This is a genomic window from Desulforamulus aquiferis, assembly GCF_030577015.1.
Classification (GTDB): domain Bacteria; phylum Bacillota; class Desulfotomaculia; order Desulfotomaculales; family Desulfotomaculaceae; genus Desulfotomaculum; species Desulfotomaculum aquiferis.
This window is the reverse complement of record NZ_JARPTC010000002.1, coordinates 173015-230685: the sequence shown is the minus strand read 5'-3', so window position 1 is coordinate 230685 and position 57671 is coordinate 173015. Positions and strand designations below refer to the sequence as shown.

Here is a 57671-nt window from a genome sequence, read left to right as displayed (position 1 = left end):
TAAGTAAAATTGATTACCTGGTACCCAATGAACATGAGGCTGATTTGCTGGGTCACGTCAAAGATGATTTTTATTTTAGTATTCGCAGGCATTTAAAGAAGTCCTTGGTTATAACCCAGGGGGCTAAGGGCGTTTCCTTTTCAGAGGGGAAAACAATCGTTTTTATTCCCGCCCTTAAGGTGCAGGCAGTTGATACAACGGCGGCAGGGGATGCTTTTATTGGAGGCTTTAGTGTAGCCCTGGCAGAGGATCGTTCCATGGAGGAGGCCATCAAATTTGCTAGTGCGGCGGCAGCCATCTCAGTAACCAGAGAGGGTGCACAAACCTCCCTCCCCTATCGAAAAGAAGTTGAAGAATTTTCTGGAGGGTAGACCTAATGAAAAAACATGGAATTTTACACCGGGACTTGGCAGCTTTAATTGCCAGTATGGGACATGGTGACTCCATTGTGATAGGTGATAGCGGGTTACCTGTGCCACCAGGTGTTAAATGTATTGACCTAGCTGTTTATAAGGGGGTCCCACCCTTCTTTGCTGTTTTAGACGCCATTCTTTCTGAAATGGTGGTTGAAAGGGCCGTGGTGGCCCTGGAGTTGGAAAATAATAAAGCATTTACGGAACAAGTTATTCATAAGCTAGCCCCGGTTAAAATTGAATTAATCTCTCACGATGATTTAAAAAATATTTCTAAAGAGTCCCGTGCTGTAATTCGAACCGGAGAATGGACCCCCTATGCCAATATAGTTTTATATTCAGGGGTTGCCTTTTAAAGGAGGAAGTCCTGTTGGAAATACTGGAAATGCAGAGTATATGTAAAGAGTTTCCAGGTGCCAGGGTTTTAAATAATGTTAATTTATCCGTAAGGAAAAATGAAATTCATGCCTTGCTGGGGGAAAATGGTGCCGGGAAGTCTACCCTTATGAAGATTCTAACCGGCATTTATACCATGAACAGCGGCTCCATCAAATATCAAGGGCAACAGGTTAATATCAGCGGACCAAAGCATGCCGAAGAGTTAGGTATCGTAATGATTCACCAGGAATTTAACCTTATTCCCCAATTAAGCATCGCAGAGAACATCTTCTTAGGAAATGAAAAGGAATTTACCACCTTAGGCAAAATCAACTGGCGTGCCTTAACCTCGGCCTCATTACAATATCTAAATCAGGTTGGCCTGAAGGTACACCCTAAAACCCAGGTAGCTGACCTTAGTGTGGGGGAAAAACAGCTGACGGAAATAGCTAAAGCCCTTTCAAAGCAAGCTAAGCTTTTAATTATGGATGAGCCTACTGCTGCTCTTACTGAAACAGAAAAAGAAAAATTGTTTAGCATCATGCAATCCCTTGTGAACCAAGGTGTCTCCATTATTTATATCTCCCACCGGATGGAAGAGCTATTCCAAATCTGCCATCGGGTTACCGTTTTACGGGATGGTGAATATGTGGCCACCCAGGATATTCCCAATACCACCATTGATAAATTGGTCGCCCTAATGGTAGGGCGGGAAGTAAGCGAGAGATTTCCCAAGTCCACCACCACCCCTGGTGATTTGCTGCTGCAGATAGAAAACTTCAGTAACCATCGGCTAAATAATATAAACCTGCAGATGAAGGCCGGTGAGGTTGTAGGTATCGGGGGACTGATGGGAGCGGGACGGACAGAATTGGCCCGTGCAATCTTCGGCCTTGACAGGGTTTCCGGTAACCTTAAGCTGCACTCCAAGGACGGGACATCCTTTTCCGGCACCTTCAGTCACCCGCAGGATGCCATCCGACATGGTTTAGCTATGGTTTCTGAAGACCGTAAAGACCAGGGTCTTGTGCTACCCTTTAGCGTTAAGGAGAATCTAGCCCTGCCAACCCTGAATTCCCGCAGTAAATTTGGTGTGATTAAGCATAAAGCAGAAAATGAAATGGCAGATCATTATATCAATCTGCTGCGTATCAAGACCCAGAACCGGGAACAAAAGGTAATCAGTCTAAGCGGTGGAAATCAGCAAAAAGTTGTTTTTGGAAAATGGCTAGAGACACACCCCTCCCTTTTGATTTTAGATGAACCCACCAGGGGCGTTGATGTGGGCGCCAAGGTAGAAATATACGAGTTGATCAATAGCTTGACTGCCCAAGGTCTGGGAATAATTTTGATTTCATCGGATCTGCAGGAGTTAATGGGCATGAGCGACCGGATTTATGTAATGTATGAGGGACGAATAACAGGTCATTTTTCCCGGAATGAAGTCACAGAAGAAGCTTTCATGGGGTGTGCCACCGGAGGTGTACAATGAAAAATCCACTTGGCCTTATGCAAAAATATAAACTGGGCCCTCTACTTGGTTTGCTTTTAATCTGCTTTGTCCTGACCATCTTGACCGACAGGTTTTTCACGACCGGCAACTTTTTAAATGTTGCCCGTCAAGTATCTATAAATGCCCTGCTGGGTGTAGGCATGACCTTTGTAATTCTTACCGGCGGCATTGACCTGTCCGTAGGTTCAATTCTTGCTCTATCCGGTGCCTTGGCTGCAGGTTCCCTGGCCATGGGGGTAGACCCAATACTGGCTGTCCTGGTCGCCTGTTTAGTTGGTTTAATAGCAGGCACTATTAATGGAACTATCGTGGCCTTTGGCAGAATTGCCCCCTTTGTAGCCACCCTGGCCACCATGACTCTTTTTCGAGGAGCTACCCTGATTTATACCGAGGGCAGACCAATTCGGGCGGTATCAGAGGGCTTCAATAAATTGGGAGGCGGCTATATTGGCCCTATCCCTACCCCGGTAATCATTACCATTATTGTATTTTTATTGGCCTGGTTTGTTCTAAGCCATATGACCTTTGGCAGAAGGATCTTTGCCATTGGTGGCAATGAAGAAGCCGCTAGATTAAGCGGCATTAAGACCACCCGTTATAAAGTTCTTGTTTATTCAATAAGTGGTCTCTTGGCCGGTCTGGCTGGGGCTATATTAACCTCCCGGCTTCTATCGGCCCAACCCACGGCGGGATCCGGCTACGAGCTTGACGCCATTGCTGCCGTGGTAATCGGCGGTACTAGTTTAGCCGGAGGTGCCGGTGGAGTTGTTGGAACCCTTATCGGAGCATTGATAATCGGTATTATTGACAATGGTCTAAACCTATTAAATGTATCCTCTTTTTATCAGCAAGCAGTTAAGGGCTTGATTATCTTAGTTGCAGTATTAATTGACCGACGAAATGCAGTCAGGAGGTGATCCTTAGAGAGTAGATTTAAGGTATGCCTGTTGTGGAGTGAAGAAGAGAAAAAATATTTTGGAGGAGAGAGAATATGAAAAAGATATTAAAGATTATGGCCACAGTGGTAAGTTTGGTTTTCATCATGAGCCTTGTTACTGGTTGCGGTGGTTCTAAAGATCCCCAGGCTGAAGCTCCTAAGGGTGACGAAAAGCAGTTGACTGTAGGTATTGCATTATCTACTTTAAACAACCCCTTCTTTGTTGATATGAAGGATGGTGCCCAGGCTGCCGCAGATAAAATTGGTGCAAAGCTAATCGTAATGGATGCCCAGGACGACGCTTCCAAGCAAGTTTCCCAGGTTGAAGATTTAATCCAGCAAAAGGTAGATGTTATCCTTCTCAACCCCACCGATAGTGACGGTTTAGTAACTGCTGTAGCAGATGCCAACAAAGCAAACATTCCGGTAATCACCCTAGACCGCAGTGTAAACGGTGGCACCGTTGTTTCCCACATTGCCTCGGATAACGTGGCCGGTGGCAAGCTGGCCGCTGAATTTATCGTTAAGCAGCTGGAGGGCAAAGGCAGCGTTGTTGAACTAGAAGGCATTGCCGGAACCTCCGCAGCCCGTGACCGTGGCCAGGGCTTTCACGAAGTAATTGACGTGCAAGCCGATATTAAAGTTGTTGCCAAGCAGCCTGCCGATTTTGACCGTTCCAAGGGTATGAGTGTTATGGAAAATATCCTGCAAAGTCAGCCGGAAATTAACGCAGTATTTGCCCACAACGACGAAATGGCTCTAGGTGCTCTCCAGGCCATCGAAGCTGCCAAAAAGCAGATTCTTATTGTAGGCTTTGACGGTGGCGACGATGCCGTGAAGGCTGTTAACGACGGCAAAATGGCGGCCACAGTAGCCCAACAGCCTAAGCTAATCGGCGAACTGGGTATACAATTTGCTGAGAAAGTTGCCAATGGTGAGAATGTAGAAGCAAACATCCCTGCTGATCTTATGCTTGTTGTCAAAGAATAAGCCTAGTGTATAACTCTTAGTCCTGTTCGAATATTAAAAGACGTCTTTACTGTACACCCTTTAGCATTAACTATTAAGTTTTGATGAGGTTTTCATCTAGGCCCTTGAAACTGCGGTAACAGTTTCAAGGGTTTTTAATTACTAGTCAAAACACTTTCCAATTCCTACAGCAGCTCATCCTCACCAATATAATCATCATCATTAATACATTCATCAGAAAAGGGGCAACCATGACAGTCAAGGGGGCAAATCACCTGCACTACCTCCAGTGGCTATAAACTAAAATTCTTAATATATTATTCCCCATTAATACCCTCCTCTTCCTGCACCCTCTTTAAGTTTCTACATTCTCAGAACCAACGGGATAATTATCGTCAGGGTAATGCTGCTAAAAAGGGTGGTAAAAAAGGTTACACTGGTGACAAAATCAGGGTCCTGATTATATTGTACGGCATACATGGCGATAAAGGCGGCGGTGGGCATGGCTGCCTCTATGATCATCACCTGCTGCCACAATTTACTCACGGGAAGAAAATATACCAGACCTAGGGCAATGATGGGTGATACTACTAAACGCAGGGATACAGCAGTCCCTACCCTAAGCCAGTTAAGGCTGGCAATTCGGCTGTCTGCCAATTGCATGCCCAGTATTACCACTATTAAAGGTACCGAGGTATCCCCCACCAATTTCATTACTTTATAGAGGTTATCCGGCATGGGAAGGTCAAGGAGCTTCCAGCCAAAGGCTAAAACCATGGCGTGATTGGCGGGAAACCTGAGCAGGGTGAGCAGGGTCTGTTTCATGTCATTTTGTTTGCCGCTGGCAGCTATGTAAAGGCCAAGGGTATTCATAGAAATTGCATGAAACATATTTATCATCAATGCATAGTTAAAGCCAATTTCACCAAAGGCAAAGAGCATAACAGGGCCGCCCATATTACCCATATTGATAAATCCGGTGGATAACATGGTGCTCCTGATACTATCCTTTGCCACCACTCTGCATTTACCTAGCAAATAAATAAGTCCAATAATTATAACAGGCAATACCATTGCATAGATCGCAACATATAAAATATTTGTATCCAGGGGAGTGTCATAAAAAACCCTAAATACCAGGGGTGGCGTTAATATATAGATGGCCAAGGTAGAAATGGGCTTTACATCAAGTTTGAATTTTTTTTGCCCGGCAAAACCTAGGAGCAGCATAAGAAAAACTGGCAGAATAACATCAAGGAAAACCATAAAATACACCTCTTAATTTTCAAAGTCTTAAGAGCGTACCAATGGGTACGCCCTTAAGACTTTTTGGTGTTGCTTATTTATGTCACTAACTAGCTGCCTTTACCCATTAACTTCTCAATATCTACCGTGTAATCCCCCAGAAGATCCCCCATGACCTTCTCTAATCTGCTGCGGACATCTAACATTGCAGCCCTTTCTGTATGGGAAAGGGGTTGTAAGGGCTCTCCCATCTCGAAGCCACGTAATTCCATGGCCAATTTAAAGCCAACCGGGAAGGGTAAACAATTCATGGTCCTTAAAGTGTTAAGGAACGAAAACTGTAATTCTTGAGCTTTGTCATAGTCTTTCTTCTGATAGTTATCCCAGATTCCCAGCAGTACTTCAGGTAGGATACCTGCACAGGCAGTCATACAACCTTTGGCTCCCAGCATCAGAGCCGGGAATAGACCGTCTTCACGACCAATTAAGAAATTAAAATTATCCTGTTGGCCCATTAGTCTTACCTTATCCATAAAATGAACGGCATCAATAATGCTCCCGCTGCTATCTTTCATAGCAACAATATTAGGCTTACAGCTTAGTCTTTCAACAATGCCATAGGAAATGGGTGTTGTAAAAATAGGGATATTATAAAGTATTACAGGAATATCGACATTGTCTGCTAGAAGCTCAAAGTGTTTTTCAAGGGTTTCCTGGGTAATTGGCAGAAAATATGGCGGACAAATAACAACTCCGGAGCACCCCATTGATTTAGCCTCTTTAGCAAGGGCTATGGATTCATTAGGGTTTGGTGCTGTAACTCCAGGAGTCACCGGTACACGACCGGCAGCCTGGTCACAGACTATTTCCATACAACGAATTTTTTCGGCAAAGTCCATTTGAATAAATTCCCCGCAGCTGCTGACAGGAAATAATCCATGGACACCCTTTTGGATTTGAAACTCTACAATTTGACGAAGAACTGTTTCATTTACCTTTCCATCCTTAAAAGGAGTCAGCATAGCAACATAAATACCTTCAGGTTTAAACATTTTTTCGTTCACTCCCTATAATCCATGCCCTGGAATTTAATGTTTAATGACAAATAAAACTCCTAACTAGCTGGTAAGCAACCAATGATTTTTTCTAGCTCTTTAATAACTGAATCAGCTGCCCTGCCACCTGGTTGACGAACATAGGTGTTTATAGGTAAACCACTTAGCTTTAAGCCCTCCTTAACTACTCCAATGGCCGGTAAATCTAAACCATAGATACAGGAAAGTCGCATCAACTGATCATTAAGTTTCATGGCCCCAGCAAAGTCACCGGCTGCAAATTTCTCATATACCCCAACACTAATCTCGGGAGCAAAATTTGATGTGCCTGGGATGGCACCGTCCCCTCCCATGGTCAGGGTGCTGAGAAGATAATGGTCAAAACCGGCTAATACACTAAATTTGGGATTTATCTCCTTAACGGTCAGGATAAGATCCCTTATGTGAGAAATACTGTCGATGGTGTCTTTGATGGCAACTATATTAGGTAGTTCCTTAACCATCTTCGCCACTAAACTGGCCGGCATTTGCTGTCCTGTTAAATTGGGAAAATGGTAAAGCATAATGGGCAAATCCACACCGTGGGCCACGGACTTATAATGGTTAAATAGGTTTTCTCCAGATAGACCCCAATAATAGGGGGTAACTACCACAACCCCATCGGCACCGATATTCTGGGCATGACGGGAAAGCTCGATTACTTCCCTGGTGTTGCTATGACCTGTACCAATCAGCACAGGCACGCGACCCTTGATATAATCAACAGCAAATTCTGCAAACTCTTTTCTTTCATCGGAGCTCATGTGGGCAAACTCACCTGAGCTGCCCAACACGAATATTCCGTGAACTCCACCCTTGATAAGATAATCAATTACCGCCTTATTACCCTCCCAATCAAAGGAGCCGTCATTATTAAAAATAGTCACCATTGGCGGAATGATGCCTCTGAAATCAAAGCTACTCATCTCAACAAAACCACCTTATTGTTCTTTTAGTTGGAGTTTGACCTTTACATCCTTGTTAACAAGATATTTAGGGAAATAACCCTGTAAAACCTCAGCAACATTGCGGGCAGTTTTTGTCCTTAATTCTGCCTCGGCCTCTACTGAATACCAGGCCACGTGGGGGTTGATTACCACATTGTCCATCTTTAACAAGGGGTTTTCTGCAGCGGGTGGTTCTATTTCTAATACATCCAGACCGGCTCCTGCGATCAATCCTTCCCCCAGGGCCTGTTTCAATGCCTCTTCATCAATAACAGGTCCACGTCCGGTATTAATGATAAAGGCAGACTTCTTCATCATAGCGAATTCTTTGGTGCTGATCATGTGCTCAGTTTCTGGAGTTAGTGGAGAGTGGACGGATATGAAGTCAGCTTCTTTAAGCAGTTCTTCCAAGCTAACTAGCTTTGCACCATATTCCTTAGCCACTGATTCAGGAACATAGGGATCAAAGACCAGTAGATTCATGCCAAAGGCAAGGGCCTTTTTAGCTAATGCCTGGGCTATTCTGCCAAAGCTCAGCAGACCTAGATTTTTGCCCCTTACTCGGTAGAGGGGAATAGATACCTTATAGTCCCAATTTCCCTTCTTTACCTCATTGTTCATCAAAACAACTTTCCTTGCGCAAGCTAAAATAAGTGCCATGGCATGGTCGGAAACTTCGTCCATACAATAATCCGGCACATTGGCAGCAATAATTCCTAAATCTGTGGCCGCCGGCAGATCAATGGTGTTTACCCCTACACCGTAGCGGGCAACTACCTTTAAATTAGGTAAGGCTTCCATTACCTTACGGCTGATGGGGGCATATTGGTTGATCAGTCCCACTGCATCCTTGCATTTTTCAATGATGTCTTCCTCTGTCTTGCACTGAACGCCAATTAATTCGGCATCAATGGGAAGGATAACATTCTCTTCATACTGAAGATTGGGGAACTCAAAATCTGTTACATATACCTTTGGTTTGGACATAAAAGGATCACCTCTTTTTAATATTAAAGACTCTCCCGAGCCTGGGCTACTATTTTTACAAATTGACTTGCCCTTTCAGTCAGTACTTCATAACGTTCCTCACGGATAGCATCCTTATCCAGTAAAGAGCCGCCAACTCCTAAGGCTACACAACCCGCCTTGATAAATTCCGCCGCGTTATCCAGGGTTACACCACCGGAAGGCATTAGAGGCACGTGTTTGAAGGGGCCACGTACTTCCTTGAAATATCTGGGTCCCAATACTCCTGCCGGGAATACCTTAAGAATATCTGCACCCAGCTCATAGGCTTTGATTATCTCAGTTGGTGTCATTACACCAGGAATCACTACCTTGCCATAACGATTAGCGGTACGAATGACATCCTCATGGAGGCTTGGGCAAAATATAAATTCTGCCCCCGCCAGGATTGCTGCCCTGGCTGTCTCTGCATCTAATACTGTTCCCGCACCAATTACCGCCTGGCTGCCAACTTCGGCCACAACTTTCCTGATCATATCGACGGCACCCGGGGTATCCATGGTTAGTTCTATTGCTGTAACCCCACCCTGCTGCAAGGCCTTGGATATTTTAACTACCTTTTCTGCCTCAGCTCCACGTACAACAGCCACTATTCCAGAGGCTAGCAAACTTTCAGCTAAGCGAGTTTTAGGTAAAATAAGATTCTGACACATTACCTCTCTATCTCCTTCCTCTGACCTAGAAATACCTCAACCTCTTCAAAGGTCGGCAAACCTTCCACATCTCCTATGACCTGAGTGGCCCTGGCTCCCACGGCATTGGCTAGTTTTACTGATTCGCTATAGCTCCAGCCCTTTAAAAGGCCGCTAATAAAACCTGCAGCAAAGCCATCACCGGCACCAACCGGGTCTACTACCCTGGCCACAGGATAGCCGGGGATAAATTCTGCAGAATCTCCCGCTGCATAATAGGCACCCTTTGCCCCGCATTTAACAGCCACTATTTTCGCCCCAGCCTTTAATAGGCTGGCTGCTATTTCCTCCGGTTCATTAGCCCCCACCAGAAGACGTCCTTCCTCAAGACCTGGCAGCACTATATCAACCTCTGGAATCAAGCCCATAATAACTTCCCTGGCCCGCTCCTCAGACCAAAGCTTTAATCTAATATTTGGATCAAAACTAATGGTTACATTTCTGGACTTAGCTATTCTAATAGCTTCAAGAATTGTTTCATAACATGAATCACTTAAAGCAGGAGTAATCCCTGAGATATGCAAATATTTAGCACCCTGCAGGTAGTTAGGGTCAATATCTTCGGGGGTCATTCTACTGGCGGCAGACCCCTTACGGTAGTAGTAAACCTTGCTTTCCCCTTCCTCCTGACGCTCTTTAAACAATACGCCGGTGGGAGCTTCGGAATCCACTTTAACTTGGCTGGTATCAACACCCTCTCCGCGAACAAAAGAAACAATGTATTTGCCAAATTCATCTTTGCCTACACGGCTGATCCAGCCTGCCGTATGTCCGAGCCTACATACACCGATGGCAAAATTTGTTTCGGCCCCTGCAATCTGCTTGGCAAAATGGGTCACATATTTCATAGGGCCTGTATTCATGGAATTAAATAAGACCATTGTTTCACCTAATGTGACAACTTCGGGCATTTAAACGCCATCCTTTCCTGGTGTTTCTTATTATGAAACTGCGTTTTATTGTCTTGGCATAGGATCAGGCTTGCTCATAGCAGACCCGATCATCATACTATTTGATTAGTTTTAGGATACCAAGCGATATATCAGGTACATAGGTAATCAGCATTAGTGCCAGGACCAACACTAAGAAGAAGGGCATAATAGCCTTTGATAGCTTTTCCAATGACACTCCTGAAATACCGTTGGCCACAAACAGGTTGACACCAAGGGGAGGTGTAATAAATCCAATTGCCAGGTTTACAACCATGATTGCACCAAAATGAACCGGGTCTACTCCAATTTTAATGGCAACTGGCAGCAGTATTGGCGCCAAGATAATAATGGCAGCCAGGGTATCCATGAAAGTCCCAACAGCCAGCAGCAGTACGTTGATCATCAGCAGTACAATAATTGGGTTCTGAGAAAAGGTGGTAATGGCATTGGCCAGCATGGTAGGAATTTGTTCCAGTGCCAGCAGCCTTCCAAAGGTTGTTGCAGTTCCCACAATAATTAGGATGGTTGCAGTTGTTAGTGCAGAGGATGCTACTAAGGAAGGTACGTCAGGCAGCTTCAGCTCCCTATAGATAAACACCCCTGCCAGAAAACCGTAAACCACTGCAATTACTGCCGCTTCGGTGGGCGTAAAAATGCCCCCGTAAATACCACCGAGTATAATCACAGGCACAAGCAAGGCCCACTTGGCATCATTGCAGGTCCTTACTAACCTGGACCAGCTAAATTCCTTATCGGAGCCCTTCAGTCCGGTCTTCTTGGCGTAAATATAGCACCAGCCCATTAGAAACAGACCTACTAAAATACCGGGTAAAATACCGGAAATGAACAAATCCCCAATGGAACCATTGGTAGAAACCCCGTAGATAACCATGGGAATACTGGGGGGAATCATAACTCCAATGGTACCGGAAGCTGCTACAACCGCAGCGGCGAAGGGCTTATTATAGCCTGCCTTTACCATCTCGGGAATAATCATCATGCCAATGGCAGCAACGGTGGCAGGACCGGAGCCTGAAATAGCACCAAAAAACATACATGTAGCAACGGTTACCATTGCCAGACCGCCGGGGAATCTTCCCACCAGCACGTCTGCAACGGCCAGCAACCGTTTAGAAATTCCACCTTTGCCCATGAGATCCCCGGCTAAAATAAAGAAAGGGACGGCCATCAGGGGGAAGGAGTCAACCGAGGTTATCATTCCTTGGGCCAACATGGTTAGGGGTGTCCCCGAAAGAAGGAATGCCAAAATACAAGCAAGGCCCAGGGCAATACCAATGGGTACATTAAGCACTAGAAATACGGCAAAACTCGCAAATAACACCTGGGCTACCATTCAATCATCCTCCACATATTTTTTTCATTTCCGCAAATTATAAGCATAATTTAATCTAAAGCCCATAGCTCACGGATTTGTAAAATGATATTTTGTATCAATCGAATAATTGAAAGGGATAGACCAATGGGAGAAGCTAAGTACACATAACCCATGGGAATGGAAAGAGCAGGTGATGTTTGTCCGAAACTTAATAGTTTTATAGCTACAGCAGTACCCTGCTGAATGATAACTAAACAAAAAATGATAAATAGAAAATTAGAAATAATTATAATACTTTTTTTAGCTCTTTCGGATAAAATTAACATGATAACATCCACTTTAATATGGCGCTGTTTCTTTACTCCGTAGCTAATTCCGATATATACCATCCAAATAAAAAGATACCGGGCCAATTCCTCCGTCCAGGAAGGGGATGCTTCCAATACATAGCGCATGAAAACCTGCACGGCAATTAATACAACAGCTGTCGATAAAATAGCACTTAACAAATATTCCTCAAAATGTTCATCAATCTTTTTCAAAAGGCCCACATTATCACCCCTTTACCTTTTATTGTTGCACGGGGGAATTTCCCCCGTGCAGTTAATTCATTAGTTTATTTTTTTACTTCTGCCAATAACTCATCAATTAGCTGGCTGCTTCCCATCAATTCAGCACCCTTATCATATACGGGCTTCATCAGTTCAACCATTTTTTCTTTCTCTTCAGCCGGCAGTTCATTTATTACGTTACCATTATCTGTAATGATCTGAAGGCTCTTTTTCTCCTGCTCAATCATCAGTTGACGCTGATAGTCACCTGCTTCTTTTACAGCATCCAGTACAACCTTCTGAAGGTCTTCAGGAAGTTCGTTAAAGAATTTTTCATTCATCATAACTACGAAGGGGGTGTAAATGTGACCGGACATAGTCAGGTATTTGTTAGGCTCGTAGAACTTGTTGGAGTCAATTAAAGCTAAGGGGTTTTCCTGACCATCTACAGTTCCCTGCTGTAAAGCGGTATAAACTTCACCAAAGGCCATGGGAGTGGGGTTAGCACCCATTTCCTTCCAGGCAGCCATATGCAGTTGGTTTTCCATGGTTCTGATTTTTAGACCCTTCAGGTCTTCGATCTTGTTAATGGATCTTTTGCTGTTAGTGATGTTGCGGAAACCGTTTTCCCAGTAACCAAGGCCCTTAATACCCTGGCTGCTAAGGTTATCTAATACCTTTTGACCAACGGGACCATCTAGAACACGGTAAGCGGTATCCCTATCGGGGAATAGGAAGGGCAGATCAAAGATATAGAAAGATTTATCAAAGTTAGCTACAGGTGATGTTGAGGAAAGGTTCATGGTTACAGTACCCATTTGTACTGCTTCAGTTAATTCACGGTCGCCGCCTAAAACTGCATTGGCATGTAATTCGGTTTTAATTTGACCGTTACTATTTTTTTCAACCAGTTCGATAAATTTGAGGAAGCCATCATGGGCAGGGTGAGTTTCTACTACTGGAGAGCCAATTTTAATGTTGTATACTTTATTGCTATCAGCCTGTTTCTCTTCCTGGGTTCCACCACCGCCGCACCCAACTAATAGTACACTCATCATCATAACAGCAACGAAAGCTGCTAACTTTTTAAACATTTCATTTCCTCCTTAAATTCCTCTTATCGTACCTCTAGGGTTGAATTAGGATCTTCATAGAGAAATCTGTTCCCCTCATCAGTTCAATTCCTTCTTGGGTCTTTTCCAAGGGAAGTCTATGGGAAATAACACGACCTATCTCCGGATCCTTTATTAACATGTCCAAGGCCACTTGATAGTCCTTAGGGGTATATACTCTAACCCCTATAATGGATAGCTCTCTAAAGTTCACCGCTTGTAAGTCTATTTTTGGTGGTTCTTTAAAAACTCCCACTATAACAATTTGCCCACTAATCTTGACAAGTTTAGTAGTAAGTGCTGCTGTAGCCGGCACTCCCGCGGCCTCAAAGACAACATCTGCACCAACATCTCCGGTAAGTTTTAAAACTTCTGTCTCAGGGTTTTGGGCAGCCTCTATGACCGTAAACCCAAAGCTTTTGGCAAGTTCACAACGACCCTCATTAACCTCAGTTAGAAGCACCTGGGATGCACCGGCATATCTGGCAGCTATAGCGGTGAGCAGACCAATTGGTCCCCCTCCCAGAACAACAACATTATCCCCAACCTTAAAGGTCGATTTCCTCACTGCATGAACACATACCGCCAGGGGTTCTACCAGACAAGCTATGTCCAGTGGTAAATCCTTGGGAAGCTTCAGAATTTTGGAAGAGTCTACCTTCACGTATTCTGCAAAGCCTCCGTCGATATCAATACCCACTAAACCAAGTTTTCTGCAAACATGGGCATTACCCGTTTGGCAGGGCTGGCATACTCCACAGGATATCAGGGGATTTACCGTCACCCGATCTCCCACCTCAATATCGGCGGCTAAGCTCTCCACCACTTCACCTGTAAACTCATGTCCCATAATAAGAGGTGCTTTAGCCCTAGGATGCTTGCCTGAATAAATGCCCAAATCGGAGCCACATATCCCGGCGGAATGAATCCTAATTAATACCTCATCTGGATTTAAACTTGGTCTCTCAACCTCCTTAAGACCGATTTCTTCTTTACCCAAATATACAGCCGCTTTCATCTTATGTTCTAACCTCCCCCCCTTCTGTTGATACTAGATTGCCAGTGATAAAAAACCACCCTCAACGGCTATAGTAGAACCGGTAATAAAGTTAGAAGCATCGGAACTCAGGAATATAGCAGCTCCAACCAGATCCTCAGGCAAACCCAGCCGCTGCATCGGTGTACGACTCACAATCTTGTCGTGGGTTTCTTTAACGGCTAAAATCTTTTCCGTCAATGGTGTTTTAAAATAACCCGGTGAAATACAGTTTACATTCACCCCATGGGCCGCCCATTCAGCGGAAAGTACTTTAGTTAGTTGCAGTACAGCACCCTTGCTGGCACAATAGGCCACCGAGCGTGTAATGCCTTGATGGGAGCCCAGGGAGGCAATATTTATAATTTTGCCACTTTTCTGGGCAAGCATTTTCTCCCCAACGGCTTTACAGGCGAGGAAAGTTCCTTTTACATTTACAGCCATTACGTCATCCCATTCCTCGGCTGTAAGCTCCAAAGCGGGCTTTTTATAGTTCTTGCCTGCTGCATTAATTAGTATGTCAATGCGGCCGAACTCCTTTATAACCTGTTCAACTAGACGATTTACATCTTCCTGATCGGTTACGTCCACAGAAGTATGCAGGGATTTCCTTCCCAGGGCTAATATTTCTTCCACAACATCCTTAGTTCTGTCTTTGCTTCTGCTAACCGGTATAACATCAGCCCCGGCCTTGGCTAGACCAATGCTAATGGTTTTACCCAGACCGCCGCCCCCTCCAACAAAAAGGGCAACCTTACCTGTTAGATCAAATAGCTCTTTACTCATAAAAATCCTCCAAAGTCCGTTTTTTGTGTTTCGCATTGTGATACGCTGTTTTATTTCGAATGAAAACTATTGTGTTTCATTATATGAAACTGCGTTTCGGATTTCTTTAAATAAATTGTTTCGCCATATGAAACAATGTTTCGAATATTTAGATATTGAAACTATTTCGACGACTTGGCTCATAATCCTTCAATAAAAAATATATTTTTTTAATTACGAAAGCCTAGCTGTACAGATATCTTATTGGCCGTTTCTATCAACATTCTAGCTAATTCACTGCTAATTCTATCCATTGTAACCCTAGTGGTAGGCCCTGCTACACTAATAGAAGCAATTACATTACCACTAAAATCACGCACAGGAGCAGCTACACAACGAAGTCCCGGGTCGTGTTCTTCGTCATCAATGGCAAAACCCTGGGCTCGTACTATTTCATAGTGCTTGAGCAGTTCATTAATATCTGTAATAGTTTTTTCTGTCCTAGAGTGCAAACCATTTTCCTTCACCAGCTTAATTATCTGCTCATCTGGAAGATAGGCTGCAATTATTTTACCTACCCCGGTGCAATGTATGGAGGCAACCCTACCAATTCGTGAATACATAAGTACTGCATTACGACATTCAACCTTATCGATATAAATTACTTTACCATTCTCCCACAAGCATAGGTGTACTGCTTCTTGGGTTAATTCCATCAGTTCGTTAAGGAAAGGACGGGCCTCTGCTCTAATTTCTGTACTTTCAAGTCTTGCCTGTCCTAAACTGACTAGTTTTAAGCCAAGTCTATACTTATCTGTAAAAGAATTTTTTTCTACGTATCCACGCAGCAGGAGCGTATGGAGCAGTCTATGAACTGTGCTTTTATGCAAGCCAATAATACTGCCCAGCTCTGTCACACCCAAACCCGATTCACTTCTGGATAATTCTTCAAGGATTTCTAAAGCTCGATCTAAGGATTGAACTACATTGTCCTTTTCAGTTTTAATTTTCCTCACCCCCTATCTCACATTATGAAACATGGTTTCAGAAATATTTGTCTATATATATACTCTATATTTTCAAAAATACCTTTTTATTTTTTATACTTTTTAGAAATTTCACAATTTCAAAGCCTCCTTAACCAGCAAATATAAAAACCTCCCAGAGAAATCTAGGAGGTTACCAGTAGGATTTAAGGAAATATTTTTATTCCCCATTGATAATTTTGTCTATTTCTTCAATGATATCTTCTCTCTCATGCAATCCGCCAATCCTATGCTTGACTTCATAATCTTTGAAAAGTAATAGCTGGGGTATACCCCTTAATCTAAAACGTTTGTGTAACTCAGCATATTGATCAACATCTACATAATAGACGTTTAGCCTGCCGGCATAATAGGTTACCAACTCTTCCACTATGGGAAGCAACTCTTTACAAATATCGCATCTCTCAGCAGCAAAAAATACCAAAGAGGGGGTGTCACTATCAAAGGTAAGATTGTCGAAGTTTTTTGTGTCTAGGCGCTGAAATGTTTCGTAACCCATTGTCTTCCCCCCCAAAGACCACTTACTATATTTTTAACTGTGCTTTGATTGTGTCATCATCCACATTGCCATTAAGCTGCAATTGTAGCTCACCTTTTTCTAATAACAGAATTGAAGGTATTACTTCAACATTATATTTTTGTGCAATGCGCTTCTTACGGGATACATCAACCTTCACAACTTTATATTTTCCACCAGCGGCAGCGATTAATGCGTCCAATCTGCTGGCCATATCAATGCTTTCATTGCTGGCAGGGCTCCAAAATACAAGTGCCACAGGCTTATCGACATTTACAACCTCGTCTTTAAAGCTCTGCTCTTCATCCAAATATCTCTCAGCAGATACTGCTGCAATGGCGCCATCGTTGGCTGCTGTAACCACCTGACGTAGGTATTTCACCCTGGCATCGCCGGCGGCAAATACTCCATCCACCGAAGTCTCCATTTGCTCGTTAGCTAGAATATATCCTCTTTCATCTAATTCTATTTTACCTTTGACAAAATCTGTACCAGGTATCATTCCTACATATATAAAAACTCCATGTGCTGCTAACTCAGTCAGTTCACCGGTCTTAAGATTCTTTACTACTACGGATTCCACTTCACCCTTGCCTTTAATTTCTGCCAAAACAGAATTCCAAACAAATTCAATCTTGGGGTTATTGAAAGCCTTTTCAGCACTGGCCCTATTGCAGTCAACAATTCCCACATCATGTAGAACAATAACGGTTACCTTGCGGGCATATTTTGTGATATACATAGCTTCTTCAATGGCAGCATCGCCATTTCCTACTACTACTACATCTAAGTCGGTATAAAACTCTGCATCACAGGTGGCACAATAGGATACACCGCTTCCGCGTAAAGGCTTCTCACCAGGAATATTTAACAGGCGAGGTTGGGAGCCCAGGGCTAAAATTACTGCTTTGGCCTGGTATTGCTGACCCTTCTTAGTATTAATCAGCTTAATTTCACCACTGAAATCTACATCAGTAACCTCGCCTTTTATAATCTCTGTACCAAATTCTTTTGCATGGCCTGCAATAGTTTTCATTAATTCAGGTCCAGAGGTACTTTTAAAACCAGGGAAGTTTACAATCTCACGGGTGGTAAAGGCCTGGCCTCCCACGGCTCCCTTTTCTAAAATAGCTGTTTTCATGCGAGCTCTGGCACCGTAGATGCCTGCGGCAAGACCAGCTGGTCCTCCGCCGATAATTACTAAATCATAAACTGACATTATCTTCACCTCTTAGATTTAATAAATATTATGTTTAGTCTTCCAGGTACTGATAAATTACAGCACCTTCAACATTTTTGGGCATTGGTGCACCGGCCAGGTGGCAGATGGTTGGAACAATGTCCACGGCTTTAACTTGTCTGTCAATTACCGCGCCACCTTTTTTAAAACCAGCACCAACCAGCATTAATAGAGGTTTCATGGAATAACCCAGATTGCAGTGGCTGCTCAATGCGTTGCCGTGACACCTGGCAAAAGTGGGCTCCATAATGTAAAAGATATCACCACAGTTTTCGCCGCCTAGCCCTACCAGTTCCATATCGGTCCTATTCAGTGCCAAGGTGATAATTCTTTTACCCGTATGAGGGTCTTTATAAGCATAAAGATCATCAATGATCTTTTCAACCAGCCGGTCGTAATCCGCAGGATCGACAATACCTTGGGGATCTCTACCCTTCAGGTTGATATAGATGAAGGTAGAACGCTGTGCTATTGCAGTGGTGTTAGCCCAGTCAATTTGTAGGGTACCATTAACTTCTTTGGTTTTTGTATAGCCCAGTTCACCCATAATACCTACGTTAATACCCCACATATCACCAATCCGGGGCAATTCTCTAATCTGTGGACTCTTGGGAACGCCAGCATGGTCAGACGTAATGATAATAGCTGTATCTTTTTCTAAATGCTTTAGCATTTCTCCCACAAAATTGTCACTGATTTCGTAGATTTTATATATCTGTTCACGGTACCTCTGGTACTCTCCTGGAGAGTGCTCAGGAGTTACAAAATCTAAGAAGTAGTGGTTATACATATCAATACCATGCATGTGGACATAAAACAGATCCCATTCTTTGTTCCTCAGCAGGTAGTCAATAGCCTCAACATGCCACTGGTACATCTCAGCCACCGATTCATTCATAATGGCGTCAGCAAAAGCATTATTTCGGTCGAAGTTGGTAGGCTGCAGCATGGGGCCAACATTCTTATAGATTTCCTCACCCAGCTCTGCTGGATGGAAGTATTTGCTACTTTTTAAATTTAGAACAAAGGAACAGTAGATCTTTGCAAAGCTACCATCAGCCTTCATATCTAAAATCCTTAGTTTATAGGCAACCGGCGTATCTTTTCCATTAAAAATAAAGGTATCGTATATCCAGTCGCTCCACTGGCCAGCATAGCACTGAACCAGAGGTTGAGCCTGTTTTTTATTCTTAAAAATTTGTAGCTTATTATAGTTCTGGCCGTCTTCAGCAATTAAAAGGCCAAATCGGCGGGCTTGGCCACTGTTTACTGGCAGGACCATTTCTTTAGCACCCGCAGGAGCACTCAGCCAACTGGCAGCTGGCTTTATAGGAGTTTTAATTTGGTCAGCGCTAGGCTGATCCTGGGACATCTCCCCATCTTCTTCACCGGTAACTACGCCACTGGGCTGGGAATAACCCATTATATCTTGTTCCTCTTGGCTGATACCTGCTTTTAATGAGGTTATATCCCCTTCTACCCGGCAGTCGGTACCTCTGTTGTCCATTTCGTGATATTTTTCTTCTATGGCGAAGTCGCCCTCTATGCAGGTATATACCTTTTCGTAATCAATATAGCCACGTAGGTTGGTATAAATGCTGGTGCCGTCAACATAGATGTCATCTGTTTTCGGAGGCCAGGCAGTGGGATAGTTAAACAGAATACTCTTTTTGCCTGCTCTATTGAAAGTTTCCCAGATACTTTCAGCCTTTAACAGTTCCGAGTTCCAGCCATATTCCATCTGTTCAAGTTCATTACCAAGTTTGTGGTTCCAGAAGCAGGTAATTCCGTGTGTTACGGGGTAAGCACCAGTACCAAGGGTAGCCCAGTTAGGTGGGGTAATGCCTGGGAGAACACCCTGCATACCTAGGTCAGGTGTATTTACACCCATGTCCATAACCTTTTTGAAATTAGGCAGTTTACCTTCGCTAATGTACCTTCGAACCAAGAGTGGGTCTGCACCGTCTAGGCCTAACATCAGCACTTTTTTGGCTTTCCCATAACTGTAAGGCATCTGGTCCCCCTCACTCGGGTAAAAGCATGTTACTTCATTCACTTTTACCTAAATTATAAAAATCCCGTACTTCCTTGTAAAATACATAGTGCTTATACCGGGTATAAGAGTTAGTATTCTACGCGTTAGCAGTGTAATATCCCCTTCATTATAAATTATTAAACTCGCAATTTGCTTCACATGATCATTATAGATAGCTTATTGCCCTTGTAAAATAGCCATTATATGGACATAAACTAATTCTATATCTTTAATGCATAACGCCTGTCAACTCAAGTGGATTAATAGGCTGTTATGCATTCTTAGTTTGATTAAATCCCTAGAAGAATAAGCAACCTATCATGTATATGTTTTGCTTATACCGGTATAATTAGTGAGTATTGTACATAAAAAGACATAATTTTTATAATGAAAGAGGTTAGTGAAGTTGAGAACTAACACAGATACTGGAGTCAATTATTAAATTGGTTTTTCTGTCTTATTTTAAGGCACAAATAATATATGGTACTAGGAAAGGAGATAGCTACTATGAAAAGACAGCCACTTACCAGTAAACTATTGGTACTAGGCGTCGATGGCATGGACCCAAAAATTACAAAAAAATATTTAGCAGAAGGCAAACTGCCTAATCTGCAAAAATTCATTGACCGTGGAGCTGCTAGGGAAGATTTAGTTCTTCTGGGTGCAATTCCAACCATTACACCTCCCTGCTGGACAACACTTGCCACAGGTGCTTATCCAGGTACCCACGGTATCACTTGCTATTGGAGACAGTCTCCCGAAAGTCTTGATGCTGTTGTTTACAATATGGATTCACGTAATTGCACTGCAGAACAAATCTGGAACATCACAACTGAAGCTGGCATGAAGACTCTCGTTTGGCACTGGCCCGGCAGTTCTTGGCCCCCAACCTCTCAAAGCCCAAATCTAAGTGTTGTGGACGGAACTCAGCCTGGTTCTGTTAACATGGGAGTTGCACAGCTTGATTGGGAAAAAGTTATTGTTGCTAATGCTGATATTAAAGAAGTACGCTATGCACCAAGAGTTGATAAGCCGGCAGGCGTTGGTTGCGTTATTTCCGACCTAGAAGATACTTTAGATAATGATGTTGATGATGAAATGATGGAACTGTGGTGGGGAGATACCGCTCGTCAAGGCGGCGAAATTCGCACCTACGTTATGGATGATGAGGATACCGAAGTTGTTATTGGTAGTAAGGTAGCCTATGACATCGTTAACTCTCCCCTTAAAGATGCTACTGGTTGGGCAAATGCTCCAGAAGGCGCAAAAGAATTTACTATCCTAACTTCCGGTGGTGTTATGAGACGCCCCGCCTTAATTCTTAAAAACGAAGCCGGCGAATATGACAGAGTAGCTATATACAAGAATAAGAAAGCTGAAGCACCCATTGCTATCATCAAAAAGGGTGAAATGGTATCTAATATCATTGATGATGTTACTAAAAAGGAAGTAACTAAGCCAGCATGTCGTTCCATGAAGATTTTAGAGCTGGACCCAGCTGGTACACAAGTTAGACTTTGGATTAGTAACGCCCTTGATATTGCCAATGACATGTTGTGGCATCCCAAGACCCTCTTCCAAGAAATTGTTGATAATGTTGGCGTAGTTCCACCTGTTAGTTTAATCGGTGGCGAAGATGCTGAGTTAGTTCGTGAAATCTTTGAACCCTCCTGGGTACAATACAACAAATGGCAAGCTGATTGCATGAATTACCTCATCAAGGAAAAGGGCTATGAAGTAGTATTCTCCCACCTACACAATATTGATTGTGCTGGTCACCAGTTATGGCACCTGGCTAAAACACTGCCTGAATGGGATTATACAGATGAAAAAGTCTATCAAGGATTTATTGAAAAGTTCTATCTGCAGACAGATGATTACCTCGGTGAATTCATGCACTTACTAGATGAAGGTTGGACAATTTTATTAGTTAGTGATCATGGCCTCATCGTTGGGGAAAACGTACCTCCTATCTTGGGTGAATACGGTGGTCTCAATACTAAGGTTATGGAAGAACTGGGCTATACCGTTATGAAGAAAGATGAGAACGGCAATTCCATCAGAGAAGTAGATTGGGAAAAGACCAGAGCCGTTCAGATTCGCGGTAACTATATTTATATCAACCTTAAGGGCCGTGACAAAACAGGTATCGTGGACCCCGCAGACAAATATGCTCTGGAAGAACAAATCATTAACGACCTATACAACTACAGGGATGAAAGATCTGGAAGACGTGTTGTGGGTATCTGCCTAAGAAACAAAGACGCAGTGATACTGGGTACCCATGGACCAGAGTGTGGTGATATCTTCTTTTCCATTGAGGAAGGACACAACAGATTGCATGGCGATGGTATCTCAACCTCAGAAGGATATCATGAGACTTCTGTTTCTCCCATTTTCGTTGCAGCAGGCCCTGGCATTAAGGCTGGATTTACAACAGATCGTATTATCAGACAAGTGGATGTTGCACCTTCCGTCTCAGCTTTGCTAGGTTTGCGTTTCCCTGCTCAATGCGAAGGAGCTCCGATTTATCAGATTTTCACAGAAGAAATCTAGATAAACAATCTAGCAGCTATCAGTAAATCTGATAGCTGCTTTTAAATGGAGGGTTGTTGCGATGCGGAGAACTGCTGAAATTGGGATGCTGTTAGTTACTCTGCTATGGGGTGCTAATTTTGTAGTCGGAAAACTAATTTTAGAAAGCACTACTCCACTGTACTATTCCAGTATTAGATTTGTCGGAGCAACAATTCTTTTAGGCCTCCTTTACCATCAACGTTTAAGAAATATTGACAAATCAACGTTGAAGGCTGGAGCATTGATCGGAATAGCCCTTGGTATAGGCTACATTTTGCAAACAGTGGGACTAAATTATACAACGGCTTCTAAAGCAGGCTTTCTGACAGGGCTTTTTGTGGTTTTGGTCCCACTTTTTGAGAGTATTATAAGAAGAAGAATGCCTCATGCTAATGAATTATTTGGCATTCTATTAGCGACAATAGGACTTGGAGTATTAAGCCTAAATAGTAGCTTTGCCATTGGGTTTGGCGATGCAATGGTCTTTTTAGGTGCAGTATCCTTCTCCATTAGCATCGTTTTAATTAGTCATTTTGCAAAAGATCACGATCCTATTTCATTAACGGTTATTCAAATTGCAGTAACGGCAGTGTTATCACTGGCTTCTGCTGTTCTAGTAGAGCCTATTGTTTCTATGGAATACTTTGATATGAATCTTATTCTATTGCTTCTTTTTGCTATCCTTTTTGGTACAGCAGTCAATACGGCTATACAGAATTGGGCTCAGAGCAAAATAAGCGCCACCAGTGCATCAGTAATTTTAGTTTTAGAGCCAGTAGCTGCGGGTATTTTTGCGTATTTAATATTGCATGATACTATGGGTATAAAAGAACTGACAGGTTGCATAATGATCATAACTGGCATGTTGGTCACCTTGCTATTAACTCCTAAAAAATCACAGCAAGTCAATGTAAATACTGCTGATGCCGGTGTATAACCTTTGGTCTATCATACAATGTTAATTTTAATATTAAGGAGTGGTTAAATATGTCTTTAAAACAATTAGATTCAACCAGCTTTGAAGAAATTATCTATGATAACGCTGAGCCTTGCCTGGTGGTATTTTCAAGGAAAAATTGCCACGTATGCAAAGAAGTTGTTCCAATGTTGGAAGAATTGCAACCTAAATATGAAGGTAAGTTCGGCTTCTACAGTGTTGATGTTGAAGAGCAAAAGAACCTGTCCCAAAGATTTTCCTTAAGAGGAGTTCCCTCTATCGTCTTCTTCAATGAGGGTGAGCTTCAAGGGAAAGTGGCTGGTCAAGTCGAGGAAGAAACCGTAGAGGAAAAGATTGCCGAAGTTCTTGGTGAATAAATATAATTTTAGAGTTCTTTCAAAGGGGGGGTAACTTTTATAGTTACCCCCCTCAGCCTGTTGAAAAAGATTCAACTGGGTTTTAATAATCCCGAACAGCGACACTCGAAGCAGTGGAAACAGCGCTTCGCGAAGCTGAGGATGGGAAAATGGCTTTCGCGGACATGGATGTCCGCGAAAGCCTGAGGTATTTCGACAATCTGAGGGGGAAACTATACAGTTACCCCCCTCTTATTTTTTCCTAGGCGAAGCCTCATATGCGAGATAAACTCGTTCTACGAACAAAAAAGCACAGCCTCTAGCTTTAACTTAAGAGGCTGTGCTATATTACATTCATACAGTAAATTCATTGTTAAATTATAACTTTATTTTTTAAATTTCTTGTTATAAAATAACTATTTAGTAGTACTAGATGCAATAGCTGATTCAATTACAATTTTCTCATCTTCAGCAGCAATAGTATCTACGCATTCTGCTCTTCAGATTTTGAGTCAAGAGTCAATTTTTGAGGTTTAACTTTTTCTCCAAAATCTTTATTGAGCCATTTTACTAGAGAGATAGCTAACATGACCGTTATAATGGCTACAGGGAAAGCGGTCAAAATAGATGCTAATTGAACTACCTTTAGTCCACCAACCAAGAACAATGCCGATGTGCAGAAGAACAACATAAATGACCAGAATATTCTAGACCATTTTGGCGGCTCTTGGGTATCCCTGATTTCAGTACAAGACATAGCCGCAATTGTGTAAGAAACAGAGTCAACTGCGGTAACCTGGGATACAAGCATTACTATCAGGAATATAGGTATTGCAATGGAAGCCATCGGTAAGGTGTTAAGCAAGTAGGTTATTACTGCTGGTCCACCTGAAGCTTGTAATATGCCAATCAAGTCGACACCCTGATTTATAATCAAATCAACTGTGTAAGATCCAAAGGTTAAATAGAAAAGTGCACAGCCTGCAGTTGCAGTGAAGAGCATATTTAAAACAAGTTCCTTAATAGTACGACCTCTAGAAATCCTGGTAGCAAATAGACCCATATATGTTGCCCAGGCAAACCACCAAGCCCAATAGAAAACAGTCCAATCTTGTGGGAAGCCTGATTTACTTATCGGATCAGTATAGAAGCTCATCCGTAAGAAGTTATTTAATAGCACCCCAATGTTATCAAAGAATAAGGAAAACATAAAGATTGTTGGGCCTGCAAGTAACACGAATAATAATAGACCTAAAATTAACCACATATTGTAGCCTGAAATTTTGGCAATACCAGCATATAGCCCTTTATAGCAGCTATAACCATAAAGGCAAGTAAACACTGCAGCTACTGCTAATCTTACCCCTAGGGTATCTTCTAAACCAAAATATGTTGCGCCAATATTAGCTATCATTGGTAAGATAAGCCCTAAAGATGTTGCTACGCCACCCACCATACCAACAACCATTATTAGGTCAATGGCTCTGCCTAACCAACCATCAACTCTGTCCCCTAAAATGCCACGACAGGCATAACTTGGATAAAGGTATGGCCTTTTTCTAACATAAAACATATAGGAGAACCCGACAGCAGGGATTACAAAGGTAGCCCAAGCACTAACACCCCAATGGAAAATACCATAGGAAAGTGCCCATTGAGCAGCCTGTGCAGATCCTTCCGCAGCCCAAAAGGGTGGCCATTTCAAGTAATAGATTGGTTCAAGAATACCCCAATAAATAAGTCCAGCACCTGAGCCACCACAGAACATCATAGCAAACCAAGTAAATGTTGAGAATTCGGGCTTATCGTTTGGTCCACCAAGCTTTACTCTGCCGTAGGGACCAAATGCTAACCATAGTGAAAAAAGTACCGCACCAAAAACTACTATTTCCCACATCCAGTCAGTACCATGAGTAACTGCATACATTATTTTACCTACTAATTCTTGTGCAGATTCTTGCAACAAGATCATAGGTCCAAAAAATAATAAACAAATAATTACACTACCCCAGAAAACTGATTTATTTATCTTCGCATATTTTGTAGTCTCCATTATCCCGCTCCCTTCAGCATGTACACAAATTCCATGCCCGTAATTGGTCTTTCTCCAATATTAAGTTTTAAATTACTAATTTTTCTTCTATAAACTTATAAGGTCTATATCTCCCCCTCTTTAACAACGCAACATAATTCACCTAACATCAAATAGAAACCAGTTACGAAAGTGATTTTTAAGGCTTGTTCTTACCTTCACTTGCCTTTGTTACTTAATTATAAAAATATTGTCGTGTAATGTACATTACACAATATCTATACCGGTATAACTAAAATAAATAGCATTTATTTGACTTGTAAAGATTAAAACATCATTATTTCTAGTAGTAATAATGTAATTTTGAGATATTAATAGTTTATAAACACTTAATAGTCCCAGTATTTTATAGTTAGCGATAGATCAAAAAAATAACAACCACAAAGATTTTTTGCTTTGTGATTGTATTACATACTTAATTTTTTGCTGTTCAGTTTTCAAGAAACAGCTTTTCTTCTCGGAAGCAAGAGTACCCTCCCCCTTGCTTCCTCGGAGTATTATATTACTCTATGAGCTACTTAAATTCAACCGGAAATTCCTGGTTAAATTTAAGTATTATAGCTGCTGTTTAAATACAACAAAAAAAACCTTCTACATATTTGTAGAAGGTTTTTATTCTGGTCGGGGCGACAGGATTCGAACCTGCGGCCTTTGATTCCCGAAACCAACGCGCTACCAAACTGCGCCACGCCCCGATAAAAATATCACATATATTTTGTAATATCCCGCTCTTCCTATTTATAACAGAATTTATTATGAATCATCACACAATATTTGTCAAGAATTTAAATAGATCATAGAAAAATACTGCTGATGGATTTCCCTGTAAAAAGAATAACCAAACAATATTTGCAGGATAATACTATAGAGCCATGAAATTGGAGGTGATCGTTCTGATTAAAAATGTTGGCACTACAGATGTAATCTTACGCATAACCTTTGGCATAATGTTTCTCGCCTTGGCTGTTTTAATGATATATGGCACTGTTTGGTCTATACTCTTCGCCATACTAGGAATTGAGATTATTTTTGTTGCAATAGTAGGCTTTAGTCCCATTTATCATCTGCTAGGGATATCAACGAGAAAACCTTACCTTGATATAAAGGAGGAAGTATATAAATGGAACTTCGGAACAAAGCCGGATTCGGAGAAGTAGTTGGCAACGCTGCCAATCTGTTATCTGATGCTACTAAGGAGGAAGACTATGTTACAATGCTGCCTCTGTGGTAAAGAATATCTGGAAAATAAAATGCTTGTAGATGAAGACACTGATAATGTTTATTGCGAAAACTGTTATCTATCCGAGTACTCAAATGAATCATGAATCCTAAAAAACAGGCTCAAGGGCCTGTTTTTTGTGTCTTATAGGTTAATAGTCAATGTCGTCCGGTCCTTCTCCCGAATCCTGGGGCCTCTGGAGCCAACGGTCACCATAGCATGGCAATCTAGGTTCTGTTCCACTTATAAATACTGCTGTCATGGTGTTTTCCGAAAGAGCCGTAGCCCTTCGCCCATCGGCTGTACAAACTTCCTCTTGCACAACACCTTCGGGAACTTGAAATTCCTCCATTGGTCGTTCCTTAAGGCCTGCCTCAATGAAATTTCCCCATATGGGGGCGGCAATGTCTCCTCCGGTTAATCCAACTTTTCTATTTTTGTCATCATAACCCACATAAACTGCCGCCACCAGTTCAGGTGTATAGCCAACAAACCAGGCGTTAGTATACTCTTCTGTGGTTCCGGTCTTGCCGGCCACAGGTCGAGAAACCATCCAGGACAGTTGTGCTGCAGTACCTCCAGGGCTGACTGCTGCTTGGAGCATATCTGTAACAATATAAGCTATCTTTTCGTCAATTACTTTGGCTAGGTTGGGACTATGCTCTTCAAGAACCCTGCCCTCTTGATCTGTCACCCTTAATAAGTACATGGGCCTAGCTAAAACTCCTTGATTGGCTAAGGGTCCATAGGCCACTGCCATCTCCAGGGGTGTTACTTCGGAAGTACCAAGGGCCAAGGAAAGAAAAGGTCTCAGGGGACTCTCAATACCCATGGCCTTCGCATAGCGTATTAATGTTTCAGGCCCAATCATATCTGCCAGTTTTACAGACACCACATTATCCGAAATGGCCAAGGCCTGTTTTAGTATAAAGGGCCTATGATGATAGCCACCCCTATGATCAGTGGGTGTATATGGTTCAGAGCCAGCTTGGGTATAGGTTACTGGAGAACAATAAATGGTGCTGGCCGCAGTATAACCAGAATCAAGGGCTGCAGTAAACAAAAATGGTTTAAAAGCGGAGCCAGGTTGTAATCTGGCCAGTGTTCTGTTGAACTGTGAGCTTTGCCAGTCCCTTCCCCCCACCATGGCTTTGATATAGCCATTTGAAGGATCAATGGCCACTAAAGCACCGTTTATATCTTTGTTAACATTATCAAGGCCCTGTTGCAAGGCATTTTCCGCAGCCCTTTGTAAATTTAAATCCAGGGTAGTTTGGATCCTAAGACCTGCTGTATAGAGCATTTCCATGCCATCAGGATAGTTCTCCTCAAAATGTTTAATTATCTCCGCAACAAAATAAGGTGCCTGCTGAAACCAATCAACCTTAGCCCTTGGCTCTAGGTGCTCCTCCCTGGCCTCCCTGGCCCTTTCCGGTGAGATCATTTGAAGCTCTGCCATTCTTCTTAGGACAACTTCTTGTCGTTCCTTAGCTCCTTCAAAATTTGTGGTTGGTGCGTAGTAACTGGGAGCCCTGGGCAAACCTGCCAACATGGCGCTTTCACCCAGGGAAAGCTCCGAGGCAGATTTATCAAAGTAGGTTCTGGCAGCAGCTTCAACACCATAAGCCCCCTGCCCAAAATATACATGGTTAAGATACATATTAAGTATTTCTTTTTTGGTATAGGTCCGCTCTAACTGAATTGTATAAAATAGTTCTCTAATTTTTCTATCCAGTGTTCTTTCAGGTCCTAAATAAAGGTTTTTAGCCAGCTGTTGGCTGATAGTGCTCCCACCTTGGGCCACTTCACCGGCACGTATGTTTTGATATATTGCCCTGCCCAAGCCCCTAAAGTCAATACCCCTGTGCTGATAAAATCTGTCATCCTCTATGGCCACAATTGCCTGCTGCATTTCTGGAGCAATATTGTCAAGATCAACTGGTATCGTTCGTACCTGTGACACAGTTGTAATTAAATTGTTATTTACATCTACTATGCGGGAAGGAATTGGTACATCAGGAGGTCCCTCCTGTCCCAAGGGCAAGCATCCAGGCAGCATGATGATTTGAATTATAAGGCCAATTGTGACCAGGAATTTTACCCGACTCAAATTTTTTCCTCCATTACAGTGGATTTTGACAATATCTTAATATTCCCCTGCCCAACATCACATTATGCCAGTGTGGAAGGGTAACCATATTGTGGTAACAGAATATTATATTACCAAACCTTTATAAAGGGGGTGAATTTATGCCAAAACACGTGGTTAGGCCTGGAGATACAATAAAGGTAATAGCTAAAAAGTATAAAGTTTCATTGGAGAATATTTCTAATGCCAATAGACATCTGGAAAGTTTAGACCAGCTTCAGTCCGGGGATGTTATATTTATTCCCGATGCATCTGATGGTACTTTTTGTGAAATTGTGCCCCAAACCCTAAGACCCCAGCTCCTAACCATGATCGGTATTTCTCCCCGTCAAATCCAAGAACACTACAAGTTATACCTAGGGTATATAAGCAAGGTAAATGAAATCAGATTCAAGATGAGAACTGCCGACCGTATTAATGCAAACTCTACCTTTAGTCCCATTCGAGCCCTTAAGCTATCGGAAACCTATGCTCTAGGGGGCTATAAACTTCACGAGCTTTACTTTGCAAACATTGGGGGACGTGGTGGTGGTGCATCCGGGTCTATCTTTGAGGCCATAGTAAGGGATTTTGGTTCCTATGAATTTTGGGAGAAGGATTTCCGTGCCACTGCCATAGCCAGTAGAGGTTGGGTGATTCTAGGATACGATTACAATGATAAACATTTGCATAATTATGGGTTGGATGCCCATGATTCAGGTACTGTTATCGGTTTTGAGCCTTTATTGGTTGTAGATGTATATGAGCATGCCTACTTTATAGATTATGGAACTAACCGTTTCAGCTATCTGGATGCAATCTTCGGAAATATTGACTGGTATGTGGTTAATTCCCGCTGGGAAAATAAAAAAAATTAAAAAGTTTACTATTTTAAATGAAAACTTCCGCCTGATGCTATTCTTTAGCATCTCTGGCGGAAGTTATATACTGCTTATATTTTTGTAGCAAAAACGTGATTACCTATTTTAGTAACAACAGGAAGGGTTTTGATCCATTTATCTTTGGCCACTATAGGGTTATAGAAAAATAGTGCTCCCCCTGTAGGGTCCTGTCCCATAAGAGCTTCAAGGGCTGCCTTGAATGCTTCTTCGTCCGGCTCAAGATTAATTGAACCATCCTGTACCGGAGAAAACTGGTAAACTCGTCCATTAGTCTCAAGAATTATCTCTCTTATGCTCTTTGGAAATTCTGGACTGGCCAATCTATTAATTATCACCGCCCCAACAGCAACCTTACCCTCATAGGACTCCCCCCTTGCCTCCGCATGAATAAGCCGTGCCAGAAGTTTGATGTCTTCTCTGGATACGTCCCCCCGGGATAATACCATACCGAAGGGAGAAACATTGGCTGTTGGAATGACAAGTCTTTGTCCCGGATGAATAATGGTATTTTTTAAGCTGTTGACCCGCATTAGGTGTCCAAGGGTTACATTGTAATCCTTACAAATCTGGTACAGGGTATCCCCCGAATGGACAGTATAAGTAAGCTCTGAAAAAGTCTGGTCCGTTTCGGAAAGCCCAAGTTCTAAATCACCTGCACCGTCGCAAGTCTCTCCTTCAGCGGCAGTTAAACCTACCAATCCGGAAGCGACCGCTAACACAACCGCCAATATTCCAGCGATTTTACGGTACTTTTTATTCATTATTTCCTCCTTTCTTCCCACATCATAGGTTTGCACATTTCTCCTAAGAATATACATAATAGAAAAAAACAAGCCTTGATTAGCCATCAAAGCTTGTTTTCATTTAAGAAATTTATTATTCCCATGGCGCTACCGACATGCATTACCTTCCCAGCCATTAGCTGTACATTGATCTCATTAGGGCCTTTTTCTTCTGATCCGCCCTATTCCCAAGGTTTTGCTCACTGCTCCGCTGGGTATTTCTCCCTCTGTTTTCACTGAATTGCCTTTGAAATTCCATGACTTCATTGATAGTTCTAATGTTGTTCTTTTTCCATTCCCTCAATATGCTGCCAATATACTTGAAATTATGTTTTCCTCTAATTACTGCCTGCCTAAGGGCCTCCAAAATTAGTTCTGATTCATTTTCCTCCACCCAGGCAATAATTTGCTCCAGTTCCATTGGAGATAACAATCTTCCGAATTCATTTTCAAACTTATGGCAAAGCTCCTGCTCCCTAAAAGAAAGATTAAACCCAGCAGGTTGTTCCTCATGGATGTTTAAGCTTTTATTGCTAACCTTCTCGGCTATTTTATCCAATTCCCTTTTTTGATTTAATGCCCAGACCTCGGATAATTCAAAAACTAAGGGTTCAAAATCATACCCCTCTGTGATTGAACCATCTGAATCAGTAAAGTAATTTGTAATGCCAATAATTTTTTTATCCAGCAGGTTTTTGATCTGTCTTTCAATCTGCATGGAATCAGCGGCCAAGCAATTTGCCAGCACATCTGCACTGGGCATAAATTGCTGTTCTTCGGTACGTAATCTTAGCAATTGAATGATCAGCATCATCTCGGAATCAGTGATGCCAACCTCACGATAATACTTTAGGAACAGGTTGGGAATTCCGGTAATTCCACTGGTAAATATAGCTGAACCAAAGTAAACGGTCATGTTTGTTGCATCAAATTCCTTTTTCATAGCTCGCCCGTTATTATGAGACATGACCCAACCTCCCTTAACATCCTTACATTATTTTATGGCAAGGTTGGCAGACTTGTCCATCTCTGTTTGCTGACAAGTTATATCAAATAACCAAGGTATAAAGCTCATAAACCCGTTATGTTCAATTTACACCGTTTACGATAAAAAAGTTGCTTGCAAAATACAGCTGACAACCTATTTTTTAAGGAATATTTTGAATATGTACGGTTAATCTATAGGAACAAAGGGAGGGTTTTAATGCCTACAGAAAGAATAATGGAGCAATTCAAGAAGCTGTCCCCGGAGCAACAAAGGTGGGTGGCAGATTCAATTATTGGTCACCTTAACAGCGCTCAAGAAGAGGATGATGAAACAGGTATATATAACCTGGATGTGTTTTAGGGTTTTGCATAAAGAAACAGCCGTCAACCCGTGGCTGTTTCTTTATTTTCTAGGCTGCCATATTAGAAGTCATTTTACGCATAATTAGGTTGGCTAAAGAATTAATAACAAAGATTAAGATGATCAAAACTGCCGCAGTGGCATAAGCCTTTTCCATGGAAATACCTTCCATGGCTAAAATATACAGGTGTACTGACATGGTACGACCTGGATCCATAATTGAGGCAGGAATATTTAATGAACTGCCTGCCGTAAGAATTACTGCGGCAGTTTCACCGACAGCACGTCCCATGCTCAGAATGATGCCAGTTAAAATCCCTGGCAATGCGCTGGGTAATACAATTTTCCATACTGTTTGCCATTTGGTTGCCCCCAGGGCCATACTTCCCTCTCTAAAACTTAGGGGTACACTCTTGATAGCTTCTTCACTGGTACGAACAATGGTGGGTAAAACCATAAAAGCTAATGTTAAGCCACCGGATAATAGCGACCAAGAAAAGCCCATAAACAAAACAAGAAAAGCAAAACCAAATAAGCCAAAAATAATTGACGGGATACCTGCCAGGGTTTCAGTGGCAAAACGGATCACTTTAACCAATGGTCCCGTTTTTGTATATTCGGTAAGCTGAATAGCAGCCATAATCCCGATGGGGGTAGCAATGGCAAGGGATATTAAAATTAAATATACTGTGCTAACGATGGTGGGGAAGATCCCCCCTTCTTTTCCCATTTGCTTGGGGTGCTCAGTTAGAAAAGCCCAATTAATATGCATTAAGCCATTTTGCAAAATATGAAAAATAACCGCCATCAGAGCCCCAATGGTTACAATAACAGATATCCAGAGAAATGCTTTAGCAACTTTCTCTTCAATATATACAGATGAATTAACCTTTTCCATAACTATCCACCCACCCTTTTGGGTACCAATGTAACTAGGAAATTTAGAATCATGATGATCACAAATAAAACAATACCCGTTGCGAACAAGGCCTGGGAATGCGTCCCAGCAGCATAACCCATCTCAATGGCTATATTGCCAGTTAAGGTTCTAACGGGATCGAGGATACTTTCCGGTAGTGAAGCAACATTACCGACCACCATAATTACAGCCATGGTTTCACCTATGGCACGTCCCATTCCTAATACGATGGCAGTAAGTATTCCGGAGCGAGCACTGGGAACGATCACCTTCTTGATAGTTTGCCAATGGGTTGCACCTAAAGCTAAGGACCCCTCCTTATATTCCTTCGGTACCGCCCTAATGGCATCCTCAGAGATATTAACCACTGTGGGTAATATCATTATTGCCAGTACCACTGAGCCCCCAAGGATACTAAAACCTCTGCCACCGAAAAACTCCCTAATAAGGGGGACAAGTATTATAAGTCCATAAAAGCCATAGACAACCGATGGTATACCCGCCAGCAGCTCAATGGCTGGCCTAACTACCATGGTAACTTGCTTGGGAGCAATCTCTGCCAAGAAAATAGCACAGCCAACACTTAAGGGAACACCTATTATTAAGGCACCAAAGGTAACAAGGAATGAACCTACAATCATTGACAGAAGACCAAATTGATCATTTAATGGACGCCATTCGCTTCCCAGCAAAAAATGTCCTAAGCCATGCTTAAGCATAACTGGCAGGCCGTCTGCAAAAATAAAATAGGTGATCAGGGCCACCACCAGGACGGCTATCACAGCACTGAGCATTAATAATTTTTCAATTAATTTTTCGTGAATTTTCATAAACCACCCTCACTAAAACAGGATAGAGGCTGGCACAGCCAGCCCTCTCCCTATTTATGATTGTCCGTAGCTTCCCAGTTAATTAGTGGGGATGAAGTGAGCATCCTTAACAATGTTTTGACCCTCTGCACTCATCACGAAGTCGATAAAGGCTTTGCTTACCTCATTGGGTTCTCCCTTGGTTAGGTACAGGAAGGGACGGGAGATTTTGAAGGCTCCGGATTTAACGTTTTCTACAGTGGGCTCAACCCCATCCACTTTAATACCTTTAACTTCATCATTAAGGGAACCTAGAGATATATAACCTATTGCATTTACATCACCAGCAACTGTAGTCCGAACTGCGCCGGTGGAAGGTTGGGTTAAGGCCTTGTCAGTATATTTCTTATCGGAACCAATTACCAGCTCTTCAAAGGCTCCATAGGTCCCGGAGCCAGCTTCACGGTTTACCACAGTGATTGCAGCATCCTGTCCACCAAAATCTTTCCAGTTGGTAACTTCACCTGTAAAGATTTTTTGTATTTGTTCCATAGTCAATTCGTTAATTTCATTCTTAGAATTTACTACCACTGCAATTCCATCAAGGGCAATCATGTACTCATTAATGCCGTCTTTCTCTTCACTCTTTAGTTCACGGGAAGATGCACCGATTTGAGCAGCTCCCTCTTTGGCAGCTTTAATACCTGCAGAGGAACCTCCACCCTGTACGTTAATGGTTACACCTGAGTTTTTAGACATAAATGCCTCTGCAAGTTCCTCAGACAGGGGCTGTACTGAAGTAGAGCCAGCAATAGTAATTGAACCAGATAATCCAGCAGCTTTTTCTTCTTCCTTTGGAGCTTCTTCTTTCTTCTGTCCACAACCAGTGAAGGCCACAGCAGCGGCTACAACTAAGGCTAATAAGATAATTAATTTTTTACTGTTCTTAAACATATTTTCCTCCTTGGTAATAAGAGTGTGTTTTGCCATTAATATTGAGTATGTTTATAATTAAATGAGTCCCAACTTTAGTTTTATTGGGTCTCAAATTGATTTCTTTCTGCTCCCACCTCCTATGAGAATTGTATAGTCTACTTGTTAATTAACAGTTTCCTCACTGTAAATATTAAGTTAATTAGTTGTTAAACATTTCTTAATGATGGGAGTAAAATTCGATAATAGGTATGCTTTTCTTGATTTTTATGCCAATTTTATACATTATTACCTAAATTTACACATATGCTTTTGAAATAAATGAAGGATATTTTTAATGATTAACGAATAACCAGATATTATAATTATGAAACGGCAGGGTCTCTCAATGGCAGTTGACATAAAAATTTTAGATAAAATCATCAGGGAAACCGTTTCCGCTATCGAAAAAAGTCGCGATCAAATCTACTCCATTGCCGAAAGCGCCCATCATGAATATCAACGGGTTAGGGAAGAAATACAGGATATCAGACTAGAGGTAGCTAAAATAATTGATGAAGTAAACAAGCTGGAAATAGAAGAGAAAAGAGCCAGAATTAAATTAATGGAAGTTAGCAAAGACTTTCGCAGATATTCCGAGCAAGATATTAAAAGTGCCTATGAAAAGGCCCAGGGAATTCAGATAAAATTGGTTATGTTAAGGGAAGAGGAAAAAACACTTCGATTTAAAAGGGACCACCTGGAATTAACCCTAAAAAGGATGAAGGATACTGCAGTAAAAGCTGAAAAGCTAGTGTCCCAGGTTGGTATAGCCATGCAATTCCTTACCAATGATCTATCTGGTATTAGTAAGAAATTAGGTAACTTACATGATATGCAGCAATTAGGACTTTCCATTATACGGGCCCAGGAGGAAGAACGTAAAAGGGTGGCCAGGGAAATCCACGATGGCCCTGCCCAATCTATGGCTAATATAGTTATGCGGGCAGAATTTTGCCTTAAACTTCTGGAATTAAATCCGAGCATGGTAGGTGGGGAGCTAATATCCCTACAACAACTGGTAAGACAAAGCTTACAGGAGGTTCGCAAAATTATCTTTGACCTTCGCCCCATGGTCCTTGATGACCTAGGACTATTCCCTGCCATAAAAAGATATTGCGAAGATTACAAAACTAAGAACCTTCTAAACGTTGAGATTGTATTTCTTGGCCAGGAAAAGAGATTTGATACTTCTTTAGAGGTTGCAGTTTTTAGAATCATTCAAGAGGCTTTGACAAATATTAAAAAACACGCAAAAGCAAGGCATGTTATAATAAAGATTGAGTTAATGCCAGCTAAAATAAATGTTTATATTAAGGATAATGGTTGTGGTTTTAATATAGAGTCTGTTAAACCAGGTAGTGGCGGTAGTGGTTATGGTTTAGTAGGTATGAGAGAACGTATCCAACTTTTAAAGGGTGCAATTAACATACTCTCGGAGCATGGCAAAGGAACTGAAATAAACTTTTGGATACCATTACAAAATGAATAAGACTGGAGGTATCTCCATGGCCGTATCAATAAACCTATTAATAGTTGATGACCATGCCTTAATCAGGGAAGGTTTAAGAAAAATATTATCCATCGAACCTGGCATTAAAGTGGTAGGTGAAGCTGCCAACGGGCAGGAGGCTGTAGATTTCTGCCGTAATCATCAAGTGGACATCCTGCTTATGGATATAAATATGCCTTTGATGAACGGTATTGAGGCCTGTAAGATAATTAAATCTGAGGCGCCTAGAATCGGCATCATTGCCCTAACGATCCATGATCAAGATGAATATCTCTTTGAGCTTATTAAATATGGTATATCAGGCTATGTTTTAAAGGATGTCCGGCCTGATCAATTAATTCAAACCATTCTGGGGGTTGCCAGGGGAGAGTCCTTTATCCCGCCGGCCTTAACCGCAAGGGTATTGGCGGAATTCAGCCGTCTTACTTCCGGAGAGCCTTATGATAAAAAGCACCAAACCCTTACAGACCGTGAGTTGGAGGTACTAAAACAAGTGGCCAAGGGCCAGAGTAATAAGGATATTGCCAATTCATTATTCATAAGTGAAAAAACTGTTAAAAATCATTTGACTAATATCTTCCAAAAAATAGGGGTTGTCGACCGAACTCAAGCTGCCCTTTATGCCATCAAAGAAAAAATTGTAGATATTTAGACCTGTGTTATTAAACACAGGTTTTTTCTTTCCTGACTTACGAGGCCCATCGAGTCATCAACTTACCTTTAAACGAACAAAAATCATCTAATTATTCTTACCAGGAAGTGCCTTACACACTTCCTGTTTTATGCAGGATTACCTATTTTACCGTCGAAGTATTTTTATATTTACAAACTTCTGAGGGAGTGTTTATACATGGGTGATGCCATCTTTCGTCAGCAAAGAAACGGTCTCTATGCTGTAAATATTGTATTTCCAGGCGGAATTTTAACCCCTGAACAACTAATGGGTTTAGCCGAAGCCGCTCGTGATGTTGGTGTCTGGAGGATCAAATGTGGTATTAGACAAACCATAATCGCAGTTTTAGAAGAGGATAAAATACCTGCACTGCTGGAGAGGGTTAAATCATTAGGGCTGCAGGTTGCACCCTTTGGTAATAAAATACGCAGCATTAAGGCCTGTCCTGGAGGTGCAGATCTTTGCCCAAGATCCCTTGGCCCTGCCCTTGAACTGGGAATTGAATTACAGCAAAAATATCTTGGTCAGGATGTTCCAAAGGACTTTAAAATTTCTACCGCCGGCTGCCCTCGGGGCTGCACCGAGCCTTATTGTGCTGATCTTGGTCTTGTAGCCAGGGGTGGAGAAATGTTTGACATCATTATTGGTGGACGGGGAGCTACCAGTAGGCCAATTCACGGCATTATTGTGGCTGAGGCGGTAATTAAAACCAAAGTACCTGTGGTAGTAGACTTTATCCTGGATAAGTATCGTGATTTAGCAGAACCCCAGGAACGTCTGTGTAATACCATAGAAAGATTAGATTATGAGCAATTTATTCCGCCAGTGGAGCTATATCAGGAGGAGAAACAAGAAGAGGATGAATTCGCAGCCTTTCTCTTAAGTTAGATTTTAAGGAGGATTTTTCATGGCTGATCTAAAAAAAGAAGATATTAACCTTGATAAATTGACTAATTTATTGAATGACTTTTGTGTTGATTGTGATTTAAATGCAGCTAAGCAATGTAAAGAGGCCACCTGTTTAGTGGGTTTTGCCAAAAAAGTTGTAAGATTTGCCTCACAGAAGGGAGTTTTAGACATTCCTGGTGCAAGCAAATTAATTCCAACTGGAGATTTTAAGCCCTATTATCAGGAGGCAGTGGCCCGCACCATCGCTGAAAGCTGTAAACAATGTAAGGAATGCAGGGATAATCATTCTAAGGATTGTGTAATCTCCCTGGTAAGAACAGCCATGGAGAATGCGATAATACAAGAGCAGGTAGAATATCCGGGCAGTGTAATTCTGTATTTATCTAAGGTAAAGCAACAAAGTGAAGAATTAGCAACCCAAATAGCAACGAATCTTCGCAAATAGCTAATTAATAAAAAGTCCGGATTTTAATGCCGGACTTTTGCTATTTAAAACATTAAGAATTTTTTCCTTAAAACACGATAAAAGATAAAATAGCTTAGCGCTAAAATTACAATCAAAACTGAAGCAAGCATATGATAAAGCTTAATCTGCCCCTGGAGCTTTAATATGGTCTTGTCACGATGCTCAATTTGCCTCTGAATGTCTTCCTTCTCCTTGGCAATAGTGTCTTGTTGAAGCTTTACCTGGTTTTTTTCCTCTTGCAAACGGTTCATTTCATCCAGGAGGTGAGAATTGGCATCACTTAAATCCTTTATTCTCTGACTTAAAAGATATTCCTCCGACTGCCCCGGCAGATTTTTAAAAGTATTCCAAAGTACCATTCCATTTACCTTGCCCAATTCTATCCCGTTTAGATAGCCAATTGTTGGAGCAATATCACAGATGCTTAAGGGTGGGCTTTGTGTATTTTCTTTAAAGGGGAGTCCTTTCATCATTATAGGTGGTGAACCATGGGTCCCGGTAATGATGATCATGCTTTTTTCATAGCTGTTTTCTTCATGTAACTTTCTTAGAATCCTTCCTATTTGGGAGTCTGTTTTGGTCACAGCCATTTTATATTCATTGCTATTAACGCCATGCTTGTTAAGAACAGACCTTAGTTCCGGCAATACAATAACATTAAGATAAGACTGACTCTTTGACCACTCGGCTAGAACGTTATTAACCACATTCTCATCCGAATTATTAAATGGTCCTGAGCAATTATACCCTCCATCAGCCCAGAGATTCTTCAGTTCCCCTTCTGCACCAAAGAAGGATGTATCTATTTTCTTCCCTTCCATTGCCTGTTGAATGGTTTGGGCATTTAATTTATCTCCTACATTATTAAACCCATGCTTTTCTGGCAGCATGCCTGTTAATACTGAAGTAACAGTTGCCTGGACAGTATCAGGATAAACTGTAATTACCTTTGTGGCACTTACTCCTGAACTAGCAATGCCATTCATATTTGGAACCGATGTTTTTTGAAGTGTCTCTGCCTGAAGACCATCTGCTATGATCAGAAATATTTTGCTTGTTACAACAGGGGTCTGATCTGGTGTAGGTTCCTGAACTGCTGCCGGTTCCGCAAAGGCCATTGAAAATTTAGCAAAGCAAATCATCGTCACCAAAATAAAGATTAAAATTCTATGATAATTCATCCTAAGACCCCCTTGGGTTTACAATATTTAGTAATATATATCTACCCTTTGTCCACCTTATGCCATCTATTTCCTTAATTTCAAAATAGAAATATCCTAACCAATTTTATGTATAAACAAATTTAGTATTGTCAAAAATACTAATACTCCGCTTTGGTGAGTTCTATCTCTCCCCGTCCAGCAACGAAGCTGGACATTTTTTTTACAAAGCTACTCTAGGATTTTTAAATTAATTATTACTATAAATACCTATTGCCAGATTAGATTTTTTTTGCTACAATAGCTTTTGTCAGTAATCTTCGGGGTGTAGCGCAGCTTGGTAGCGCACCTGCCTTGGGAGCAGGGGGTCGCACGTTCGAATCGTGTCACCCCGACCAATTTAAGTATTATAAAAGACTCAGAAGGAAACTCCTTCTGAGTCTTTTGCTTTTGTGTATAACAACCTCCTTATAACTTCTAAAATTCTGTCACATATCATTTTTAATTCCATATTATGGATTATACAAATGAAGGGAGGTTATCTAATGGGTTACGGTTTTGGCGGCGGCTATGGTGGTGGTTCTAGTAATTTCATCGTATTCTTACTCCTAATCCTTTTACTGAGTAGTGGTGGAAGATGCGGCATATTCGATGCTGAATAAAATATTAAGGAGGTAATAATTATGGCATATGGTTTTGGCGGCGGAGGTATTGGTGTGCCTCCTGTAGGTCCAGGAGCCGGTGTTTGCCCTCCAGTAGGTCCTGTTGGTGGATATGGCTATGGCGACCCTGCTTTTCTTATTTTCTTGATACTGATTCTATTACTGCTAAGCACTCCTCCCAGACCGATCTGTTAGCAAAAAAGCGAGTGAGAAATATTTTCTCCTCGCTTCTTTACTATTTTAATAAATGTGCATTATTATACTTCTTTTCGAACACCAAACAATTTTTGCCTGTTGCCCTCGACACCTCCATGTGTGGTGGGTATTTTGATTTAATCCCATACATTCTACACCCATTTGGATATTTGGGATTCCAGGTTACATAGAAGTGCTTACATCTTGGACATTTTGGTTTTTGTTCTTGCATTGCTTCACATCTCCCGTGCTAGTTGGGGTATTATTTTGAGTTAATAAAATGTTCTTCTAAAAATTTTACTAATCCTGCTAGAAGGTAAAAGAAAAAGTTTTCTATAGCATTTTTTTACTTATCACCTTAAAATAAAAACCCGGTTAGCTTTAAACTAACTGGGTTTTTATATATGTATTATTTAATGAATTGCAAATCCTTAAGGCTCTTATATTTCTTCTTTTCTGGTTTCGGCAGGTTCTTCTGCTCTTCGTAAAGTTGTAAAAATACTTTAACCTCATCTTCAGATATTTTCTTGTTTAACTGAAGATAATTTAAAAAGCACATCAGCATATCTTCATTATCGCATAAAAGTTCATGTAGCTTGTAAATGTCAATGACCTCCAATCCTGCTTTGTCATTTCTAAGACAAATTCGACATTTCACAAGCTTTTCCTGCTAGAATAACATAAAAAGATAATTAAAATTGAATAAACCTACAAATCAGATAATTTTAATTATCGAAGAAGCATCATTTATTAACACTATTTCTCTTTTCTTCACACTCCCTAATAATTTTAATTATTTCATCCTCAGTCAGCCGACCACTTGCCACTAGGTAATCAATAAAGGCTATAAGCTTCTCTCTATCTTTGCTTATTTCTTTTAAAAGGGTCAACACAATAACCAACCCTCCCCCGCCAAGAATACTAGTTAATTTTTATCACTACATTTCTACATAGCATAAAGATTTCCCTGCTTCAGCCTTTTAATTTTGTTTAAATTTTTTAAATATTCTATCTTTGTGAAATTTGTCCCTTATGTAATTATTATTTTCACTAGGCTGTAAAAAAAGTCAGCCCTTGCCCCACTTAAGTGGAGCAAGGGCTGACTTTTTTATGAAATTACAATTTACTTAAATATTTTTCACTACAATCTGCCAATTTCTTTGACCCATCCAAAGGGATCTTCTGCTTTACCGTATTGAATGTTTACCAAGGTATCATAAAGCCTTTGGGTGACCTCTCCCACCTGGACATTGTTTAAACTATAATCCTTTTCCTTGAAGTATAGTGAACCAACAGGTGAAATAACTGCTGCTGTACCTGAACCAAAGGCTTCGGTAATATCGCCACTTGAAATACCATCTATAACTTCTTCAATTGTTATGGCACGTTCCTCAGTTTTTAAACCAAGGTGATTAGCCAATTCTAATACAGATGCCCTAGTTATACCTGGCAGAATAGAACCAGTCAAAGGAGGTGTAACAATCTTATCACCAAAAACAAAGAACATGTTCATGGCTCCCACTTCTTCAACGTACTTTCTCTCACGGGCATCTAGCCATAATACTTGTGAAAAACCTTTTCTTTGGGCTTCATATCCGGCCATCAGACTGGCTGCGTAGTTACCACCGGTTTTAATATCACCCACGCCTCCCACTGCAGCTCTAACGAAAGTATCTTCAACATATAATTTTATAGGCTGAAAGCCACCTTTATAATAGGCTCCCACTGGGCTTAAAATGATAAAAAACAAGTATTCAGATGAGGGATGAACTCCTAAAAATGGCTCAGTTGCCACCATGGTTGGCCTAATATATATTGATGTCCCCGGCGCTTTAGGAATCCATCTTTTTTCGGCTACCACTAACTCTTCAATGGCCTGGAGCATATCTTCCTCGGGAATGGGTGGCATCACTAATCTATCTGCAGAACGATTCATCCTTCTAACATTTTGTTCAGGTCTAAAAAGCAAAATCCGACCGTCTTCACTGGCGTACGCCTTCATTCCTTCAAATATCTCTTGAGAATAGTGAAATACACAAGCTGAAGGGTCGAAACTAAAGTTCTTGTACTTTTCAATTTTAGCATCTGCCCAGCCTGTAGTATTGTAACGCATTGTGAACATTCTATCGGTAAATATTCGCCCGAAGCCTAGCTGGGAAGCATCACTGTAAATAGGTTTTAATTCATTTTCATTTAGATTTTCAATTGCTATTTTCACTTTCCCACTCCCGTTCTAAAAAATCTATTGATTTCTATATTTCCTTTTAGAGGTAATTTATTCTCCGGTAGAGGCAAATTATCCTCTCTCTAGCTATAATTATATATTTCACAAGGTTTGTGTCGAAAAAGCTGCCCTTGGGACAGCTTTTTCGTTTTAGTCTATAGCTCTTCTTCCAAGATCTGTGTATATAACTCCCTTAATTGTTTGACTAGACTTTTTGCCAGTTCTACGTCATTTGTAACTGCTGCTTTCTCAATTTCCGCACCCATGGAGGATAAATCAGGGAAACCATAGGCCCCTCCGCTACCCTTTAAGCCATGGGCTATATATCTTACTGTAGTAAGATCTCCTATCTTAACAGCCAATTTAAGTCTCTCAATTTCACCAGCTAAATCCTGTAGGTACCAGGGGACAAGACTATCCACACCCTTATCCCTGGTGCGTTTCTTTTTAAGATTCGTCCCTTTTAAGGGTTTAACATATTGCTTAATTATAGAAATGAGGGTGTCCTTTTTTACTGGTTTTGATAGATAGCTATCGCACCCTGCGGCTAGACATTTCTCATTATCACCCTTCATTGCATAAGCTGTCAGAGCTATAACAGGAATTTTTTTGTGTTTTTCCGAGCTCTTAATTCGTCTTGTGGCCTCATAACCATCCATGACAGGCATTTGCATATCCATTAGAATTATATCAAATTGCTCTTTTTCAAGCATCTCAAGGGCCATTTCGCCGTTACTAACAGTACTAACTCGGTAACCGTCAGCAGATAACAGGTGCTCAATTAATTTTTGATTAAACTGATTGTCCTCCACTAATAAGACACTAACATGATCAGCTTCAGCTTCCTCATGGATATGATTGCGTCTAACCTCATTTTTAACCAGGGCCGCCAATTCCTCTAATAAAACATCTGGGTGAACAAAGCTTTTATTTAGTATTTTTTCATATTTATCATTCAGCTTCTGATAATCATCCTGGGTCAGATTCATTCCCGTATTGATTAATACCGGTAACTCTTTGAATGTGCTGTCAAACCTAAGTTTATCCAAAAACTCAAAACCATCCATTTCCGGCATTAGCAGATCTAATATGACCGCATGCACTGGCCCTCCACCCAAAATATATTCTAGGGCTCTCTCAGCCTGAATAAAATCATGGGTATGATAACCAGCTCCACCCACAGTGAACCTTAAAAACTCCAATGTTGATTTATCATCATCTACCAAAACAATATGTGTTTGATCACTGCGTCTAGACATTGTCAAATTCCTTATTCTGCTTACCAATATTTTTTCATTAACAGGCTTTTCTATAAAGTCAACTGCGCCAAGGGAAAAAGCTCGTTCCTTTTCTGGTAGTACAGAGCAAACAATGACAGGAATATGCTGGGTTTCCCTCCCCTTTTTTAGCTTATCCAGTATTTCCCATCCATTTATATCAGGCAGTAATATATCTAAAATTATTACATCAGGCCGATATATCTTAACCATAGTTAAGGCCTGCTTACCTTGTTCAGTTGAAATTACAGTGTATCCGGCTTTTTCAAGATAGTTGGCTATGAGTTGTTTAGTGGTCCAGTCGTCTTCTATTACTAAAACTACCCCTGTACCGGATTCCTTAATATTTTCTTCATCCTTGACTAATGCAGATTCTATTTTCACCGGTACATTAAAGGTAAATCTTGAGCCTACATTAACCTTACTTTCTACGCTAATTGCTCCACCCATCAACTCCGTTAAACTGCGGCTAATGGTCAAACCTAACCCAGTCCCTCCATATTTTCTGGTGGTTGAACCATCTGCTTGGGTAAAGGCCTGGAATATCAAGCTTAATTTATCCTCGGGAATGCCAATTCCGCTATCAGCCACAGAAAAATTTAAGTCTATTGATTGTCCCCCTTCATTGCTAATCAGTTCTCCAGCTACGTTTACTTCAACGAAGCCTTCTAAAGTAAATTTAGCAGCGTTGACAAGTAAATTATTTAACACCTGACGGATTCGTGTGGGATCTCCTTTAAAATAGTCGGGTAAATTATGGTCAAGGTTAATTCTTATTTCTACATCCTTATCCATTAATCTTGGTTCGACAATACTTACTGTATCATGGATTAATCTGCGCAGGCTAAAGCATGTTTCCTCCAGAACAAGCTTGCCGGATTCAATCTTTGATAGATCCAGAATATCATTGATCAATTCCATAAGCTGTTCGCCGCACTTTTGTATTACCTTGACGCTCTCCTCCTGCTGAGAGTTAAGGTTTTGCTGCAGCAATACCTCTGCAAAACCTAAAATACCATTCATAGGTGTGCGTATTTCATGACTCATATTTGCTAAAAATTCGGACTTAGCCTCATTGGCTTTTTCTGCAACTTCCCTGGCAAGCTCCGCCTGTCTTTTGGCCTTGGCTACCTCGCTTACATCCACCGCCATTAATAATATGCCATCATATTTATTATCTCGGTAAACTGGCTGGATACTCATAATGACATCTACTTCGCCTAATCGCCTTGTAATGGACAAGGGTGGATGTTTGGGGTCCTTGCGGCAGTTTTCTATGATTTGCCATATTTTCTCTTTAAATTCCCCCTGGTGCAAATCCCCAAGGTTTTTGCCAATGAGTTCAGCCCTTGTCCTTCCAGTAATACGTTCACATTGTTCATTAACTTCCTTAATAATATTATCGGAGTCAGCCAAAACTATTGATGCCTGCATTACTGATACAATCGCTCTCAGTTTGGCGGCCTCCCGTTCTGTATCCTCCCGGGCTTCCTGGAGCTTGATTTGGGTTTGTTTGTGAAGGGTAATGTCCCTGGCAGCGGCATGAAAACCTATAATATTTCCGTTTGTTAGTCGGATTGGATTTGCGTGCAAATAAATAAAGGTTTCCCTTTGATTTATCGGGTGAGTTAGCTTTAGTTCACCACGCCATAGCTCACCTCTGATAAGGTTTAAGAGGATTTTATCCCCTCCTTGATAAACCTCCTCAATACCTAACCCCATTAATTCACTTATTCCTCGGCCTAATACACTCACTGCCACTGGATTAGCATAAATAAGCTGCGCACTTTGGTCAAAGATGGTAACACAATCACTGGAGCTATTATTTGCCTGCATATGAAGTCGTAGTGCCTGCTCCATGTTGTATCTCTCAGTTACATCAACAAATACCTGTACACCACCAGCATATTTACCGCTGATATCATGTAAAAAGGAACCGCTTGTATGTATATGCCGGCGACCCTTCTTGGTGGTGATTTCTACCTCAACGCCTTTATAACACCCTCCGGTTTTCATAGCCACCGACAAGTGACACTCTTCGGATTTTTTATCACAGCCTAAAAGCTTACAACACTCCATACCGATAACATCTTCCTGGTTAACTTCAAAATAGGCTGCAGCGGCAGAGTTTATCTCGGTAATTTTCATATCAGGGTCTACTACAAATACGCATTCAGTCATGCTTTCAAAAATTGTTCTTAGCTTATTTTTTTCATTAGTTAACTGACGGTTTATGGCTTGTAATTCATGCAATCTAGAATCAGGCCCTTCACCGGCCCATTCACTGCAAAAGCTTAATTCAAAACGATCAAAATAAGTATTCATGGCTCTCTTAGCAGCAGTTTTCTCCTCAGAAGAAAATTCACTATCGTTTACCATGTCTAAATAGGCCCTTCGGTAAAATTTAAATAATGAAAGAAACATCTTTAAGGTAACGCCTCTGGCCCGATGGGCTTTGGCACTAATAATTCCAAAATTAACTACAGGGTTATTGGCATGACTATCTTCTACTGAAATAATATCATTATCATAATCCCGCAAGTAATCAGTAAGTCCCTTAATTATTTCCTGGACCGACAACCGCCAATCCTCTTGCCTGGTTGAATTGTACCTTGTAAAACCACCGGCTTTGGCATAGTCTATTAATCTATCAATAATCATTGATTCTTTTTCAGTAAGCAATCTAATAAGCCTTTCCTGCAACGTATATCCCCCCATGCTCTCCCAAGGCATTTTTTTATTTCTTATTTTCGACAAAAAGAAATAAAAATCATTTAATATTTATTAATTTAATTAAAATTGTACAAATATTTTATAGGAATCTGTATCTTGTCAATAATATCATTAAGCTATTGTTTTTGCTTAACTAAAGAATTACAAAAGTATTACAAAATTAATAAAATTTATTTCGCATTGTTAAATTTTACTTATTAAAAACACTTGCTACAAACAAAATGTTTTGTTATAATTAGAACCGTTGCAGTAAGAGTTCAACTAAATTGGCCCCTTGGTCAAGCGGCCTAAGACACCGCCCTTTCACGGCGGTAACACGGGTTCGAATCCCGTAGGGGTCACCAATTTTACATATTACGGAGGGGTTCCCGAGCGGCCAAAGGGAGCAGACTGTAAATCTGCCGTCAGACGACTTCGAAGGTTCGAATCCTTCTCCCTCCACCATATTGGGGCGTCGCCAAGCGGTAAGGCACCGGACTTTGACTCCGGCATTCGTTGGTTCAAATCCAGCCGCCTCAGCCAAGCAAAAAAGATGTGCAATGCACATCTTTTTTGCTTGGCTGAGGCTTTCGTAATGAACGATAGTTACCTGGCAATCCTACTCACTAGGTCGGTTAATCCCGGTCATTTTTTGGATTTTCTTTATATAATTGGCCTTTCCGGTATCCCAGGTTTCATGATATCCACCTTTACCTACCAGAGACCCTTCCCCTGTAGTTCCGGCATTTTTTAAGAGGCCCTTGATCCTTTTCGCCATTTCATCACCTCCATACTTTACTCCTTATTATTGTTTCCTTAATAATTACAATAATATTTACATAATTGTCGCCTACTTGTCTTAGTTTTTTGATTATTTGTGGCATAATAATATTACACTTGAAATGTTACCTCTTTGTCCGACTATTTTTGGTCGGGCATTTTTTCTTTTTTATAAAAATTTACTCTTGCATAGCAAATAACAATATAATATAATAATCATTGTCGGCGGGACAAAGTCCCTCGAAACAAGTTAAAATGCGGCAGTGGCGGAATTGGCAGACGCGTAAGATTCAGGTTCTTATGCCCGTTAGGGTGTGGGGGTTCAAGTCCCTTCTGCCGCACCAACAAAAAGAACTGCAACAAGCAGTTCTTTTTTTATGCTAATAAAACTCCTTAACCTTGCAAAATTCAAGGTGAGGAGTTTTACTATAATATGCTATTTACTTATTCCAGTATCTATTCGGGTCGATTTATACCCAGGTGGTTTTAAAAAGAAGAATAATACAGCACCTATAAAGGATGCAATGGCGGTAATCAAAAAGGATGTTTCAAATCCGTTAGTTGTATCATGTATATACCCAGCCACATAGGGTGAAACCACCGCTGCAACACCAAAACCAAGGAGTATGATGCCATAATTCATACCCATATTGCGTAGACCCCAAAAATCTGCTGTTATGGCAGGAAATACGCCAAGGTAGCCGCCATAGGCAAAGGCAATAATAGCTATTAAAACAAGAACGGAGTAGCCTTGTGCTTTAGCTAAGAAAAGCATACATAACCCTGCTATTATCAAAAGACAAATGATGGTTGTTTTTCTTCCCAATTTGTCCGACATAGCTCCCCAAAAGAGTCGACCAAAGGAATTAAAAAGTGCAATAACCATTACCCCACTGGTGGCCGCTGCATCAGAAAGTCCCCCTTGTATGCCTAGCACCTTGGCAAAGGGAATCACCATTAAGCCTGCGGCAGTGGCTAACATCAGGGTGATACATACCATATAAAATTGGGGTGTATAAACCATTTCCCTGGTGGTGAAATTTTGCTTTGTCAAGGTACCTCCAGTGCTAACTGGAGGTGTCCAGCCAGCGGGTTTATATCCTGGCGGTGGATTTTTAATAAACTGGGCTCCTATTATGCATACAGTGGTAAAAATGGCAGCAAACCATACAAAAGTCTCCAAAACACCACGACTACTAATCAAATATCGGGCTAATGGTGTAAATATTACCCCCCCAAAACCAAGGGCAGATACTATCAAGCCAGTTATTAACCCCCTTTTGTCCGGGAACCATTTCTGACAGCAAGCAATTATGGTAGGATATGTAGTGCCCATTCCAAAACCACCAATAACACCATAGGTTAACCACAACCACCAGGGGCGTTCTGCAGTGGTAAAGGAGGCCAAAAACACGCCGATGCCTAATATTATTCCCCCTCCAATAATTACAGGTTTAGGGCTAAATTTATCCTGAAGCATTCCGCCTATGGTGCTCCCACAGACAAAGATACCAAGGACCAGGGAAAAGGTCAGGGCAACGGTGGCCTGGGACCAATCAAAAAGTTTAACCACGGCGGGCTGAAATACACCCCAAATATATACCGTACCCAGGCATAGTTGGATAGCAATACCGGCAATGACAGGCAGCCACCTGTTTTCTGTACTTTCTTGGTCAACAACTTGATTCAACTAATCAGCTCCTTTAATTTTTATAATATTTTGAATACCGAGAACACTCCTTGCTATTACTTGTAAATTTCCCTATAAAATAGAATTTATATTATGGAGTGTAAAGTAATTATTATAATACATCATTACTTGTCAAATTTATAGACATAATTATCATTTAATATTATTTAATAATCAGAAACTTCCCTCTATAAAGAGAAGCACCTGCATTTGCACGTGCTTCTCTTTATAGATCATATTTCTATATTCCCTTGTCCTGCCCTCAATTTTGAGTTTATTGCCTCAACAAGGAACATAGTTGAAAATACATGATATAATTCACCGGCTACACTCTCCACCGAACCCTCCCTATCTTTTAGAGATTCCTTCAAAACTATTTCAAAGGAGTATGCCTGTTCCATTCTTCTAACAAATTCCTTTATAATTTTCTCTCTGGTTTCTTCGTCAGAAATACTTGACCATAAGTCCTCAGTTATTGGTCTAGACCCACTAAGCTCTTCGATCAAAGAAATAAAGATTTCACGAATGTGGTTATAGGTTGGCTTTTCTAAGTTTCCTATCTTCATTAGACAATCCTCCTGGTAAAATTCTTGTATTAGTTTATTATAAAATTATAGCAGGTATCATTTCAACTAAAACTAAGGCTGCCTATTGATTCTATTGTTATTACTTTCTAACTATAAAAAACCCGGCCATTGCCGGGTTGAGAAACTTTATAGTCTTCTAATCTCAGGACATTTCATTCTTAATAGATTATAAGAGAATGGTGCAAAGTATTTCTCTCTGTTATCGCAGTTTGCATTTACACAAACCAAGGCAGGTATAGATTCTGCATAACAGACTGCGATATCTTCCTCCACCGTAACATTTACTAGTTTTTCAACCAGTATCTGCCCACAGGTCGGACAATTCTTTACAAATTGTGTCATTACGGTATCCCTCCTAGTGAAAGTTAATATGTAGGTAACCGCAGGTAACTTTCAGTTAGTTTTCAATATTCAGTTTCTTTATTTAATTATACTTTAGATAACTAATAAGTCAATATGATAGCACAAATATTAATTAGTATAGCCCATATAGTAGACCCCTAGCGAAAAGCCAGAGGTCTATTGGAAAGGCAACCCCCTACCCTTCCATGGGTGTCGGTTTTTCCAGTGGTTTTGTTGACACCTTTGCCCGTTAACCTTTCCGCGCATTCCACAAGCGACGGGTGGGCTTTGGTTTTATCTTACCCCGCTGGATTCTTCTTATCCATGTTGTAGACCCTAAGATAGGCTATTTAGTTCCTCGGTATATTTAGAAATGCTTGGATAAAACTTCAGCTCTTGCATACGGAATATACTCCTATGTTTGGCGAGAAGAGTTTCTAGCTGATAACCTTCTGCCGCATCTATGATGACTACCTTTTCCAATGCATCATTATGAACCATGGCCTTGCGAAACATCCAATTAGACCTAAAGTCCGTAGTGGGAAAGGAGTATCCAATCACAATAATTTCCCTGGCCCTGGTTAATGCTTCCCTAGCCTGTCGCCAAAGCTCTGGAATAAAGGGTATGGACTGATAATTCTTCATTAGGGTTGGGGGTATAATTACTCTGCTGAGCCTATGGCAGCAATGTTCTGTAGCGCATTTTACCATGTTGGCCATTCCGTTTATAATTACACTATTACCCTGTGGGTCACTATGCTCATAGGTATACAGTTGACCACAACTGGGGCAGTAAAGCCAATTTAAGGAACCGTGCAGCTTAAGAAGTTTGACACTGGAGTTTTCCTTCCTTAGAGTATTTTTTTCTTGAACACTATTTAATTGTTGGCAGAAAATACCATAGCCATCCCTAATGGACCAGACCAAGCCAGGTTTTTGCAACTTGTAAAGGGCAAAATCCATGAGTAATTCGTAATTAAAAGAAATTATATTGTCACCTGGCTCAAGGGATTGGGCAATACTGCGATGATGGGGACAGGGCTCACCGTAAAGTATTTTATCAAAGGTGAGGGCCATCAATAAGAGGTATTCCTCATATGCCTGCAACAGCCTTTCCCTGCCAGGAATATCTTCCTCTAACTCAATACTTAACAGGGTTAGAACCTCTTCCATGTCCAAAGTTGCTTGATTCACCTTTTCCCTGGGAACACCCCAAAATAGTTCAATAAAGTTAAATATATGTTCGTATTTTAAATTTCCGTCTCTGAAGTGCCTATCTCTTATTTTATGGATGTTCAAGACCTTCATGGCTTTTTCAAAAAAGTTTTTTGCTACAGGGCTAGTTTCTCCTAAAAAGGAACCTCTATAGGAAGCCCCCGCTCCTGCTCCCAGCACATATACTTTTGACACTTTTTTCCTCCCTGGCTTTACTTCGGTAACATTTATTATGGTTCCTTAGAAAAAAAATAACCCTGGTATTAACCAGAGTTAATCTCTTCTAAACACTTTTATGCAAGAAGTATTGGGCGGGAATATTTATATAAAAATAAACCTTAATATCTGTGCCGAGAAGAAAAACAAGGCAATATAGCAGATACCAAATCCAAAGGCATTGGCCAGTTCTGAGTCTTCTTTCTCTAACCAGTCGGTAACTTCATCAACAATCTCCAGCTCTGGGTTAGTTACTGTATTATTGACAACCGGAAAATCAAACCTTAGCTCAGCACTTTTCATGTACATCACTCCGAACACCTGTTTGTTGATGATATCTTATACCAAACACTTGTTCTTGTCAAGCATAAAAAAAATCCTGATAAATTATCAGGATTATTTTTTATTAGTGGGACTTACCTCCCAGGTTATAAGGTATAATTCTTTTTTCCCATGTTCTCAAGGTTATTTGCTCACCCTTATTTTCCACAAGATATTGGGGTAATATGGGTGTTTTGCCATATCCATTGGGTGCATTGATGATATAAGTTGGAACAGCCAGTCCAGATGTATGACCCCTCAACTGTTCCATAATTTCAATTCCTTCATCTATACCTGTAATAAAATGTCTTGTGCCCTTAACGGCTTTGGCATGGAAGATATAGTAGGGCCGAACACGAATTTTTAATAGGCTTTGATTTAGTTTCTTCATTACATTGGCATTGTTGTTTACGTTCTTTAATAAAACTGCTTGGTTGCCAAGTACAACTCCAGCTTTAATGAGTCTATCGCAGGCTTCCTTTGCCTCCGGCGTAACTTCTAAGGGGCTGTTAAACTGAGAGTTAATATAAATGGGCGGATGTTTTTCTAGAACTGCACATAATTCTGGCGTTATTCTCTGGGGCATGGTAACAGGAGTTCTAGTGCCAATACGTTTAATCTCAACATGGGGAATGTTATCCAGCTCGGTCAGCAACCAGTCAATTTGTTTATCCGATAGGAGCAGTGCATCTCCCCCGGTAATAAGTACATCTCTAATTTCAGTGTTTTCCTTAATGTACTTTATTGCTGACTCCAGTGCTTTCCGCGGCTTATGCACATCTATCTCACCAATATTTCTACGACGTTGGCAATGGCGGCAATACATGGCACATTGGTTAGTTACATTAATAATGAGTCTGTCGGGATATCTTCTGGTGATAGCTGGGGCAGGTGAGGTAAACTCTTCTCCCATAGGGTCCTCGGCACCATACCTATCCTTTGTTTCTTCAATACTGGGTATTGCCTGAACCCATACAGGACCTTTTACTCCACCGGCTATGGCAAGTGCTAGATAATAGGGTGATACTGCCCAGCGATAGTGCCTGCCAACCTTGTCTATGTCCTCAAGTTCCTCTGAGGTAAGCTTTAGTAGGCTTCCTAGCACTTTTACATCCCTAATACGATTTGTCATTTGCCAATGCCAATCTTTCCACTGCTCTTCGCCTGCTTGAAAATAGTTCAAGATAGCTGCTTTGGCTTGGCAATACTCTTCCTGAATCTCAAACCCATTAGGTATGTTTTGTTTCTCTTTTAAGTAACCATCAATTCTTGCTTTGAGTTCCCTGGCTCTTCTTAAAGCTACTCTTCTTTTCTCCTGTTCCAGCTGTAGTTCTTCATGTCTCAAATTTACGGACATAAACATACCTCCCTTTCTCTTATCGCTTACGAAGTTAGCTGACGGGTTCGGGTCGAAAGGATAAAACCCTACCAGTACCTGGTACTGGATTCACCCCAAAAGGTCGGTTCCTCCGCTCCTGTTATCAGGATTAAGCAACATATTTTTACAGGCAACATCATATTACTAGCAAGTTGCCACAACTTAATTTTAACATAAAGGTTGCCTGTATACAATGTCATGCATGGTCAACTTAAGTATTCTTAAGAAACTTTTAATATTTATTTGAAGTAATCACCTGCATCTTTGGATAACAATGACAAGTCCAAAAAAAAAACAAGGTGTTTATCACACCTTGTTCAGATTGTCGAGAAACTACCTATATTCGGGTTTTAATAATCCCTCACGACTCCTCTCTCCGCAGTGGACAGCGCTAATCCCTTGCTTCGTGCGAAAATGGGCCGCCTTCGAGTAAACATCGTGTTTACCTCAGGCTTTCGCGGACATCCATGTCCGCTCACCCATTTTCGCATCCTCAGCTTCGCGAAGCGCTGTTTCCACTGCTTCGAATGTCGCTGTTCGGGATTATTAAAACCCAGTTGAATCCTTTTCAACAGGCTGAACAAGGTGTTTATCACACCTTGTTAACAATCTGTTAGACCCTTACTAAGCCATCCTTACATTCTGGATTAACCGTTCCATAAATAGTTAAGATATCTCCACCTTGAATCACCCTGTCGGGATCAGGATCGACTATTTCTTCCTCACCTTTTCGTTGGATAGCTAAAACTCTACTTTCATTTAATCTAGATTCTGACAAGGAAAGACCCACCAAGGGAGATTCAGCTAACACCTTCCACTCCTCGATCTTGTAAAGACGGGTCTCCAACTGAAGTGTGTGCTCCATGAGTTCTTCCATTAGCTTAGATATTTCGTCGTTAATTTTATCCCTTTCCCTAACTAATTCATGGAGTCTCTCATGGATACCTGCCAATACCCTGCGCTGATCAAAATCCTGCATATACTTTTGTGCAGCCGGCACAGATTGAACCACAACGCCAATTCCCGGAGCCACCTGGACTATCCCTACTTCCTGTAAAAGGGTTAAGGCCCGGCGTATTGTCTCCGGCGAAACATTATATTTACCCGCTAAAGTAGATCGGCCAAATATCTTTTGTCCTTCCTGGTATTCCCCTCGCACAATGCGATCTGCAATATCTGCTGCAATAGTAATATATCTTGCTAAGTGTACTTCACTGTTCGGCAAAAAGGTACCCTCCAGAAAAAGCTTTGATAATATCCTATTATAGCCGGGACAGATGAAATAAAAAAGTGTAGAAGTAAAAAATAAGTCAAAGTCAGTACAAAAATACAGTTTTGGAGATAATCATCAAATATATAGCTAAAGCCGCGGTACCAAAATTAATGGCAGCCGCGGCTCGTTATAAGCTCTAGAAATAAAGATCCCTCACACCAGCTTCAATTTGCGTTAGTCTCTCCTCGGTAACGGCCCTAATTTTTTCATTACTTATTTCGCCAAGGTGTTTACGGATTGTCTCTTCGCCAACCTCCTTGGTCTCAGGGGAAGCATAATCCATTAAGTACTCTTTGAAGGTTAGTATGGCATTAGGCTGACAAACGTTTTGTATTTCTCCTGTTTTAGCCAGGGCCATAAAGCGATCTCCTGTACGGCCCTTGCGGTAACAGGCGGTACAATAGCTGGGCAGCCAGCCTGACTGACAAACTCCACGGAGCACCTCATCCGGTGTTCTGTGATCGTCTACATAGAACTGAGGGGCATCTTCCTCATCACACCCAGCAGTCTCAAGTTTAAGGGAATTCTTTTTATCAGCCTCTTTTTTATATCCTCCTACACCAGTACAGGAACCGGCGGATATCTGGGAAATCCCGCGATCTAACAGCATATCTCTGTATTCAGCACGTTCTCTGGTAGAAATAATCATTCCGGTATAGGGTACAGCCAGGCGAATAATTGCCACCAGTTTCATAAACTGTTCGTCATTAACCAGATATGGGAAGTTATCATAATCCACACCACTGGCTGGTCGAAGGCGGGGTACTGAGATGGTATGAGGCCCTACCCCAAAACGTTCTTCAAGATGCAGGGCATGCATCATCAGTCCCATAACCTCAAATTTATAGTCATACAAGCCAAATAGAGCACCAAAGCCTACATCATCAATACCTGCCAGCATAGCCCTGTCGTGGGCTGTGGTGTGCCAGTCATAGTCAGCCTTAGGCCCGCTGGGATGCATTTTTTCATAGGTTTCCCGGTGATAGGTTTCCTGAAATAAAATATAAGTACCAATGCCTGCATCCTTCAATTTCTTATAATCTTCAATTGTTGTGGCAGCAATATTTATATTGCAGCGACGGATACTGCCATTATCAAATTTGATGCTGTAGATAGTCTTTAGACTCTCTAGCACATAATCAATGGTACATTCCACAGGGTGCTCCCCGGCCTCAACAGCCAGCCTCTTGTGCCCCAGGGACTCAAGAATCTTTACTTCCTCGGCTACTTCCTCTTGACTCAGTTTACGACGCTTAAACTTATTATCTCGGCGGTAGCCGCAATAGGTACAGTTATTTACACAGTGGTCACTAATATATAATGGTGCAAACATTACCAGGCGCTTGCCATATATCTTTAGCTTTATTTCACTGGCCACCTGGTACATTAAGTCCAGTAGCTCCTTATCTTCATTTTGAAGTAATATGGCAACTTCTTCAGGTGTCAGACCCTTTGCTTCCCTGGCCTTTTCAATTACCTCTCTTACTTTATCGGGAGAAATATCTTTAGCCTCAGTCAAAATCCTATTGATTTCCTGATCATTAATAAAATCTGCCCGCTCCCACTGGTTGTTATAAATCTCAGCCTTATTAATTGCCATTCAAATCAACCGCCTTTCACCGGCTATCCGCCGTTATTCTCTAAATTTATCCTTAGGGCTGTCTCCCCGTCCACTTCCGACGCTGCGACCTATTTCCTTTATTAGAGAAGTAATCTTTCCGTGGGATTCATCGGCATCTTCCTTACTGCCGGCTTTCTCAGGGTAAATTTGATAGAGGGCCCGGTAACTGGCGGGAGACAAATTTGGCATAATTACATTGGCACCGCAGCCCAAGGCCATCTGTCGCCCCTTTGGGTGGAGGGTTCCCGCTGCCGTGGTGGCTGGCAGATGTGTCTTAGGTAGTACTAATCTTGCCACTGCCAACACCCTTAAGGTAAGACCCAGATCCCCGGGAGAGCTGTCTCCCACTGGGGTTTGCTCATGGGGAATAAAAGGTCCTATGCCGGCCATCTCCACATCCAGCTCCTTTAGAAGCAGGATATCATCGGCCAGGGTTTCCACCGTTTGACCCGGCAGGCCCACCATGTTTCCAGAGCCTACCTGGAATCCTAGCTCCCTGAGCCAGTTAAGCCTCTTAATCCTCTCTGCCAATGTAGTGCCAGGTCTCAATTTGCTAAAGAGGCCACTATCCGCCGTTTCATGCTTAAGCAGATAGCGATCCGCCCCTGCCTCTTTAATTAGTTGATAATCTTCAAGACTTCTTTCTCCAACACAGACAGTAACTGCGAAATTCCCTACTTCTTTTACCCTGCGCACCATCTCGGCCAGTTCTGCACCTGAGTAGTGGGGGTCCTCACCGGCCTGCAGTACAATGGTTCCGTAGCCGAGACCAGCTGCATATTCCGCTGCAGCCAGGATTTCCTCCAGGGGAATCCGGTACCTTCTAATCTCCCTGTTGCTTCGTCTCAATCCACAGTAAAAGCAGTCATTTCTACAGTAGTTTGAGAACTCTATAATACCCCTTAGATGAACTTCTTCACCAAAATTCTCTTGTCTGACCTTATCAGCCAGGCCGAATAAACCCTCTTCCTCTTCTCCTGGTAATGCCTGGAGCAGAGTAATAATATCCTCTCTGTCCAATCCCCCCCCCGAGGCTCCTTTCTCCAATGCTTTGGCAAACTCTTCTCTCAAGGGTATCAACCCCTTCCAATATTATTCTTCATCATCTAAAATACCTTGAATCATCGGGAAGGGAGAGAGGGCTCTCCTGAGAATACCTTGAACGTAAGCGATACAAACCCCGTAGTTTACTATAGGGACTCCTGCCTGCTGCACCTGCATGATGCGGGACAGCATTTCCCTTCTGTTAATCATGCAAGAACCACAGTGAACCACCAGCTTATACTCTGAAAGCTCCTGGGGAAAGCGATGTCCGTTACTCCAATGAAACTCCAGCTCTCCACCCACTATTTGCCTGAGCCAGCGGGGGATTTTCACCGTTCCAATATCATCTTCCATCCGGTGATGGGTACAGGCCTCGGCTATCAGCACTTTATCACCGGGCTTTAGTGTTTCAATGGCCTTAGCCCCGGCCACCAAGGTTTCCAAGTCCCCTTTATAGCGGGCAAACAGGATAGAAAAGGAGGTCAATAATACATCCGGCGGAGTATCTGCATCGGCTTTTAAAAAGGCCTGGGAATCAGTTATAACGATTTTAGGCTTTTTATTTAGGGTAGAAATACATTCCTTAAG

54 protein-coding genes, 6 tRNA genes and 1 riboswitch (2 of these 61 running past the window's edge) are annotated in these 57671 nt (G+C 41.5%); of the genes, 21 read left to right on the top strand and 39 right to left on the bottom strand.

Features of this window, described 5'->3' with window-relative positions:
• From rbsK to rbsB, 5 genes are all read left to right on the top strand, one after another.
• Window positions 1-371, top strand: the 3' portion of a protein-coding gene (gene rbsK / locus P6N53_RS02265; protein ID WP_304540836.1) for a ribokinase. The gene continues 526 nt to the left of window position 1, outside the view; 371 of the gene's 897 nt are visible here — the last part of the coding sequence; the start codon falls outside the window, past its left edge; it ends in the stop codon at window positions 369-371.
• A gap of 5 nt (window positions 372-376) precedes the next feature.
• The gene (rbsD, locus tag P6N53_RS02260; RefSeq protein WP_304540835.1) at window positions 377-769 is read left to right on the top strand and encodes a D-ribose pyranase; all 393 of its coding nucleotides are present in this window, start codon (window positions 377-379) and stop codon (window positions 767-769) included.
• Window positions 770-783: 14 nt separating this feature from the next.
• Window positions 784-2283, top strand: coding sequence for a sugar ABC transporter ATP-binding protein (locus tag P6N53_RS02255; protein ID WP_304540833.1), 1500 nt, complete (start codon window positions 784-786; stop codon window positions 2281-2283).
• Window positions 2280-3221 (top strand): ABC transporter permease, encoded by a 942-nt coding sequence (locus tag P6N53_RS02250; protein ID WP_304540830.1) that lies wholly within the window; start codon window positions 2280-2282, stop codon window positions 3219-3221. The genes P6N53_RS02255 and P6N53_RS02250 overlap by 4 nt, the downstream gene beginning before the upstream one ends.
• Window positions 3222-3295: 74 nt before the next feature.
• The gene (gene rbsB, locus P6N53_RS02245) at window positions 3296-4231 is read left to right on the top strand and encodes a ribose ABC transporter substrate-binding protein RbsB (RefSeq protein ID WP_304540828.1); all 936 of its coding nucleotides are present in this window, start codon (window positions 3296-3298) and stop codon (window positions 4229-4231) included.
• A 342-nt stretch (window positions 4232-4573) separates the two neighbouring features.
• Here rbsB and P6N53_RS02240 read toward each other — a convergent pair whose 3' ends face one another.
• From P6N53_RS02240 to P6N53_RS02170, 15 genes are all read right to left on the bottom strand, one after another.
• Window positions 4574-5476 carry an AEC family transporter gene (locus tag P6N53_RS02240; RefSeq protein ID WP_304540826.1) on the bottom strand — a complete coding sequence of 301 codons (903 nt, stop codon included), beginning with the start codon at window positions 5474-5476 and terminating at the stop codon, window positions 4574-4576.
• A gap of 89 nt (window positions 5477-5565) precedes the next feature.
• Entirely contained in the window at window positions 5566-6507 is a 942-nt protein-coding gene (locus P6N53_RS02235) for a dihydrodipicolinate synthase family protein (RefSeq protein ID WP_304540823.1), read from the bottom strand.
• A 62-nt stretch (window positions 6508-6569) separates the two neighbouring features.
• The gene (locus P6N53_RS02230) at window positions 6570-7475 is read right to left on the bottom strand and encodes a dihydrodipicolinate synthase family protein (RefSeq protein ID WP_304540821.1); all 906 of its coding nucleotides are present in this window, start codon (window positions 7473-7475) and stop codon (window positions 6570-6572) included.
• Window positions 7476-7490: 15 nt separating this feature from the next.
• Window positions 7491-8483 (bottom strand): C-terminal binding protein, encoded by a 993-nt coding sequence (locus P6N53_RS02225; protein ID WP_304540819.1) that lies wholly within the window; start codon window positions 8481-8483, stop codon window positions 7491-7493.
• A gap of 23 nt (window positions 8484-8506) precedes the next feature.
• Window positions 8507-9175, bottom strand: coding sequence for a bifunctional 4-hydroxy-2-oxoglutarate aldolase/2-dehydro-3-deoxy-phosphogluconate aldolase (locus P6N53_RS02220; protein ID WP_304540817.1), 669 nt, complete (start codon window positions 9173-9175; stop codon window positions 8507-8509).
• Complete coding sequence (locus P6N53_RS02215; RefSeq protein ID WP_304540816.1) at window positions 9175-10125, bottom strand: sugar kinase; 951 nt, start codon at window positions 10123-10125, stop codon at window positions 9175-9177. Before P6N53_RS02215 ends, P6N53_RS02220 begins: the two co-directional genes overlap by 1 nt.
• 97 nt (window positions 10126-10222) lie before the next feature.
• Window positions 10223-11500, bottom strand: a complete 1278-nt coding sequence (locus P6N53_RS02210) for a TRAP transporter large permease (protein ID WP_304540815.1) — start codon at window positions 11498-11500, stop codon at window positions 10223-10225.
• Between the two features lie 50 nt (window positions 11501-11550).
• Window positions 11551-12033, bottom strand: coding sequence for a TRAP transporter small permease (locus tag P6N53_RS02205; protein WP_304540813.1), 483 nt, complete (start codon window positions 12031-12033; stop codon window positions 11551-11553).
• A gap of 65 nt (window positions 12034-12098) precedes the next feature.
• Complete coding sequence (locus P6N53_RS02200; protein ID WP_304540812.1) at window positions 12099-13127, bottom strand: TRAP transporter substrate-binding protein; 1029 nt, start codon at window positions 13125-13127, stop codon at window positions 12099-12101.
• A 34-nt stretch (window positions 13128-13161) separates the two neighbouring features.
• Window positions 13162-14163, bottom strand: a complete 1002-nt coding sequence (locus P6N53_RS02195; RefSeq protein ID WP_304540810.1) for a zinc-dependent alcohol dehydrogenase — start codon at window positions 14161-14163, stop codon at window positions 13162-13164.
• Window positions 14164-14196: 33 nt separating this feature from the next.
• A complete protein-coding gene (locus tag P6N53_RS02190) occupies window positions 14197-14967 on the bottom strand; it encodes a glucose 1-dehydrogenase (RefSeq protein ID WP_304540808.1) in 771 nt (256 codons plus the stop codon).
• Between the two features lie 209 nt (window positions 14968-15176).
• Window positions 15177-15962 (bottom strand): IclR family transcriptional regulator, encoded by a 786-nt coding sequence (locus P6N53_RS02185; RefSeq protein WP_304540806.1) that lies wholly within the window; start codon window positions 15960-15962, stop codon window positions 15177-15179.
• Between the two features lie 190 nt (window positions 15963-16152).
• Window positions 16153-16491, bottom strand: a complete 339-nt coding sequence (locus P6N53_RS02180) for a thioredoxin family protein (RefSeq protein WP_304540804.1) — start codon at window positions 16489-16491, stop codon at window positions 16153-16155.
• Window positions 16492-16516: 25 nt separating this feature from the next.
• Window positions 16517-17728, bottom strand: a complete 1212-nt coding sequence (gene trxB, locus P6N53_RS02175; RefSeq protein ID WP_304540802.1) for a thioredoxin-disulfide reductase — start codon at window positions 17726-17728, stop codon at window positions 16517-16519.
• Window positions 17729-17762: 34 nt separating this feature from the next.
• Complete coding sequence (locus tag P6N53_RS02170) at window positions 17763-19763, bottom strand: alkaline phosphatase family protein (protein ID WP_304540801.1); 2001 nt, start codon at window positions 19761-19763, stop codon at window positions 17763-17765.
• 528 nt (window positions 19764-20291) lie between these two features.
• Between P6N53_RS02170 and P6N53_RS02165 the strand changes: the two genes are divergently transcribed.
• The 3 genes from P6N53_RS02165 to P6N53_RS02155 all read left to right on the top strand — a co-directional run bounded on the left by P6N53_RS02165 (window position 20292) and on the right by P6N53_RS02155 (window position 23675).
• Window positions 20292-22340 (top strand): alkaline phosphatase family protein, encoded by a 2049-nt coding sequence (locus P6N53_RS02165; RefSeq protein WP_304540798.1) that lies wholly within the window; start codon window positions 20292-20294, stop codon window positions 22338-22340.
• Window positions 22341-22401: 61 nt separating this feature from the next.
• A complete protein-coding gene (locus P6N53_RS02160) occupies window positions 22402-23298 on the top strand; it encodes a DMT family transporter (protein ID WP_304540796.1) in 897 nt (298 codons plus the stop codon).
• A complete protein-coding gene (locus tag P6N53_RS02155; RefSeq protein WP_373322973.1) occupies window positions 23295-23675 on the top strand; it encodes a thioredoxin family protein in 381 nt (126 codons plus the stop codon). The genes P6N53_RS02160 and P6N53_RS02155 overlap by 4 nt, the downstream gene beginning before the upstream one ends.
• Before the next feature lie 463 nt (window positions 23676-24138).
• On the opposite strand, the gene P6N53_RS02150 is transcribed toward P6N53_RS02155, so the two are convergent.
• On the bottom strand, window positions 24139-25707 hold the full coding sequence (locus P6N53_RS02150) for a BCCT family transporter (protein WP_304540793.1): 1569 nt from the start codon (window positions 25705-25707) through the stop codon (window positions 24139-24141).
• A gap of 657 nt (window positions 25708-26364) precedes the next feature.
• A tRNA-Pro gene (locus P6N53_RS02145) sits at window positions 26365-26441 on the bottom strand.
• 177 nt (window positions 26442-26618) lie between these two features.
• On the opposite strand from P6N53_RS02145, the gene P6N53_RS02140 reads away from it, so the two are divergent.
• Complete coding sequence (locus tag P6N53_RS02140) at window positions 26619-26903, top strand: YgaP family membrane protein (RefSeq protein ID WP_304540791.1); 285 nt, start codon at window positions 26619-26621, stop codon at window positions 26901-26903.
• A gap of 213 nt (window positions 26904-27116) precedes the next feature.
• Here the strand turns inward: P6N53_RS02140 and P6N53_RS02135 are convergent, their stop codons facing one another.
• The gene (locus tag P6N53_RS02135; RefSeq protein WP_304540790.1) at window positions 27117-29075 is read right to left on the bottom strand and encodes a transglycosylase domain-containing protein; all 1959 of its coding nucleotides are present in this window, start codon (window positions 29073-29075) and stop codon (window positions 27117-27119) included.
• 140 nt (window positions 29076-29215) lie between these two features.
• Between P6N53_RS02135 and P6N53_RS02130 the strand changes: the two genes are divergently transcribed.
• A complete protein-coding gene (locus P6N53_RS02130) occupies window positions 29216-29971 on the top strand; it encodes a Fe-Mn family superoxide dismutase (RefSeq protein ID WP_304540789.1) in 756 nt (251 codons plus the stop codon).
• A 74-nt stretch (window positions 29972-30045) separates the two neighbouring features.
• On the opposite strand, the gene P6N53_RS02125 is transcribed toward P6N53_RS02130, so the two are convergent.
• Window positions 30046-30756, bottom strand: a complete 711-nt coding sequence (locus P6N53_RS02125; protein ID WP_304540787.1) for a cell wall hydrolase — start codon at window positions 30754-30756, stop codon at window positions 30046-30048.
• 157 nt (window positions 30757-30913) lie between these two features.
• The gene (locus tag P6N53_RS02120) at window positions 30914-31744 is read right to left on the bottom strand and encodes a DnaD domain-containing protein (RefSeq protein WP_304540786.1); all 831 of its coding nucleotides are present in this window, start codon (window positions 31742-31744) and stop codon (window positions 30914-30916) included.
• Window positions 31745-31981: 237 nt separating this feature from the next.
• Between P6N53_RS02120 and P6N53_RS02115 the strand changes: the two genes are divergently transcribed.
• Window positions 31982-32125, top strand: a complete 144-nt coding sequence (locus tag P6N53_RS02115; protein ID WP_304540784.1) for a hypothetical protein — start codon at window positions 31982-31984, stop codon at window positions 32123-32125.
• A gap of 49 nt (window positions 32126-32174) precedes the next feature.
• On the opposite strand, the gene pstA is transcribed toward P6N53_RS02115, so the two are convergent.
• From pstA to P6N53_RS02100, 3 genes are all read right to left on the bottom strand, one after another.
• Entirely contained in the window at window positions 32175-33023 is an 849-nt protein-coding gene (gene pstA / locus P6N53_RS02110) for a phosphate ABC transporter permease PstA (RefSeq protein WP_304540783.1), read from the bottom strand.
• Between the two features lie 2 nt (window positions 33024-33025).
• Window positions 33026-33874, bottom strand: a complete 849-nt coding sequence (gene pstC, locus P6N53_RS02105) for a phosphate ABC transporter permease subunit PstC (protein ID WP_304540782.1) — start codon at window positions 33872-33874, stop codon at window positions 33026-33028.
• Window positions 33875-33952: 78 nt separating this feature from the next.
• The gene (locus P6N53_RS02100; protein WP_304540780.1) at window positions 33953-34807 is read right to left on the bottom strand and encodes a phosphate ABC transporter substrate-binding protein; all 855 of its coding nucleotides are present in this window, start codon (window positions 34805-34807) and stop codon (window positions 33953-33955) included.
• Between the two features lie 367 nt (window positions 34808-35174).
• Here P6N53_RS02100 and P6N53_RS02095 point away from each other — a divergent pair, with 367 nt between their 5' ends.
• The 4 genes from P6N53_RS02095 to P6N53_RS02080 all read left to right on the top strand — a co-directional run bounded on the left by P6N53_RS02095 (window position 35175) and on the right by P6N53_RS02080 (window position 38365).
• Window positions 35175-36317, top strand: a complete 1143-nt coding sequence (locus tag P6N53_RS02095; RefSeq protein WP_304540777.1) for a sensor histidine kinase — start codon at window positions 35175-35177, stop codon at window positions 36315-36317.
• Window positions 36318-36333: 16 nt separating this feature from the next.
• Entirely contained in the window at window positions 36334-36990 is a 657-nt protein-coding gene (locus P6N53_RS02090; RefSeq protein ID WP_304540775.1) for a response regulator, read from the top strand.
• Between the two features lie 198 nt (window positions 36991-37188).
• The gene (locus P6N53_RS02085) at window positions 37189-37899 is read left to right on the top strand and encodes a ferredoxin-like domain-containing protein (protein ID WP_304540774.1); all 711 of its coding nucleotides are present in this window, start codon (window positions 37189-37191) and stop codon (window positions 37897-37899) included.
• Window positions 37900-37918: 19 nt separating this feature from the next.
• The gene (locus P6N53_RS02080) at window positions 37919-38365 is read left to right on the top strand and encodes a hypothetical protein (RefSeq protein ID WP_304540772.1); all 447 of its coding nucleotides are present in this window, start codon (window positions 37919-37921) and stop codon (window positions 38363-38365) included.
• A gap of 44 nt (window positions 38366-38409) precedes the next feature.
• Here P6N53_RS02080 and P6N53_RS02075 read toward each other — a convergent pair whose 3' ends face one another.
• Complete coding sequence (locus P6N53_RS02075; RefSeq protein ID WP_304540770.1) at window positions 38410-39567, bottom strand: alkaline phosphatase family protein; 1158 nt, start codon at window positions 39565-39567, stop codon at window positions 38410-38412.
• Window positions 39568-39867: 300 nt separating this feature from the next.
• On the opposite strand from P6N53_RS02075, the gene P6N53_RS02070 reads away from it, so the two are divergent.
• Window positions 39868-39944, top strand: a tRNA-Pro gene (locus tag P6N53_RS02070).
• A 285-nt stretch (window positions 39945-40229) separates the two neighbouring features.
• Entirely contained in the window at window positions 40230-40403 is a 174-nt protein-coding gene (locus P6N53_RS02065) for a hypothetical protein (RefSeq protein WP_304540768.1), read from the top strand.
• Between the two features lie 409 nt (window positions 40404-40812).
• On the opposite strand, the gene P6N53_RS02060 is transcribed toward P6N53_RS02065, so the two are convergent.
• From P6N53_RS02060 to P6N53_RS02045, 4 genes are all read right to left on the bottom strand, one after another.
• Complete coding sequence (locus P6N53_RS02060) at window positions 40813-41061, bottom strand: hypothetical protein (protein ID WP_304540767.1); 249 nt, start codon at window positions 41059-41061, stop codon at window positions 40813-40815.
• A gap of 85 nt (window positions 41062-41146) precedes the next feature.
• Window positions 41147-41296 (bottom strand): hypothetical protein, encoded by a 150-nt coding sequence (locus tag P6N53_RS02055; protein WP_304540765.1) that lies wholly within the window; start codon window positions 41294-41296, stop codon window positions 41147-41149.
• 248 nt (window positions 41297-41544) lie between these two features.
• Complete coding sequence (locus P6N53_RS02050) at window positions 41545-42621, bottom strand: branched-chain amino acid aminotransferase (RefSeq protein ID WP_304540763.1); 1077 nt, start codon at window positions 42619-42621, stop codon at window positions 41545-41547.
• A 161-nt stretch (window positions 42622-42782) separates the two neighbouring features.
• A complete protein-coding gene (locus P6N53_RS02045; RefSeq protein WP_304540761.1) occupies window positions 42783-46607 on the bottom strand; it encodes a response regulator in 3825 nt (1274 codons plus the stop codon).
• Window positions 46608-46905: 298 nt separating this feature from the next.
• Between P6N53_RS02045 and P6N53_RS02040 the strand changes: the two genes are divergently transcribed.
• The 3 genes from P6N53_RS02040 to P6N53_RS02030 all read left to right on the top strand — a co-directional run bounded on the left by P6N53_RS02040 (window position 46906) and on the right by P6N53_RS02030 (window position 47159).
• Window positions 46906-46981: transfer RNA gene (locus P6N53_RS02040), tRNA-Glu, on the top strand.
• 14 nt (window positions 46982-46995) lie between these two features.
• Window positions 46996-47081: transfer RNA gene (locus tag P6N53_RS02035), tRNA-Tyr, on the top strand.
• A 3-nt stretch (window positions 47082-47084) separates the two neighbouring features.
• Window positions 47085-47159: transfer RNA gene (locus P6N53_RS02030), tRNA-Gln, on the top strand.
• 76 nt (window positions 47160-47235) lie between these two features.
• Here the strand turns inward: P6N53_RS02030 and P6N53_RS02025 are convergent.
• Complete coding sequence (locus P6N53_RS02025) at window positions 47236-47394, bottom strand: hypothetical protein (protein WP_304540759.1); 159 nt, start codon at window positions 47392-47394, stop codon at window positions 47236-47238.
• Between the two features lie 259 nt (window positions 47395-47653).
• On the opposite strand from P6N53_RS02025, the gene P6N53_RS02020 reads away from it, so the two are divergent.
• A tRNA-Leu gene (locus P6N53_RS02020) sits at window positions 47654-47740 on the top strand.
• A 92-nt stretch (window positions 47741-47832) separates the two neighbouring features.
• Here the strand turns inward: P6N53_RS02020 and P6N53_RS02015 are convergent.
• The 10 genes from P6N53_RS02015 to hydF all read right to left on the bottom strand — a co-directional run.
• The gene (locus tag P6N53_RS02015) at window positions 47833-49086 is read right to left on the bottom strand and encodes an L-lactate MFS transporter (protein WP_304540757.1); all 1254 of its coding nucleotides are present in this window, start codon (window positions 49084-49086) and stop codon (window positions 47833-47835) included.
• Between the two features lie 233 nt (window positions 49087-49319).
• Window positions 49320-49652, bottom strand: coding sequence for a hypothetical protein (locus P6N53_RS02010; protein ID WP_304540755.1), 333 nt, complete (start codon window positions 49650-49652; stop codon window positions 49320-49322).
• Window positions 49653-49799: 147 nt separating this feature from the next.
• Window positions 49800-50015 (bottom strand): hypothetical protein, encoded by a 216-nt coding sequence (locus P6N53_RS02005; protein ID WP_304540753.1) that lies wholly within the window; start codon window positions 50013-50015, stop codon window positions 49800-49802.
• Between the two features lie 336 nt (window positions 50016-50351).
• Entirely contained in the window at window positions 50352-51425 is a 1074-nt protein-coding gene (locus tag P6N53_RS02000; protein WP_304540752.1) for an SIR2 family protein, read from the bottom strand.
• A 126-nt stretch (window positions 51426-51551) separates the two neighbouring features.
• Window positions 51552-51749: a hypothetical protein gene (locus P6N53_RS01995; RefSeq protein ID WP_304540751.1), complete on the bottom strand. Its 198-nt coding sequence runs from the start codon at window positions 51747-51749 to the stop codon at window positions 51552-51554.
• 103 nt (window positions 51750-51852) lie between these two features.
• Window positions 51853-53124, bottom strand: coding sequence for a glutamate 2,3-aminomutase (eam, locus tag P6N53_RS01990; RefSeq protein WP_304540750.1), 1272 nt, complete (start codon window positions 53122-53124; stop codon window positions 51853-51855).
• A 7-nt stretch (window positions 53125-53131) separates the two neighbouring features.
• Window positions 53132-53271: riboswitch (cyclic di-AMP (ydaO/yuaA leader) on the bottom strand.
• Between the two features lie 487 nt (window positions 53272-53758).
• The gene (locus tag P6N53_RS01985) at window positions 53759-54370 is read right to left on the bottom strand and encodes a GntR family transcriptional regulator (RefSeq protein ID WP_304540748.1); all 612 of its coding nucleotides are present in this window, start codon (window positions 54368-54370) and stop codon (window positions 53759-53761) included.
• Window positions 54371-54554: 184 nt separating this feature from the next.
• Window positions 54555-56018, bottom strand: a complete 1464-nt coding sequence (gene hydG / locus P6N53_RS01980; protein WP_304540746.1) for a [FeFe] hydrogenase H-cluster radical SAM maturase HydG — start codon at window positions 56016-56018, stop codon at window positions 54555-54557.
• 33 nt (window positions 56019-56051) lie between these two features.
• Window positions 56052-57116 carry a [FeFe] hydrogenase H-cluster radical SAM maturase HydE gene (hydE, locus tag P6N53_RS01975; RefSeq protein ID WP_373322972.1) on the bottom strand — a complete coding sequence of 355 codons (1065 nt, stop codon included), beginning with the start codon at window positions 57114-57116 and terminating at the stop codon, window positions 56052-56054.
• A 15-nt stretch (window positions 57117-57131) separates the two neighbouring features.
• Window positions 57132-57671, bottom strand: partial view of a [FeFe] hydrogenase H-cluster maturation GTPase HydF gene (gene hydF, locus P6N53_RS01970; protein ID WP_304540741.1) — the 3' end only. 690 nt of this gene lie beyond the right edge of the window; 540 of the gene's 1230 nt are visible here — the last part of the coding sequence; its start codon lies off the right edge, out of view; the stop codon is at window positions 57132-57134.

Coding starts and splice junctions, on each gene's coding strand:
- rbsD (WP_304540835.1), top strand. CDS start 377: ATGAAAAAACATGGAATTTTACACCGGGACTTGGCAGCTTTAATTGCC.
- P6N53_RS02250 (WP_304540830.1), top strand. CDS start 2,280: ATGAAAAATCCACTTGGCCTTATGCAAAAATATAAACTGGGCCCTCTA.
- rbsB (WP_304540828.1), top strand. CDS start 3,296: ATGAAAAAGATATTAAAGATTATGGCCACAGTGGTAAGTTTGGTTTTC.
- P6N53_RS02240 (WP_304540826.1), bottom strand. CDS start 5,476: ATGGTTTTCCTTGATGTTATTCTGCCAGTTTTTCTTATGCTGCTCCTA.
- P6N53_RS02235 (WP_304540823.1), bottom strand. CDS start 6,507: ATGTTTAAACCTGAAGGTATTTATGTTGCTATGCTGACTCCTTTTAAG.
- P6N53_RS02230 (WP_304540821.1), bottom strand. CDS start 7,475: ATGAGTAGCTTTGATTTCAGAGGCATCATTCCGCCAATGGTGACTATT.
- P6N53_RS02225 (WP_304540819.1), bottom strand. CDS start 8,483: ATGTCCAAACCAAAGGTATATGTAACAGATTTTGAGTTCCCCAATCTT.
- P6N53_RS02220 (WP_304540817.1), bottom strand. CDS start 9,175: ATGTGTCAGAATCTTATTTTACCTAAAACTCGCTTAGCTGAAAGTTTG.
- P6N53_RS02215 (WP_304540816.1), bottom strand. CDS start 10,125: ATGCCCGAAGTTGTCACATTAGGTGAAACAATGGTCTTATTTAATTCC.
- P6N53_RS02210 (WP_304540815.1), bottom strand. CDS start 11,500: ATGGTAGCCCAGGTGTTATTTGCGAGTTTTGCCGTATTTCTAGTGCTT.
- P6N53_RS02200 (WP_304540812.1), bottom strand. CDS start 13,127: ATGTTTAAAAAGTTAGCAGCTTTCGTTGCTGTTATGATGATGAGTGTA.
- P6N53_RS02195 (WP_304540810.1), bottom strand. CDS start 14,163: ATGAAAGCGGCTGTATATTTGGGTAAAGAAGAAATCGGTCTTAAGGAG.
- P6N53_RS02190 (WP_304540808.1), bottom strand. CDS start 14,967: ATGAGTAAAGAGCTATTTGATCTAACAGGTAAGGTTGCCCTTTTTGTT.
- P6N53_RS02180 (WP_304540804.1), bottom strand. CDS start 16,491: ATGGGTTACGAAACATTTCAGCGCCTAGACACAAAAAACTTCGACAAT.
- trxB (WP_304540802.1), bottom strand. CDS start 17,728: ATGTCAGTTTATGATTTAGTAATTATCGGCGGAGGACCAGCTGGTCTT.
- P6N53_RS02170 (WP_304540801.1), bottom strand. CDS start 19,763: ATGCCTTACAGTTATGGGAAAGCCAAAAAAGTGCTGATGTTAGGCCTA.
- P6N53_RS02165 (WP_304540798.1), top strand. CDS start 20,292: ATGAAAAGACAGCCACTTACCAGTAAACTATTGGTACTAGGCGTCGAT.
- P6N53_RS02160 (WP_304540796.1), top strand. CDS start 22,402: ATGCGGAGAACTGCTGAAATTGGGATGCTGTTAGTTACTCTGCTATGG.
- P6N53_RS02150 (WP_304540793.1), bottom strand. CDS start 25,707: ATGGAGACTACAAAATATGCGAAGATAAATAAATCAGTTTTCTGGGGT.
- P6N53_RS02140 (WP_304540791.1), top strand. CDS start 26,619: ATGAAATTGGAGGTGATCGTTCTGATTAAAAATGTTGGCACTACAGAT.
- P6N53_RS02130 (WP_304540789.1), top strand. CDS start 29,216: ATGCCAAAACACGTGGTTAGGCCTGGAGATACAATAAAGGTAATAGCT.
- P6N53_RS02125 (WP_304540787.1), bottom strand. CDS start 30,756: ATGAATAAAAAGTACCGTAAAATCGCTGGAATATTGGCGGTTGTGTTA.
- P6N53_RS02120 (WP_304540786.1), bottom strand. CDS start 31,744: ATGTCTCATAATAACGGGCGAGCTATGAAAAAGGAATTTGATGCAACA.
- P6N53_RS02115 (WP_304540784.1), top strand. CDS start 31,982: ATGCCTACAGAAAGAATAATGGAGCAATTCAAGAAGCTGTCCCCGGAG.
- pstA (WP_304540783.1), bottom strand. CDS start 33,023: ATGGAAAAGGTTAATTCATCTGTATATATTGAAGAGAAAGTTGCTAAA.
- pstC (WP_304540782.1), bottom strand. CDS start 33,874: ATGAAAATTCACGAAAAATTAATTGAAAAATTATTAATGCTCAGTGCT.
- P6N53_RS02100 (WP_304540780.1), bottom strand. CDS start 34,807: ATGTTTAAGAACAGTAAAAAATTAATTATCTTATTAGCCTTAGTTGTA.
- P6N53_RS02095 (WP_304540777.1), top strand. CDS start 35,175: ATGGCAGTTGACATAAAAATTTTAGATAAAATCATCAGGGAAACCGTT.
- P6N53_RS02090 (WP_304540775.1), top strand. CDS start 36,334: ATGGCCGTATCAATAAACCTATTAATAGTTGATGACCATGCCTTAATC.
- P6N53_RS02085 (WP_304540774.1), top strand. CDS start 37,189: ATGGGTGATGCCATCTTTCGTCAGCAAAGAAACGGTCTCTATGCTGTA.
- P6N53_RS02080 (WP_304540772.1), top strand. CDS start 37,919: ATGGCTGATCTAAAAAAAGAAGATATTAACCTTGATAAATTGACTAAT.
- P6N53_RS02075 (WP_304540770.1), bottom strand. CDS start 39,567: ATGAATTATCATAGAATTTTAATCTTTATTTTGGTGACGATGATTTGC.
- P6N53_RS02065 (WP_304540768.1), top strand. CDS start 40,230: ATGGCATATGGTTTTGGCGGCGGAGGTATTGGTGTGCCTCCTGTAGGT.
- P6N53_RS02025 (WP_304540759.1), bottom strand. CDS start 47,394: ATGGCGAAAAGGATCAAGGGCCTCTTAAAAAATGCCGGAACTACAGGG.
- P6N53_RS02010 (WP_304540755.1), bottom strand. CDS start 49,652: ATGAAGATAGGAAACTTAGAAAAGCCAACCTATAACCACATTCGTGAA.
- P6N53_RS02005 (WP_304540753.1), bottom strand. CDS start 50,015: ATGACACAATTTGTAAAGAATTGTCCGACCTGTGGGCAGATACTGGTT.
- P6N53_RS01995 (WP_304540751.1), bottom strand. CDS start 51,749: ATGAAAAGTGCTGAGCTAAGGTTTGATTTTCCGGTTGTCAATAATACA.
- eam (WP_304540750.1), bottom strand. CDS start 53,124: ATGTCCGTAAATTTGAGACATGAAGAACTACAGCTGGAACAGGAGAAA.
- hydG (WP_304540746.1), bottom strand. CDS start 56,018: ATGGCAATTAATAAGGCTGAGATTTATAACAACCAGTGGGAGCGGGCA.